The following is a 55,715-nucleotide window of genomic DNA, read 5'->3' as shown; positions in this document are numbered from 1 at the left end:
GGTCGCGGTGGCGAACGCGATGTCCTCGGCGTGGCTCGCCGCCCGCCATCCCGAGTCCGGCGGCGCCTACGTGTACGGGCGCCGACGGCTGGGGGAGACCTGGGGGTTCCTCGCCGGGTGGGCGTTCGTCACCGGCAAGACCGCCTCGTGCGCCGCGATGGCCCTGACGTTGGGCTCCTACGCGTGGCCGGAACACGCCCGCGCGGTCGCGGCGGCGGCCGTCGTCGCGATGGTGGCGGTCAACCTGCGCGGCATCACCCGCACCGCGCTCGTCACCCGGCTGCTGGTCGTGTGCACCGTCGCCGTGCTGGCGGCGGTGGTCGTCGCCGCGTTCTCCCGGCCGGCCGTCGTCTCCCCGTTCGACGGCTGGGCCGGCGCCGGTCCGCTCGCGGTGCTGCAGGCGGCCGGGTTGCTGTTCTTCGCCTTCGCCGGGTACGCCCGCATCGCCACCCTCGGGGAGGAGGTCCGCGACCCCGCCCGCACGATCCCGCGGGCGATCCCGCTCGCGCTCGGTCTCGTGCTGGTGGTCTACGCGGTGGTCGCCGTCGCCGCGCTGCGGTCCGCCGGGCCGGACGCCCTCGCGGCGTCCGCGGCGCCGCTGGCCGCCGCGTCCGGAGACGGGACTGAGCCGGTGGTGCGCCTCGGCGGCGCCCTCGCCTCGGCGGGGGTGTTGCTCGCGCTGGTCGCCGGGGTCGGGCGCACGGTGCTGGCGATGGCCCGCGACCGGGAGCTGCCGGGGGCGCTCGCCGCGGTCCACCCACGGTTCGCGGTGCCGCACCGCGCCGAGCTCGCCGTCGGCGCCGTGGTGCTGCTGCTGGTGCTCACCGCGGCCCCGGTCACGGCGATCGGCCTGTCCGGTTTCGCGGTGCTGCTCTACTACGCCGTCGCCAACGCCGCGGCGCTCACCCTGCACCGCGACCGGCCGTGGCGGCGCGCCCTGTCGGGATTCGGTCTGCTCGGCTGCGTGGTGCTCGCGACGCTGCTGCCGCCGGTGTCGGTGCTGGCCGGGGTGGTGGTCCTGGTGGCCGGGACGGCGGTGCGGGCGCTGGTGCGGGCGGCGCGGGTCCGCCGCGGCCGCACGCCGGCGGGCGACGACCGGACGGATCCCGCCGGTCGCTGATGCGTGGCCGGACCGCCCGGGCCACACCGCCCGCGATCGACCGGGACGGGCCCGGTCCGCCACGCCCCGGGCCGAGCGGCCGAGCTCATCGGGGGCGGTGCTCGTCGGCTCCCTCGCGCAGCACGGCGAGGATCCGGGCCAGCTCGGCGCGGTCGTCCTCGGACAGCCGCGCGAACAGCGCCTCGGCCCCGTCGGCCCGGGCGGCGCGCACGTCGCGCGCGGTCGCCGCGCCCGTCTCGGTGACCCGCAGGAGCACGGCGCGCCGGTCCGCCGGGTCGGTCGCCCGCTCGACCATCCCCAGCCCGGCCAGGGCGTCGACGACCTCGGTCGCCGACCGCGGCGTGATGTGCAGGTGCCCGGCCAGCGCGCCGGGTCGCATCTCGCCGTGACGGACCAGGGTGCCGAGCGCCCGCGCCTGCGACGGGGTCAGGCCCCAGCCCGCCAGCCGCTCGGCCGAGGCGTGGCGCAGCGACCGCGCGACCGACCAGAACGCGTCGACGAGGTCGCTGCGCGAGGGCCTGGTCTGGTCCCGGTCCGGCACGGGAACAGACTAGCAAGTGATGCTGTTGCAGCCTCATAGTGAGGTAACCACAGCATTGTGAGGAGCACTCCGTGGACCCCCGACCCCCGAACCGGCCCGGCCGGCCCGACACCCGCACCTCCTCCCCGGAGGAGGAGGAACAGGCCCGCGCGGTCTCGCTGCGGCGCATCGGCGCCCTGTTCGCCCCGCACCGGGGCCCGCTCTCGGTCGTCGTCGCGACGATCGTCGCCTCGTCGATCGTCGGGATGGCCTCGCCGTTCCTGCTGCGCGAGGTCATCGACGTGGCGCTGCCGCAGCGCGACGTCCCCCTGCTCGCCTGGCTCGCCGGCGGGATGGTCGCGGTCGCCGCGGTCACCGCGGCACTCGGCGTCGCCCAGACCTGGATCTCCACCCGCATCGGCCAGGAGGTCATGCACGGGCTGCGCACCGGCGTCTTCGGCCACCTGCAGCGCCAGAGCCTGGCCTTCTTCACCCGCACCCGCACCGGTGAGGTGCAGTCGCGCATCACCAACGACATCGGCGGCATGCAGTCGGTGGTCACGAACACCGCGACCTCGGTCGCGTCCAACCTGACCACCACCGTCGCGACGCTGGTCGCGATGCTCGTGCTGTCCTGGCAGCTCACCCTGGTCTCGCTCGTCGTGCTGCCCCCGGCGATCCTGCTGACCCGCCGGGTCGCCCGCACCCGCCGCGCGATCACCGCCGCCCAGCAGCGGGAGCTGGCCGACCTCAACGTCACCGTCGAGGAGAGCCTGTCCGTCGACGGCGTCGCCCTGTCCAAGACCCTCGGCAGCGGACCGGAGCTGACCCGGCGGTTCACCGACTCCTCGTCGCGGCTGATCGGGCTGGAGCTGCGCTCCCAGCTCGCCGGACGCTGGACGATGGCCGTCACCCAGGTCGTGTTCGCCGCCGTCCCGGCGGTCATCTACCTCGCCGCCGGCCTGCCCTTCGCGGCCGGGACGATGAGCATCGGCACCCTGGTCGCATTCACCGCGCTGCAGGGCGGCCTGTTCCGGCCGGTCATGGGGCTGCTGAGCGTCGGGGTCCAGATCGTGGCGTCGCTGGCGCTGTTCGCCCGGATCTTCGAGTACCTGGACCTGACCGTCGACGTCGTGGAGCCCGAGCACCCGGTCGCGGTGGACCACGACCGCGTCCGCGGGCACGTGCGCCTCGAGGGCGTCACCTTCGCCTACCCGGGGAGCGACGCCGCCGCCGTCGCCGGGATCGACCTCGACGTCCCGGCCGGGACCACCCTGGCGCTGGTCGGCGAGACCGGCTCCGGCAAGACCACCCTGGCGGGACTGGTCGCGCGGCTGCACGACCCGACCGCGGGCCGGGTCACCATCGACGGCGTGGACCTGCGGGACATGGCCGCCGCCGACCTCACCCGGATCGTCGGCGTCGTCGGGCAGGACACCTACCTGATGCACGCCACGGTGCGGGAGAACCTGCGCCACGCCCGTCCGGACGCCACCGACGCCGAGATCGAGGCCGCCGCGCGCGCCGCGCAGGTCCACGACCTGATCACCGGCCTGCCGGACGGCTACGACACCGTCGTCGGCTCGCGCGGGCACCGCTTCTCCGGCGGGGAGAAGCAGCGCATCGCCATCGCCCGTACGCTGCTGCGCGACCCGAAGGTGCTGGTCCTCGACGAGGCCACCAGCGCGCTGGACACCCGCACCGAGCGGGCCGTGCAGGCCGCGTTCGACGCGCTGGCCCACGGCCGCACGACGATCACCATCGCGCACCGGCTGTCGACCGTGCGCGACGCCGACCGGATCGCCGTCGTCGACCACGGCCGGATCGTCGAGTCCGGCAGCCACGACGAGCTGCTCGCCGACGCGGGCCGCTACGCCGCGCTGGCCACGGTGTGAGCGGCCACGGTGTGAGCGACTACGCCACGCCCGGGGCCGTGACGACCTCGACCAGCCGCGGCCCGTCGGCGGCGAACGCGTCCTTCAGCGCGGCCGCCGTCGACGCGGCGTCGGACACCGACACCGCCGGGACGCCGTAGCCCTCGGAGATCTTCACGAAGTCCAGTCCGGGGACGTCCAGGCCCGGTGTCTCCCCGGTGCCCAGCAGCCCCGCGAAGCCGCGCAGCGCACCGTAGGTACCGTTCTTCAGGATCACGAAGACCACCGGCACCCGGTATTGCGCCGCCGTCCACAGCGCGGTGATGCCGTAGTTGGCCGATCCGTCGCCGACGAGGGCGACCACCCGGCGCGCCTCGCCGTGGGCCAGCTGCGCCCCGACGGCGGCGGGCAGCCCGAACCCCAGGCCGCCGGAGGCGGGGAACAGGTAGCTGCCCGGCTCGGTGAGGTCGGCCTGGGCGACGAAGTCGTCGATGGTCGAGGTGGACTCGCAGACGTGTACGGCCCCGGCCGGGGCCGCGTCGCGGACCAGCGCGAACAGCTGCTGCGGCGGCACGTGGTCCTCGGCGCCCCGCGGTGCGGGCGGCCCGGACCGGGGCGGCAGCGGCTCCCGCCCGGAGGCGGGCACCCGCCCGGCGAGCGCGGCCAGCGCCGGGCCGACCGGGCCGACCCAGGCCTCGCCCATCGGGGCCCGCGCGGCCTCGGCCGGGTCCGCGGTCAGGTGCAGCAGCCGGGTGCCCGCCGGCAGCAGGTCACCGGGGACCCACTGGTGGTAGCGGAACACCGGCGCGCCCGCGACGAGCACGACGTCGTGCCCGGCCAGCCGGTCGGACACGTCGCGCACCGAGGCCGGGAGGATCCCGCGGAACGCCGGGTGCCGGGTCGGGAACGGGCACCGCGACGCCGACGGTGCGATCCAGACCGGGCAGGCGAGCCGCTCGGCGAGGGCGACGGCGTGGTCGTTGGCCCGGTCCGCGTCGACCTGCGGGCCCAGCACCAGCACCGGGTTCGCCGCCCCGGCCAGCGCCCCGGCCAGCTCGGAGAGCGCCGCCTCGCCGAGCTCGGCGGCGGCGGTCGCACGCCGGGACGGCAGGTGCGCGGTGTCCGGGCCCGCCTCGCGGGACCAGTCGTCGTAGGGGACCGAGAGGTAGACCGGCCCCCGCGGGGCCAGCAGTGCGGTGTGCACCGCCTGGGACAGCGCACGCGGCACGTCCTGGGCCGACGCGGGCTCGGCGGCGTACTTGACCAGCGGGCGCGGCAGCGCGGCCGCGTCCACGTTGGTCAGCATGACCTCCTGGCCGACCGTGGACCGCACCTGCTGGCCCGCGGTCAGCACGAGCGGGGAGTGGGAGTAGACGGCGTTGGTGAGCGCGCCCATCGCGTTGCCCGACCCGGACGCCGCGTGCAGGTTGACCAGCGCCGGGCCGCCGGTGGCCAGGGCGTAGCCGTCGGCCATGCCTAGTACGGCACCCTCGTGCAGGCCGAGTATGTAGCGCACCCCGTCGGGCATCGCCGCGAGGAAGGGCAGCTCGTTCGAGCCGGGGTTGCCGAACACGGTGTCGATGCCGTGGGCGGTCAGCACCTGCCAGCCGGCCTCGCCGACGGTCGTCATGGGGCTCCTCGGGGTCGCGGGACCCCACCGTAGGTGCCCTCAGCGGTGCGCGGCGACCCGCTCTGCCCGGGTGCCGCGGCGCACGTGGGCGACGACCAGCGGCCGCACGGCCAGCGCGGCGGCGGCCAGGGCCAGGGTGACGGCGGTGGGTGCCAGCGGCACGGAGACGATCGTGGCGACGGCCAGCAGCACCATGAGCACGCCGGCGAGCACGACCGTGCGCACCTCGGTCGCCCGCGACTGCGGAGCGGCTCGGAACATGGCGTCCACCTCCTGATCGGCGCCCGTGCACCCTGCTCGCACCGTGCGCCCCGAACACCGGAGTTCGGTCCGGCTAACTCTACGCCTCGGCACGCCTGAACGACAGCGTCGGTTCGCCGTGGGATCCGTGATCACTTATCGTGTACGCAGCGTCACACCTGTCGGGGGGCCGTCGGGGACGCCACGACGGGGGGACGTGTGACCGCACCGGTACGGGATCCCCGCCGGCACGTGCTGACCGTGCCGGTCAGCGACGAGCAGCTCGCCGAGGACGTCGCCGCGTTCCTGGCCGAGGGGCTCACGGCGGGGGAGCGGGTCGCCTACTTCGACGACGACACCGCCGGGCTGGTCCTGTCCCGCCTGGCCGACGACGGCGTCGACGTCACCGGGCCGCTGCGGTCCGGGCAGTTCCAGCTCGTCCCGGGGGACTTCACCCGCGCCGCCCTGCACGCCCCGCTCGACGAGCTGACCGGGGTGATGGAGCAGAACATCACCTCCGCCCTCGACGACGGCTGGGCCGGGCTGCGCTTCAGCGGCCAGATGGACCACGGGTTGCGCCGGCCCGGGGGACAGGTACTCGACGAGTACGACCGCAGGCTCGACGACGCCGTCCGCGACCACCCGCTGCGCGCGCTGTGCGTCTACGACCACCTGCGCTACCCCGACGAGCTCATCGCGACGATGCGCAGCCTGCACCCCGCCGAGCTGACCGCCGCCCCGCTCTACGACGACAGCCTGCTGCGCGTCACCGAGATCGGCCCGGCCCGGGTCCGGCTGGCCGGCGAGGTCGACCACGCCAACCGGCCCCAGGTCCGGCGGGTGCTGGCCAGGCTGATCGACCGGGTCGTGCGCGGCGACGTCGGCGAGGGCACGCTGACCGCGGACCTGTCCGCGCTGCGGTTCGTCGACGTCGCCGGTGCGGTCAGCCTCGTGCACGCCGCCGACGAGCTCCCGGTCAGCGTGCGGCTGCGGCTGGTGAACCTGCGCCCCGGTGTGGCCCGGCTGCTCGAACGCTGCGGTGCGGGGTTCGCCTCGCAGCTGGAGATGAGCATCCGCGAGCGGCACGCCCTCTGCCCCGCCGACGCGCTCGGCCTCGCCGCGGGTGCGGCGGAGTGAGCGGGCTGGTGCACGCCCTGTGCCGGCACGGCGGCGACGGTGACCTGACCGACCGGCTCGCCGACACCGTGCTCGACGCGCTCGCCACGGGCGGGTCGGTGGCGACCCTGCTCCGCCCGGTCACCGAGGTCGCGCTGCGCGGCCGGGTCGCCGAGGCCCTCGGCGCGGATGCCGTCGCCGGGCTGCTGCGGCTGCGCCGCGACTGCGGTCCCGACGGTCCGTCGGGCCAGACCGAGGCGGCGCGCCTGGCCCGGGTCCTGCGCGCCCGCCACCGCGGCGTCGCGGGGCCGGTGACCGTCGTCGTCGAGCACTCCGCGGATCTCGACGACCCGCGCGGCGCCTACTGGGGCGAGGTCGAGGCGGCCGCGGCGCTCGCCCTGGCCGACCTGCCGCTGCGGCTGCTCTGCTTCTTCCCGGCCGACCTGCCCGGTCCCGTCGCCGAGGTCGTGCGGCGCGCGCACCCGTTCGTCCTCGACGACGGCAGGCCCGTCCCGACCGGGGTCGACACCGACCCGCGCCGGCTGCTCGACGGCCTCGGCGCCCCGGTGCCCGCCGAGCTCGGCGCACCCGCACGGGAGTTCCGCTTCGACGCCACGCAGCTGCGCGACGTGCGCCGCGCCGTCGACGAGGCACTGCGCGGCCAGGGGTTCACCGACAGCCGCGCGGAGGACGTCACCGTCGCGGTCAACGAGGTCGCCACCAACGCCGTCCACCACGGGACGCACACGGCGCGGCTCATGCTGTGGACGCCCGAGCAGGATGTCGTCTGCGAGGTCCACGACGGCGGCCGGCTCGCCGACCCGCTGCCCGGCCTGGCCCCGCCGGACCCGGGCCACGCGCACGGGCGCGGGATCTGGATCGCCCGCCAGCTCTGCGACCTGCTGCACGTCTGGGGCGACGACGCGGGCACCCACGTCCGCATCCGCGCCGCCGCCTGAGCGCACCCGGGCCCGGGGGCCTCAGCGCGTGTCGAGCGCGTGGAAGGACTCCACCAGCCGACCGGACGGGAACCCGGCCCGCTTCGCCAGCGACCCGGACCACTGCCCGATCATGTCCTCCAGGCCGGTCATGTGCGCGGTCTGGCTCGCGTGCGCGCGCAGCGCCGCGATCTTCACGTCGATCGTGTCGGTGATGTCGACGTGTCGTGCCCCCTCGGGGTCGTCGGCCGGGGCCGGACCCAGGACCCACACCTCGCCGACCGTGTGCGCCTCGTACCCGGCCTCGGCCAGCTCGGGGAAGGCGTAGGGGTTGCGCGCATCGGGGTAGACCGCGCAGAGGGCCGCCTCGCCGGTCGCGGTGTGGTCGGGGTGGCTGCCGTACATGCTGCGCAGATCGCGCACCGGCTGCGGGACGACGACCCGGTCCGGACGGACCTGCCGGATCACCCGGGCCAGGTCCCGGCGCAGCTCCAGGGTGACGGTCAGCCGCCCGTCGGGGTGGCCGAGGAACACCAGGTCGGTGACGCCGGCCTCGGCGGCCGCGGCGGTCTGCTCGGCCCGGCGGATGCCCGCGATGTCGCTGCGCGGCACGGCCGGGTCGAAGCCGCCCGCGTCGCCGTCGGTCACCAGGCAGTAGGTCACCGCGACCCCGGCCGCGGTCCACACCGCGACGGTGCCGCTGCAGGAGAAGTCGATGTCGTCGGGGTGCGCGGCGATCACCAGCACGCGCTCCACCCCGGTGTGCGCGCGGTCGTCGGCCGCCGTGCGCTCGTCCTCGGTCGCAGTCACCCGGCCATCCTGGGTCACGCGCCGGAGGCGGTCACCAGCAGGACCCCCACCACGGACCCGGCCGACCACACGAGCGCACGGACCAGGTTGACCCGCAGCAGCCGACGCAGGTCCCCCGGGTGCGCGGCCGGGTCGAGCCGGCCGTGCAGCGACACCGCGGGCAGGGTCACCGCGACGCCCGCGGCGGCCGCCACCGCGGTCACCCACACCAGCGGCTCGCCGGGCGCGAGGACCAGCAGCGCCGCCGTCGCGAGCCCCTGCGCGAGCCACGGCGGCCCGACGACGAGCGTGACCGCCCGGCTGTGCGCGGCGTGGTAGCGGGCCCAGGACCCGGCCGGGACCAGCGCGAACGCCGGGTAGACCACCACCTGCACGGTCCAGGCGATCCCGGCCAGCAGGATGGTCGCGACGGTCTGGACGACGGCGGCGATCAGCACCGCCCGATTCTCGGGTGAACCGGCGCCGCGCGCGTGCCAGGCTGCCGGGGTGATCACCACCGCGATCGGGCCCGAGCTGCTGCACGGCGTCCTCGACGCCGTCGACGGCGAACGGGGCCTGCTCCCGCAGCGGCTGCCCGCCACCGCCCGGGCCCGCAACACCGACCCGCAGCTGGCCGGCGCGCAGAGCCAGCCGTCCGGGGTACGCGTCGTGTTCCGCACCGCCGCGCGGACCGTCGAGCTGGAGACCCTGCGCACCCGGATCGGTCTCGTCGGTGCCCCGCTGCGGCCCGACGGCGCCTACGACCTGCTCGTCGACGGCCGGCCGGCGGGCAGCGCCACGACCTCCGGCGGGAAGCTCCTGATGACCGATCCGGCGACGGGGGAGGTCACGGTCACCGACGGCCCACCCGGCCCGGTGCGGTTCACCCTGCCCGGCCGCGACGCGCTCGTGGAGATCTGGCTGCCGCACAACGAGATCACCGAGGTCGTCGCGCTGCGCACCGACGCGCCGGTCGCCGTCGTCCCGACCGGTGGGCGCCCGGTGTGGCTGCACCACGGCAGCTCGATCAGCCAGGGCAGCAACGCCGCGGGGCCCAGCACCACCTGGCCCGCGCTCGCCGCCCGCACCGCCGGGGTCGAACTGGTCAACCTGGGGTTCTCCGGCAGCGCGATGCTGGACCCGTTCGTCGCCCGCACGCTGCGCGACACCCCCGCCGCGATGATCAGCGTCAAGATCGGGATCAACGTCGTCAACGCCGACCTGATGCGCCGGCGGGCGTTCGCGCCCGCCGTGCACGGGTTCCTCGACACGATCCGCGACGGGCACCCCGACACCCCGCTGCTGGTGGTGTCCCCGGTGCTGTGCCCGATCCACGAGCACACCCCGGGCCCTGGCGCGCCGGAGGTCGTCGACGGGCGGCTGCGGTTCCGCGCGACCGGCGACCCGGCCGAGGTGGCGGCGGGGAAGCTGACGCTGTCGGTGATCCGCGAGGAGCTGGCCCGGGTCGTGGCCGTGCGCGTCCCGGAGGACCCGGCGCTGTCCCACCTCGACGGCCGGGAGCTCTACGGCGACGACGACGCGGCCGAGCTGCCGCTGCCCGACCGGCTGCACCCGTGTCCCGAGGCGCACCTGCGGATGGGGGAGCGGTTCGCCCGGCTGGTGTTCGGTGCGGGGGGTGCGTTCCACGCGGCGGGCAGCGGACGGTGACGACGGCGGGCGGTCCCGTGTCCTGACCGGACACGGGACCGACGACCGCGGGGAGTAGCGCCTCAGTTGTCCCCGAGGCGGTCGATCTCGCCCTGGAGCCGGTCCTGGAGTTCCTGCTGGCACTGGGCCATGGCCGACTGATCGTTGCCGGCGCGCTGCAGGCACGACGCGAACTGGCCGTCATCGACCTGCTGGAAGACGCTGAACCCGAAGGCGACCAGGGCGATCATGGCGATCGTCCCCAGAACGCCGAGGATCCCGAGCACGAGTCCGGAGATCGACACGCCACGGTTCGTGGCGACGCCCTTCGACACGCGGCTGATGCCGATCGCGCCCAGCACGATGGCGATGAGCCCGAAGAGCCCACCGATGAACAGCCAGAACGTGAGCACGGCCAGGATGCCGAGCACCAGCGCGGCGATCCCGATGCCGTTGCGCGGCGGGGTCGTGGGCGCCCCGCCCTGCGGCCACCCCGGCGGCCCGGCGGGCGGCCGGTCCGGGTAGGCGGCCGGGTCGTGGCCCTGCGCGCCGTACTGTTGCTGTCCGTACTGCTGCTGCCCGTACTGCTGCCCCGGGGGCTGTTCCCCGTACTGCGGCTGCTGTCCGTACGGCTGACCGGGCTGCTCGCCGTACTGCTGCCCGCCGTAGGGCTGGTTCTGCTGCGTCGGCTGGTCCAGGTTGTTCGGGTCCTGTGGGTCCCCGGGGCGACCCGGGTACGGGGGTGGGCTGCTCACGCTCGTCCTCTCCTCACCGACTCACCGGGTGGTCCCCGGTGCCGGCGGTGCCGTCCGGCGGTGCCGTCCGGCGGAGCCGCCGTGACCGGCGTCGCCGTTGTGTCCGGTTCGATGATCCCCAGGTGCCCGGGCTCGGTCCAGGCAAAACACCCATGGGGCGGCGCGGGAGCCCCGGTCGTGATGGGATCGGTGCCCGTGAGCGGTATCGACGAGATCGCGGAGTGGACCCGGGCGCAACGCCGGGTCATCGACCTGGTGCGGGACCTGCCGCCCGAGCGCTCGGAGCTGACGGTCCCGTCCTGCCCGGACTGGACGGTGCGCGACCTGTTCTCGCACATGGTCGGCCTGGGTGCGGACGTGGTGCGCGGCGACGAGCCCGACGACCACAACGAGGAGTGGACGGACCGGCAGGTGCGGGCGCGGCGTGACCACGACGTGGCGGCACTCGTCGCGGAGTGGGAGTCGCTGACCGGCCCGCTGCGCGACTGGATGGCGACCCACAACACCCGCCCGCTCGGCGACGTGATCATCCACGAGCAGGACCTGCGCGGTGCCCTGCGCGAGCCCGGCGGGCAGCACACCCCGGGTCTCTACGCGGTCATGGACACGTTCCTGGGCCGGTTCGCCGGCGCGGTCGCGGACCGGGCGCCGATCGCCCTGGTCGGCGACGGCCGCCGCTGGGTGTCCGCGGGCGACGAGGCGGGGGCCGCGGTCGTCGTGCGGGCCCCGGACTTCGACCTGGCCCGTGCCCTGGTCACCCGCCGGTCGGCGGCGCAGCTGCGCGCCTGGACCGAGCGCGGCGACGTCGAGCCCCACCTGGACGCGTTCGCCCTGCTCGGGCCGCTGCCCGACACCGACCTCACGGAGTCCTGACCACGGTCGTCACCGGATTGTCAGCACCGTAGAGGTGACACGGTCCTGACAGTGGGTCCAGACTGGGCGGGTGAGCGTGCACCCCACCCACCCCGTCCCCGCCCTCGACGACGCGCTGACCGGGCGCGCCGTCGAGCGCGTCCGCCGCTGGACCGAGCGCACCGGTACCGCCCCGTCGTCGGGCTCCGGCCGCGCAGCGGACCCGACGCAGCGGCTGGCCGCCCTGATGCACGATCCCGCCGGGGTCGACTTCACGCTGCGCTTCGTCGACCGCGTCGCCCGCCCCGCCGACGACCGGGTCGCGGCCCGTGAGCTGGCCCGGCTCGCCGGGGCGGGCGCCGCACTGCCCGCGTTCGTCACCGGCACCGACCGGTTGCTCCTGCGGGCCGGCGGCCGGCTGGCGACGGCGCTGCCGCACGTCGTCGTGCCCGCGGCGCGGTCGCGGCTGCGCAGCCTGGTCGGGCACCTGATCGTCGACGCGGGCGGGCGCGGCCTGGACCGCCGCCTCGCCGCGGCCCGCCGCGACGGGCACCGGCTGAACCTGAACCTGCTCGGCGAGGCGGTCCTCGGCCACGACGAGGCGGACCGTCGCCTCGCCCGCACGATCGCGCTGCTGCGCCGGCCGGGCGTCGACCACGTGTCGGTGAAGGCGTCCTCGGTCGTCGCCCAGCTCGTGCCGTGGGACCTCGAGGGCAGCCGGGACCTGCTCGTGGACCGGCTGCTGCCGCTCTACCGGGCCGCCCGCGAGCACGGCGTGTTCGTGAACCTCGACATGGAGGAGTACAAGGACCTCCACCTCACCGTCGCGCTGTTCACCACGCTGCTGGCGCGCCCGGAGTTCCACGACCTGCCCGCCGGGATCGTCCTGCAGGCCTACCTGCCCGACTCCGTCGCCGCGCTCGACGAGCTCGGGGGGTTCGCCGCCCGCCGTGCCGCCGCGGGCGGGGCGCCGATCAAGGTGCGCCTGGTCAAGGGCGCGAACCTGGCGATGGAACGGGTCGACGCCGAGCTGCACGACTGGCCGCAGGCGCCCTACGCCACCAAGGCCGAGGTCGACGCCAACTACGTCCGGCTCCTCGACCGCGGCATCGGCGGCCCGCACGCCGACGGGATGCGCCTGGGCGTCGCGTCGCACCACCTGCACCACGTCGCGCTCGCCCTGGAACTGGCCGACGCCCGCGGTGCCCGGCCCCAGCTGGACCTGGAGATGCTGCAGGGCATGGCCCCCGCGTTCGCCGACGCCGTCGCGGGCGACCTGCCGGAGTCCGGGCCGGGCTCGCAGCTGGTGCTCTACACCCCCGTCGTGCACCGCGGCGACTTCGACACCGCCGTGTCCTACCTGGTCCGGCGGCTGGAGGAGAACGCGTCGCCGGAGGGCTACCTGTACACGCTGTTCGCTCCCGGCTCGGGCGGTCCGGCGACCTACCAGGAGCGGTTCCTCGCCTCGGTGCGCGACCGCGACGCCGTCGCCGACACCCCGCGCCGCACCCAGGACCGCACCGTGTCCGCACCCGTCGGGACCGACGGCCCGCTGCCCGGGGACCCGGTGCCGGCCGGGTTCCGCGCCGAGCCCGACACCGATCCGTCACTGCCCGCGAACCGGGACTGGGCCCGTCGCGCCGCGGCGACCGCCGTCGCGCGGACCGAGGTCCCCGTCGTCACCGACCCGGCCGCGGTCGACGCCGCGGTCGAGCGCGCCCGCGCCTGCGGCTGGCGCGACGTCCCCGCCGCGGAGCGGGCCGCGACGCTGCGCCGCGCCGCCCGCGCGCTGGCCGCCGCCCGCGGGACGCTGCTGTCGGTGATGCTGCACGAGGCGGGCAAGACCGTCGCCGAGGCCGACCCCGAGATCTCCGAGGCCGTCGACTTCGCCGCCTACTACGCCGAGCGCGCCGCCGAGCTCGACGGCGCCCCGTTCACCCCGGACCGGGTCGTGGCCGTGACCCCGCCCTGGAACTTCCCGGTCGCGATCCCGCTCGGCGGCTGCCTCGCCGCGCTCGCCGCGGGCGCACCGGTGCTGCTCAAGCCCGCCCCGCAGGTCCGCGAGTGCGCCGAGGCCGGCGTGGCCGCGCTGCACCGCGGCGGGATCCCACGGGACGCACTGCAGCTGCTGCCCACCGACGAGGGCGACGCCGGACGCCGGCTCGTCACCCACCCCGGGATCGACCGGGTCGTGCTCACCGGCTCGTCGGAGACCGCCGCGCTGTTCCGGTCCTGGCGGCCCGACCTGAACCTCGTCGCCGAGACCAGTGGCAAGAACGCGCTGGTCGTCACCCCCGCCGCCGACCCGGACCTCGCCGTCGCCGACCTCGTGCGCTCGGCGTTCGGGCACGCCGGGCAGAAGTGCTCCGCGGCGTCGCTGGCCATCCTCGTCGGCCCCGCCGCGACCGGCTCGGCCACCGGGAGGCGGCTGCGCCGCCAGCTCGTCGACGCCGTCTCCACCCTGCGCGTCGGTCCCGGCACCGACCTCGCGACGACCATGGGCCCGCTCATCGAGGCGCCCTCGGCGAAGCTGCACCGGGCGCTGACCACGCTGGAGCCGGGGGAGCGGTGGCTGGTGCGCCCGCGCCGCGTCTCGGAGACGGTGTGGACACCGGGCGTGCGGGCCTGGGTGTCGCCGGGCAGCTGGTTCCACCGCACCGAGTGCTTCGGCCCGGTGCTCGGCCTGATGGCCGCCCGCGACCTCGACGAGGCGATCGCCTGGCAGAACGACACCGGCTTCGGCCTCACCGGCGGCATCCACTCCCTCGACCCCGACGAGATCGCGCACTGGCTCGACCGCGTCGAGGTCGGCAACGCCTACGTCAACCGGCACATCACCGGCGCGATCGTGCAGCGCCAGTCCTTCGGCGGCTGGAAGGGCTCGGTGCTCGGCCCGGGCGCCAAGCCCGGCGGACCCAACTACGTCGCCCAGTTCGGTACCTGGCACGACGGCGACCTCCCCGGGCCGGGACCGACGTCCGGCCCGGCCGCGGACCGCGTCCTGGCCGCGGCGGCCGACCTCGACCCGGCCGCCCGCGACCGCCTCGCCCGCGCCGCCGCCTCCGACGCCCGCGCATGGGACACCGAGTTCGGGATCGAACACGACCCGACCGGGCTGGCCGCGGAGTCCAACGTGTTCCGCTACCGGCCCGCCCCGTCGGCGACGCTGTGGTGCGGCACCGGTGCCGCCCGCGCCGACGTCCTGCGGGTGCTGCTCGCCGCGGCCACCGCGGGGGTCCCGGTCCGGCTGCACGGGCCGGGGGTCCCGCCGGGCGGGGTCCCGGGCGGGGTGCACGGCGGCGACGGGCTCGCTCCCGTCGCGGGCGAGCGGATCCGGGCCCTGGGCACCGTGCCCGACGGTCTGCGGGCGGCCGCCGCCCAGGTGGGCGCGTCGGTCGTGGACACCCCGGTGGTGCTGGACGGACGCCGGGAGATGCCGTCCGTGCTGCGCGAGCAGGCGGTCAGCCGCACCCGGCACCGGTTCGGCCACCTCGAACGGTGAGCGATGGCGGGCGCACCGTGGCCGTGGTTACGGTGCGTCCATGGTGGTGCGTGCCCGCGATGTCATGACCGAACGCGTCGTCACGATCTGGGCGGACGCTCCGCTGGCGCGGGCGCAGGAGCGGATGGCCGAGTCGCGGTTCTCCGCCCTGCCCGTGGTCGACCGGCGGTTCTCCCTGGTCGGGGTGATCTCGCTGGTCGACGTGCTGCGCCACCGCGACGACCCGCACGCCGTCGTCGGCGACGCGATGACCGAGCAGGTCGTCTCGGTGCTCCCGACGACGAACATCTCCATCGTCGCGCACCGCATGCGGGTGTACGGCGAGCTGCGGCTGGTGCCGGTCGTCGACAAGGGCATCCTGGTCGGAGTGATCACCCGCAGCGACCTGCTGCGGCACCGGCACTCCGGTGGGCGGTTGCGCCGCACCGCCCGCCGGATCGGCGGCGTCGTGCCGGTGGCGCCGCTGCCGGAGGCGATGGCCCCGCGCGGGGCGGGCCGGATCGGCGGCCGGCCGACGTCGTCGCTGCGGGTCGCGGACGTGATGACCGACGGCGGGCTGGTGGCGATCCCGCCGGAGCTGGCCCTCGACGAGACCGCCGAGGTCCTGTTGTCCTACCGGTTCACCGCGGTCCCGGTCGTCGGCGACCGGGACCACCTGCTGGGCATCGTCTCCGAGGCCGACCTCATGCACGGCTCCCTCGACGGCGGCCGGCGGCTGCGGGCCCGCACCGTCTCGGAGGTGATGACCCGCGACGTCGAGGTCGTGCACCCGGCCGACCCGCTCACCGATGCCGAGGACCTGCTGTCCCGGCGCGGGTTCCGGGTCGTCCCGGTCGTCGACGACGAGGACGTGCTGGTCGGGGTGCTCAGCCGCAGCGACCTGCTGTGACCGCGCTCAGGCCCCCGCAGCGGGTGCGGCGGGTGCACGGACCGCGTCACACTCCTGGGCGGCCTTCGCGACCAGCAGCGAGAACGCCACCGGGTCCTCCAGCGACTGCCCCGGCAGCGCCCCGAAGTCCAGGTACTTCTGCAGACAGGCGAACTGGGCGGCCTGGTCGGCAGGGCTCAGCGGCGGCTCGGCGGGCGGGGCGGGCTGCGCCGACGCCGTCCCGGCGGTGACGGCGGCGAGGGCGAGTGCGACGGCGACGGCGCCTGCCGCGGTGGTGGCGGCACGCAGGGCGGTCCTCACGATGTGCTCGCTTCCTGCGCCGGGAGCCGGCGCGGTCGGGGTCCTACCGCCCTCCGCGTGGCGTCCCGGCCGAGCCCGGCGTCCGCGGTGGCACGATCCTGCGGCTCCGGCGGCGTCCGGCGCGCCCCGGCGGGCCCGGGTCGACCCGGAGGTGTGACCCCCGGTCGGGTCAGCGCACGCGGAACGGAGCGGTCAGGTCCCAGGCCTGTCGACGGCGCGCCGACTGCTCGGCATCGCCGGTGGGCTCGGGTCCCAGTGCCTGCACCGCGTCGTCGATGTCGTAGGCGGCCCGGTACCGCAGGACCGCGACAGCAGCGTCGAACCACGGTGCCGAGTCGGCGGGTGGGCCGAGCCCCAGGACCGTCGCGAACCACACCGGAGGCAGTTCGTGGCGGCCGACCATCTCCGTCAGCCGGGTCCGCAGCCGGATCGACAGGACCCGGCCGGCGTCTGTTCCGGACGCGACCGTCCCGGCGTCGGTGGTGCGCACGGCGTCATCGCGCTCCAGTGCCGCCCGCGCGGTGTCCGCGTGCCGGCGGACGGACCCGGCCTGCTCCGCCAGCCCGTCGAGGGCGGACCGTGCCTCCCGGTACCGCTGCGCGAGGTCCGCACGGTGGGGTCCGTCCGCCCCGTCGCCGGCGATCTCCCGACTCGCGGTGAGCGCGGCGCGGCGTACCTCGTCCCGGCGGCGGACCCAGCCGGCGTGCGCGGCGACGGCCGCGTGGTGTCGACGGCGCGTCGCGTCGGGCAGGTGCGCGGCCCGTCGCTCCCGGGCACGGCGTTCGGCGTGGGCCAGTCCGACGACGTCGGGGTCTGCGGTCAGGTCCGCCGTGGGTACCCCGTCGGCGGCGCGGAGGTGGTGTTCGAGCCAGCGGGTCCGCCGCTGCAGGTCGTCGATCCGCCGGGTGCCGTCGACGGCGGAGTCCTCGACCTCGTCGAGACGCCGGTCCAGGTCCGCGATGTGTGACCGTGCGGTGTGGTCGGCCTCCGCCACGGCGTCGCGCAGCGTCGCGATGTCGCCGTCGAGGGTGTCGAGGCGGTACTCGTGGTCGGAGGTACGGGCCTCGACGCGGTCGAGGTCGGCCTGCGACGGCGCGTCGCCCAGCTCCCGCTCGAGCCGCCCGACCTCGGCGGTCAGCCACTGCTGGTCGTCCCGGCGCGCCATCTCACGCACCTGCCCGGGTGCCCGCTGCCACGAACCCGCCGGCGGCGACCAGCAGCGCGACGACCCCGACCCCGACCGGCAGCAGGCCCCCGGGCACGAGCCCGGCGACGGGCCCGGCGAGACCCGCGGCCAGCACGACCCCGGACCACCCGGCCCGGCCACGATGTCCCCGACCTGCCGACCGGGCATCGAGGACGAGCAGCGCGACTCCGGTCGCGAGCCCCGCGCCTGCCGCGACGAGGAGCGGGACATCCGCTCCGGCGAGGAACGCGACCGGGCACACGAGCGCGCAGGCGACGATCAGCGAGCCCAGCAGCACCCGGATCCGTACCGTGTCCCGCCGGCGTTCCCGGCCCGCCGCCTCCCGCCTGTCGGCGTCGTCCAGCACCTGGTCGGTCAACGACAGGATGCGCTCCACCACGTCGGCCGCGGGGACGGAGCTCTGCGTGGCGTGGCGGGCGTGGAGCTCCCACAGCGTACGTCGGGGATCATGCGTGCCGGGACCGGCCGCCGGCTCACTCGTTCGTGTCACCCGGCCATGGTGAGCGAGACCCCCGACAGTTCCGGCCGCGTCTACCCAGAACTGACGATCAACGAGGGGCGCCCGCGTCGTGGGACCCTCCCGGGGTGAGCCCCCACGACCACACCCCCGCCCGCGAGCTGCTCTGCGCCTGGTCCCGCCGGATGGTCCGCGACGGACTCGTCGTCGGCACCTCGGGGAACCTGTCGCTGCGCACCGGGGACCTGATCGCGGTCACCCCGTCCGGTGTGGACTACGAGACGATGACCGCCGCGGACGTCGTGCTCGTCGACGCGGAGGGCACGGTCGTCGACGGCACCCGGGAGCCGACCAGCGAGCTCGGGCTGCACGTCGCCGCGCAGGCCCGGCCCGGCACCGTCGCGGTGGTCCACACGCACTCCCCGGCGGCGGTCGCGCTGTCGACGCTGTCCGACCACGTCCCGGCCGTGCACTACCAGCTCGCGATGTTCGGCGACGGCGTGCGGGTGTCGGAGTACGCGCCGTTCGGCAGCCGTGAGCTGGTCGTGAACGCGCTCGCGGCGCTGGGGGAGTCCACCGCCGTCGTCCTCGGCCACCACGGCACGCTCGTGCTCGGCGACACCCTCGGCGCCGCCTACGACGGCGCCCGCCAGCTGGAGTGGCTCTGCGACGTCTGGCTGCGCGCCCGCGCCGTCGGCGAGCCGCGGCTGCTGCCCGACGCCGAGATCAGTGCGGTGCGGGGGCGGTTCGCGGCCCAGCGGTCGAAGGTGCGGGCGACGAGCCCGGTCCCCACGCCCGCTCCTCGGTGACGATCGCGGTCACCAGGTCGAACGGCGTCACGTCGAACGCCGGGTTGTAGACCGGGGTACCGGGCAGGGTGAGCAGGGTGCCGCCGTGCTCGCGGACCTCCTCGGCCCCCCGCTGCTCGACGACGATGTCGGCCCCGGTCGGGGTGTGCGGGTCGATCGTCTCCTCCGGCGCGACCACCACGAACGGGATCCCGGACCGGGCCGCGGCGCAGGCCAGCATGTAGGTCCCGATCTTGTTCGCGACGTCGCCGTTGGCCGCGATCCGGTCGGCACCGACGAACACCGCGTCGACCAGCCCGGCCGCGATCGCCGCGGGTCCGGCCGAGTCGACGCACAGCCGGTGCGGCGCCCCGGCCGCGGCGAGCTCCCAGACGGTCAGCCGCGCGCCCTGCAGCAGCGGGCGCGTCTCGCACGCCAGCACCTCGGCCAGCGCGCCGCGCTCGTGCAGCCGCAGGACCGCCCCCAGCGCGGTGCCGCCGTCGCCGGTGGCCAGCGGGCCGGTGTTGCACACCGTCAGCGCCCGCAGCGGACGGTCCGCACACAGCTCCTGCGCCAGGTCCGCGGCCCGGCCGGTCGCCGCGGCGTTGACCCGGGCGGCCTCCGCGGCGACGGCGCGGGCCTGCGCGAGCACCGCGGCCGGGCCGTCGTCGAGCGCCGCCAGGGCCCGGGCCACCCCCAGCCCCAGCGGGACGGCGGTGGGCCGGGCGACGGCGATCCGCCCGGCCGCGGACCGCACCGCGGCGACGGCGACCGGCGTCGCCGTGCCGTGCAGGGACGCGGCCAGCGCGACCCCGAAGGCGCCGGTGATGCCCAGGCTCGGGGCACCGCGCACGGCCAGCGACCGGATCGCCTCGATCAGCTCGTCGACGGTGCGCAGGTACAGGTGCTCGGTCGCGCCGGGCAGCGCGCGCTGGTCGAGCAGGACCACCGCCGGGCCGCCCTCGTCGTCGCCGGCCCAGTCCACGATCCGCATCGGCCCGTACCCTCCCCGGTCGTCCGCCCTCGGGCGACCGGGGTGAACCTACCCCGGCGCCGCGGGCGGCCGGGCCGACTGCGGCCCCGGTCACGGGCGGGTGCTCACCGGCCGGGTGGCGCCACCCGGTAGACGGCACCGGCGTCGTCGTCGGTCACGTAGACCGCGCCGTCCGGCCCGGCGACGGCCGCGACCGGCCTGCCCCAACGCGCTCCGGACGGGTCCTGGAACCCGCCGACCAGCGTCTGCTGCGCGCCGAGGCGCCCGTCCCGCCAGGGGAAGAACGACACCTCGGGGGCCCTCGGCGGGTCGGCGTTCCAGGAGCCGTGCACCCCGGCCAGGGCCCCGGCCGCGTACGGCGCGGGCAGCACCCCGTCGGTGAACGACAGCCCCAGCGGTGCCGAGTGCGCCGGGAAGGACTGCTCCACGGGGGCCAGCGCCGCACAGTCCATCGCGCGCCCGCCGGGGTTCAGCTCGGCGTCGGCGACCAGACCGACGTCGGTGAAGTCCTGCGCGGAGCCGGCGACGCCCGGGTCGGTGTCCGGGTCCGGGTTGCAGAACGGCCAGCCCAGCTCGCGGCCCGGGGTGAGCCGGGCCAGCGGCTCGGCCGGGTGGTCGGTGACGTAGGCGTCGACGACCTTCCCGAACGACGAGGCGCCGGCGTCGCCGTAGGGCCGGTCGTAGGGGTAGGGCACGTTGTCGCGGCCGTTGACCGCGGTCCAGACCGAGCCGTCGGGCGCGGTGGCCAGCCCGGTGCCGTTGCGGACCCCGGTCGCGAACGGCGCGGCGGGCCCGCCGGTGGGCGGCATCCGCAGGATCGACGCGCGCGGGGGAGTGGCGTCCCGGTCGGCGACCGAGATGTTGCCGGTCGACCCGACCGAGACGTAGACCGCGCCGTCCGGGCCGACGGTGACCGACTTCAGCTCGTGGCCGTAGGCGCCGCGCAGGTCGGGGGAGTTGGCGTCGGGCAGGCCGGGGACGACGACCCGCCGCCCGGTCGCCGCGCCGCGGGCCCAGGCGTACGCCGACACCTGGTTCGACTCGGCGACGTAGAGGGTGCCGCCGTCCGGGGAGAACGCGAGCCCGTGCGGCTGGGTGAGCCCGTCGAGCAACGGCCGCTGCTCACCGGTGCGCGACAGCGCCAGCACCCGGCCGTCGTCGGGCACCGAGACGAGCAGCTCGCCGTCCGGGGCCCAGACGGCCAGCCGGGCGTTCGGGACGCGGGCGAGGACCGACACCGTCCACCCGGCCGGGACGAGCGCCTCGCGGGGCTCGTCGAACGGGGCGGTCGCGGCCCCGGGCGGCACCGACACCGTGACCGGCACCAGGTCCGCGCCCGCCGCGGCGACCGGGGCCTCGGCGCCGGACAGCGCGTTGGTCACCGGGTTGGGGCCGGTACCGCAGGCGGCGAGCAGGGGGAGCGTGACCAGGGCGGCCAGCCACGGGGCGATCCGCATGAACCCGACGCTACGGCCGCAACCGGCCCGTCGCGCGGCGGGGGCGCGCAGCCGCCAGGATCGTCGTCGATGCGCCTGACACTGCACGCCCGCGGCCCGCAGCCCGCCGACGAGGTCTGGGAGCGCTACGCCGTGCCCGCCCGCTGGCCGGAGTGGGCGCCCTACATCCTCGGTGTCGACACCGCGGCGGACCGGATACGCCCCGGCGTGACCGGGCAGGTCCGCGGCCCGCTCGGCGTCACGGTGTCCTTCGCGGTCACCGAGGTCGACGAGCGGGCCCGCAGCTGGGCCTGGGACGTCGCCCTCGGCGCCGGCGCCTCCCCGCTGAACCGGGTGCGGCTGAGCCTGGACCACGGCGTGCGGCCGTCCGGGGCCGGTACCCGGACCTGGCTGACCGTGCACGGCCCGCCCGCCGTGGTCCTGCCCTACCTGGTGCCGGCGCGGCTGTCGCTGGAGATGCTGGTCCGCCGCCCCGCCCGGGCGAGGTGATCGCACGCCAGCGTCGCGAACGCCCCGGGCACCTCGATCTGGGGCATGTGTCCCACCCGGCCGAACACGTGCGTCGTGACCTGCGGGAGCCGGCCCGCCGCGCGCAGCTGGGCCGCGGGCAGGATCAGGTCCCGTTCACCCCACACGACCAGGGTCGGCTTCGGGGCGCGGGCGAACGCGTCGAGCAGCGCGCGCCGCCAGCCCGGCCGGACCCCGCGGACGGTGCCCAGCTCGGCCGCGACCTCGGCGAAGGTCCGGGCGAACTCCGGCCGCCGCGCGATCTCCACGGCGCGGGCGACCCGCTCGTCGGTGACCAGGGAGCCGTCGACGAACAGGGACCGCTCCGAGCGTCGCGCCGCCGTGGCGTCCAGGTGGCCCAGCAGGAACCGGCCCAGCAGCGGCACCCCGATGACCCGCAGCGCGGGGGTCACCTCGGCGCCGAACCCGGCGGGGTCGGCCAGCACCAGTGAGACGACCCGCTCGGGGTGCCGGGTGGAGATCAGCAGCGCGACGGCGCCGCCGAGCGAGTTGCCCATGACGTGCGCCGGCCGGGTCTCGCCGAGCGCGTCGAGGGTGGCGAGCGCGGTGTCGGCGAGCTTCTCCAGCGTCGCCGGGCCGGGCACCCGGTCGGAGTGGCCGAACCCGGCCAGGTCGAGCGCGACCACCCGGTACCGGGACAGGAACTCGTGCTGCGGGTCCCAGTCCTCCAGACTGCGGCCGATCCCGTGCAGCAGCAGGACCGGCTCACCGGCGGGGTCGCCGCTCTCGCGGACCCGGATCCGGGTGCCGCCGACGTCGACGAAGCGGGTCTGCGGGAGGGTCATCGCGTGCGCGCCGCCTTCGCGTTCCCCGAGGCGCCCACCAGCTTCGCGAAGATCCGGATGCTGTTCGCCGGGGCGAGCCGGGCCAGCAGGTCCGGGACCTTCGCGCTGATCCCGATGAGCAGCCGCGGCCGGCGCTTCGCGATCGCGTCGACGATCAGCTCGGCGGCCTTCTCCGCGGGGAAGGTCAGCAGCTTCTCGAAGTCCTTCTTGCCGCGCTCGGCCTCCTCGGCCGGGATGTTGACCCCGACCCGGGCGCCCGCGGCGATCCCGGTCCTGATGCCGCCCGGGTGCACCGTGGTGACGGTGGCGCCGACCTGGGCGAGCTCGGCGCGCAGCGCCTCGGAGAAGCCGCGGATCGCGAACTTCGACGACGAGTACGCCGACTGCCCGGGCGGGGCGATCAGCCCGAACAGGCTGGACACGTTGACCACGTGCGCGCCGGGCCGTGCGGTCAGCGCGGGCAGCAGGGCGTGGGTCAGCCGCACCGGGGCGCGGAAGTTGACGTCCATGACCCAGTCGAACTCGTCGAGGGTCAGCCGGGCGAAGTCCCCGCCGAGCGCGACGCCGGCGTTGTTGACCAGCAGCCTGATCTCCGGGTGGCCGGCGAGGATCCGGGCCGACAGCGCGTCGACGGCGTCGCGGTCGGCCAGGTCGACGGTCTCGGTGGTCACCGACAGGCCGGGGCGCTTCGCGCGGATCGCCGACGCGACGGTGTCGAGCCGGTCGCCGTCGCGGTCGACGAGCACGAGGTCGCTGCCGCGCTCGGCGAGCAGGCGGGCGACGTGCTCGCCCATGCCACCGGCGGCACCGGTGACGACGGCGGTGCCCTCGGCGAAGCGGAACGGTGAGCGGGCCATCAGGAGGCCACCTCCTGCTGTGCGGCCGCCGGGCCGGCGACGGTGTCCGCGGCGATGCCCGACGCGGTCGGGGTGGGGACGCGGGCGTCGCGGGCACCGAGCGCCGAGGCGGGGGTGAGGATCATGTCCCGCTTGAGGTCGGCGCGGCCGAGCCCGACGGCGTCGAGGAAGAAGTTCTGGTGCAGCCGCCACGGGTCCTTGCGGCCCTGGCGCGGGAACAGGTGCTCCGAGCGCTTCACGTAGTTCGACTCGATGTCGAGCAGTGGCCGGTCCGGGGACACGGTCGGCGCCGGCGTGGCGACGGCGATCCGCTCGCGGTCCATCAGCGCGAGCAGCTTGGGCACGTAGCGGGCGACGAGGTCGGCGCGCAGCGTCCAGGACGCGTTGATGTAGCCGATGCAGAACGCCAGGTTCGGCAGGCCCGACAGCATCAGGCCGCGGTAGGTGACGGTCTTGCCGATGTCGACCTGCTCGCCGTCGACGTGGATCGTGATGCCGCCCAGCGGGCTCAGCGACAGGCCGGTCGCCGAGACGATCACGTCGGCCTCCAGCTCCTCGCCCGACCGCAGCCGGATGCCCTTCTCGGTGATCCGCTCGATGTGGTCGGTGACGACCGAGGCGTCACCCCGGTTGATCGACTTGTAGAAGTCGCCCTCCGGGATGACGCACAGGCGCTGGTCCCACGGGTCGTAGCTCGGGGTGAAGTGCTTGTCCACGTAGGATTCGTCCTTGAGGAACTTCAGCGCGAGGCCGCGCAGCACCTTCTTCACACGCTCCGGGCGGCGCCGGGCGAGCTGGTAGAACGCCTGGGTCAGCGTCACGTACTGCAGCCGCAGGATGGCGTGCGCGACCTTCGCGGGCAGGAAGCGGCGCAGCTGGTCGGCGACCGGGTCCTTGCTGGGCAGCACCGTGAGGTACGACGGCGAGCGCTGCAGCATCGTGACGTGCCCGGCCTTCGCGGCCAGCGAGGGGATCAGCGTGACGGCGGTGGCGCCGGACCCGATGACGACGACCTTCTTGCCGGTGTAGTCGAGGTCCTCCGGCCAGAACTGCGGGTGCACCCAGGTGCCGGCGAAGTCCTCCCGGCCCGGGAACTCCGGCTGGAAGCCCTTGTCGTAGTCGTAGTAGCCCGAGCACATGAACAGGAACGAGCAGGTGTAGCGCTTCGGGCCCTGCGCGGTGGTGGTGTCCACCGTCCAGCGCGCGGTGGCCGAGTCCCACGAGGCGCCGACGACCTTCGTGCCGAAGCGGATCCGCTCGGTCACGCCGTACTCGCGGGCGGTCTCGGTGATGTAGCGGCGGATGTCGGCGCCGTCGGCGATCGACTTCGGCTCGCGCCACGGCCGGAACGGGTAGGCCAGGGTGAACATGTCCGAGTCCGAGCGGATGCCCGGGTAGCGGAACAGGTCCCAGGTGCCGCCGATGTTCTCGCGGCCCTCGAGGATCGCGTAGTCCTTGCCGGGCAGCTCCTGGTGCAGCCGGGCCGCGGCGCCGATGCCGGAGAGCCCGGCCCCGACGATGATCACGTCGCGGTGCTCGACGGCGGTGCTGTCCGGAGCGGGCGTCGTGCCGGCCTGCGTCATGTGGTCCTCCTCATCGGGCGCGTCCGCGCTGACTACCTCTGTCGACCGAGATCCAGTCTGCCCCAAACCTACCCGGAGTAACTTGACCTGGCGCGACAACAACTTACCCTCGTACGACATGGGCACCGGATCACTCACCCGGGCGAGGGCGTTGCGGGGGCTCGTCGCGCTGGTCGGCGAGCTGGGCGGCGACGGAGCGGCGCTGTTCGCACGGTTCCGCATCCCGATCGACGCCGTCGAGGGGACCGACCCGGACGCGCTGGTCCCGACCCGGTCGGTGGCCCGGGTGCTGGAGACCGCGGCCGCCGAGCTCGGGTGCGGCGACCTGGGCCTGCGCCTCGCGCAGCGGCAGGGCCCGGAGATCCTCGGGCCGCTCGCCGTCGCCGTCCAGAACTCGGCGACCCTCGGCGACGCGCTCGACTGCGCCTCGCGCTACCTCTACGTGCACAGCCCGGCGCTGACGATCGGCGCCGTCGCCGACCCGGAGGGCGTCGCCGGGGTGACCGGGCTGGAGTACGGCAGCACCGACCCGCTCCCGCCGCAGGTCGCCGACCTGGGCGTGGGGGTGCTGCACCGGATCGTCGGGCTGCTGTCGGGCGGGCTCTACGGGCTGCGGTCGGTGCACCTGCCGCACACCGCTCCCGCCGACGCCGACCGCTTCCGGGGGTTCTTCGGCGCCGAGGTCCGCTTCGACCGGCCCGCCGCCGTGCTGCGGGTGCCCGCCGACCTCGTGCGACGCCCGCTGGCCGGCGGCGACGAGACCGTGCGCGCCATCGCCATCGAGTACCTGGAGACCCACTTCGACCGGCCCGGGCGCACCGTCACCGACCGGGTACGGGCGGCCGTCGACCGGTCGCTGGCGTCGGGGCCGGTGCGGATCGGCTCCGTCGCCCGGCTGCTGCGGGTGCACCCCCGCACCCTGCAGCGTCACCTCGCGGTGGAGGGGACGACGTTCGAGCAGGTCGTCGACGACGCCCGCCGGGACACCGCCGAGCGCCTGATCCTGCGGACCGACCTGCCGTTCACCCAGGTCGCGGCGATGATCGGGCTGGCGGAGCAGTCGGCGCTGTCCCGTGCGTCGAGGCGCTGGTTCGGGACGCCTCCGCGGGAGCTGCGCAAGGCCGGACCGGCCGGGCTGCCGGTGGCCTGACGACTCCGCCGGCCCCGCGTCCGCGACCGGCTGCGCGTTGCGTGGACGCTCCAGGGTGGGCGGGACCCATGATCGTCGTCCGGGAAGGGATCGGTGCCGTACGTGGCACCGATCCCTTCCGAGAAACTGATCATGAACGTCCAGCCCCGTCTCCGGTGGCCCCGATCCACCGCGCCGGCCCTGCTCCACCCGCCACGATGCCCCGGACGGCGGGTGCGTTCTGAGCGCCGCCGTGACCGACACCGTGAGCACTGGTGGCCGTGCGCGACGAGCTGCACGCCGCCGGGAGGTCGATCGCCTACAACGTCGGCGTCCTGCTGTTCGGCGGCACCGCACCGCTTGTGTTCACGACCCTGCTCGAGACGACGGGGTCGCCGGTCTCACCGGCGTACTTGATGGTGTCGGTGGCGGTCGTCTCGGTGCCGGCCGGCACCGTGGCCCGGCGCCGCTTCGCCCAGCGCCGACGGTCCTACCGGGCGCGCAGCGCGTAGCGGCGCTCGGCGTAGTCGAGGTCGTCGCGCCACAGCCGGGTGGCGGCCGCGGCCATCGCCGGGCGGATCGCCGGGGCGAGCTTCGAGGCCACGGAGAACCCGGGCCGGTCCGACCCGGCGACGACGGCCTCGATCACCGCGGTCCGGGGCCGCCCGTCGCGGTCGGTGCCGCGCGGGGTCGCGTGGGTCTCGACGACCGAGCCGACGCCCTCGCCGGAGACGATGCGCATCACCACCGTCCGCGGCTCCGGGCACACGAACTCCGCCCGCACCGGGACGCCGAGCCCCGGACCGACCTTGAAGGTGACGGTGACCAGGAAGCGGTCGTCGGACTCGTCGACGTCGGTGACGGCGGGCGCGGAGTCCACCGTCAGCTTCTGGAACGAGTACGGGTGGAACCAGGCGCCGTGCCACGGGTCGAGCCGGTTGGCGACGATGTCCTCGGGCTCGCACACCCCGACCAGGGTGGTCACGGCGTCGAGGACCGCGCCGGCCGGGCGGGCCGGGACGACCGGGGCGTCGGTCGGCTCCTCACCGCCGACGTCGTCGAGCCGCGCCCAGACGAGCACCCCGTCGTCGTGGACGGGGTGCACCGCCCAGCCGGGGCCGGACCGGGCGCCCAGGCGCAGCCCGTGCCAGCGGCACACCAGCTCGCCGCAGTCGACTGCCGCCAGAGCCATCGGCGCACCGAGGTGCGGGCAGGCGCCGGGACCCACGCGCACCGTCCCGTCCTCCTCCCGCCACGCGACGAGCTCGACCCCGCCGATGCGCACGCCGAGCGGCCGGTCGCCGCGGATCTCCCGGCTCGCGGCGACCACGAACCAGTTCCCCGACGGGCGCGCCTGCGCCCGCTCCAGCGCGGCCGAGATCAGCTTCGGGTCCGCGCCGGCGTAGGTCGGCTTCTGCGCCGCCCACTTCTGGGACGGCAGCGGTTGCAGCGGCCAGTGGGACGGCCAGTTCGCGGTGAGACGGGAGAGCAGGGTCATGACGTGGTGTCCTTCGACGGGTGTCAGGTGCGCATCGCGTACTCGGCGGCGCGCCGCAGCGGACCGAGGCGGCCGCTGGTGGGGACGGTCTCGAGCGGGTGGCCGGCCAGGCCCCAGCCGGCAAGCAGCCGGTTCGCCGCCTGCCAGCCGGTGCTCGCGGCGCGCTCCATGAGCGCGACCGGCAGGTCGATCCGGATGCCGTCGCCGGCCAGCACCAGGCCGTCGACGGGGGTGGCGACGGTGGGCCGCCGCGCGAAGTCGCCGACGCCGAACATCGGGCAGTCCTCGCGCCACTGGACGAGCTCGCCGACCGCGCGGGCCCGCGCGGTCTCCGGGTAGAGCTCGTGCAGTCGCGCGACGCAGCGCTCGCGCAGCCCGGCGGTCCAGGCGTCGTCGTCGACGCCGGGCGGCGGGGCCGCCGAGTAGGCGTGCAGCTCCACCACCGAACCGCCGTGGCGGGCGGCCCAGCCGGCCGCGTCGTGCTCGTAGCGGTCGAGCACGGAGATGTTGTCGAGCGGGTCGAGCCCGCCGGTGCCCAGGAACGGCGGCCGGGACGCGTCGACCGGGGTGTCGAGCCACAGCCGCTGCACCAGGAACGGTGGCGCGCTGCCGAGCGCGGCGACGTCGGCGCGCCAGCGGTCCAGCGCGCCGGGCCCGTCGACGGTGGAGACCTGCTCGCCGAGGTCGGAGGACGCGGCGACGACCGAGCGCAGCCCGCGCACGTCGGTCGCGAGGACCACGGCGTCGGCTGCGGTACCGCCGGCGGAATGATTCACGTGGAACCGTCCACCGTCGACGGACCCCCCTCGCTCCAGTGAGGACACCGTGACCCCGGTCCGGAACGTGACACCGCGGGTGGTCAGGTAGTGACGCAGCGGCTCCCACAGCGCGGTGTCGAAGCCCGCGTCGGGCACGTCGAACATCAGGCCCTCGGAGGAGCCGAGGAAATAGATGTGGAACATCGTCGCGAGCTCGGCGGCCGACATCGTCGAGGGCGGCGCGAAGAAGCTGCGGGAGAACACCTCGAAGGCCAGGTGCCGGGCCGCGGGCGGGAAGTTGATCGACTCGACGAAGCTCTGCGCGTCGACGTGGTCGATCGCCTCGTAGATGCCGGGCACGCTGACCGCGGCCAGCGGCGCGGCGGCGCGGGCGTCGAGCCGCAACAGGTCCGACGGGCGGAACGTGGGGCTGCGCAGCGCGAACAGCACGGCGTTCCACGGGGGTGTGCGCGGCAACCCGCGGAAGGTGTCCCGGCGGCCCTGGGCGTCGACGAGCGGGTAGTCCTCCAGCGGCACCAGCCGCTCCAGCCCGGGGTCGCCGCGGCGCAACAGCGCGCGCAGGTTGTAGTACTGCCGGAAGAACGCGTGGAAGCCGCGGCTCATCGACACCGGCGTGCCGTCGGGCAGCGTCTCCGACCAGCCACCGACCCGGCCGCCCAGGTAGGGCTCGCGCTCCAGCACCTCGACGGCGACGCCGCGCTCGGCCAGCCCGGTCGCCGCGGCCAACCCGGCGATCCCGCCCCCGACGACGACCGCCCGCGGCCGCCGCCCCAGCTGCCCGGCGTCGCCGAGGCCACCGGCGGGCTCGTGGCGGACGCGGCGCGCGTCGGTCGGGCGGGCGGTCACGACCGCGTCCCGAGCACGGTGTGCACGACGCCGTTCTGCCAGCCGGTCATGGTCTCGGAGTGCACGGCGTCGAACCCGGCGGCGCGCACCCGGTCGCGCAGGCGGCCGATGCCGTCGAAGGTGTTCACGCTGCGCCACAGGTGCCGGTACAGCGCGGTCTCGCCGGTCGTCATCCGGCCGAGCGGCACGATGATCCCCCAGCAGACCGCGTGCCAGGACAGCCGGGCGCGGGGGGAGTCGGCGACCGAGTACTCGTGCAGTGCGAGCACCCCGCCCGGGCGCAGCAGGTCGTGGAAGCGGCGCAGCTGGGCGTCCGGGTCGTCGAGGTTTCGCAGCAGGTAGGCGGCGAGGATCCCGTCGAACGGTCCCTCGACCCCGTTCTCGGCGAGGGTCTCGGCCGTGGAGTGCACGAACCGCACCGACGCCGGCCACGGCTTGGTGCGGGCGCGCTCGAGCATCCCGGCCGAGGCGTCGACGGCGACGATCTCGGCGCGCGGGGCGACCCCGAGCAGCGCCGCGGTGGAGGCCCCGGTGCCGCAGCCCGCGTCGAGCAGGCGCAGCCCGGCGCCGTCACGGGGGAGCCGCATCCGGGCCGCGGACGCGCGCAGGTGGTCGTGGTAGCCGGGGTTCATCCCGACCAGGCGGTCGTAGTCGGCCGCGCCGTCGTCGAAGTGCGACGGGACCTGCTCGCGGGGCAGGCCCGCACGGCCGACGGTTCCGGGGCGGGTGGGACGGGACGGGGAACGGTCGACCATGTCCGCGAGCCTAGGACCGCCGGCGTCGCACGGCGCGTCGGGTCGTATCCTGTTGCACCGCAGTCACTCGCGGGGGCTTCCCCGGTCAGGAGACCCGGTCGGCGCAGCGCACGGCCATCGCGCGCAGCACCGCGGCGACGTCGTCGCCGAGCACCCCGTCGGCGACCGCGCCGTCGACCAGCCGCAGCGCACCCTGCACCCGGGTGGCGATGAGCTCCTCGATGCGGCGGCGGGCCCCGGTCGACTCGATCGCCACCCGCGCCGCGGCGACGTCGACCGGGCCGTCGGCCTCGTCGGAGCCGTGCAGCAGCGCGTCGAGGGCGCCCCGGGTGGCCGGTCCGGCGACCTCGCGGGCCAGCACGACCAGGCTGGTGGCCTTGCGCTCGGCCAGGTCGTCGCCCGCGGACTTGCCGGTGGCGTCGCTACCGAACACGCCCAGCACGTCGTCGCGCATCTGGAAGGCCTCGCCGACCATCGTCCCGTAGTCGCCGAGTGCCGCGAGCAGCTCCGGTGCGGCCCCGGCCATCGCGGCGCCGAGCTCCAGCGGGCGCCGGACGGTGTAGTTGCCGGACTTGCGGCGCAGCACGTCCATCACCTCGTCGAGGGTGGGGACGCGGCGGGCCTCGTTGAGCAGGTCGGCGAACTGCCCGACGGCCAGCTCCGAGCGCATCTCGTCGTAGCGCGGCCAGCCGCGGTCGAGCACCGCACGCGGCAGCCCGCTCTCCCGCATCGCCTGCTCGGCCCACACCAGGCACAGGTCGCCCAGCAGCACCGCGCCGGACTCGCCGAACCGGTCCGGGCAGCCGGACATGCCCTGGCCGCGGTGCCAGGAGGCGAGCTGGACGTGCACCGTCGGCCGGCCGCGGCGCAACTGCGAACGGTCCATGACGTCGTCCTGGAGCAGGGCGAAGGCGTGCAGCAGCTCCAGCCCGGACACGGCCGCCAGCGCGGCGGGGGAGTCCGGGGCCGCGGCCCGCCAGCCCAGGTAGCCGAACATCGACCGCAGGTACTTGCCTCGGCCGACGAAGTCGCTCAGGACCCCGGCGACGAAGTCCGCACCGCGCATCGAGTGCACGTGCTCGGCGCACCGGAGCCGCACGGTCTCGTCGACGTGGGCCCGGACCCGGCCGCGGATCTCCGCGACCCAGTCCGGGTGGGTGGGGACGTGCTCGAGCCGCCGGTCCTGCCCGGTCTCCACGAACATCGCGCGGCCTCCCGTCGGGTCGCCTGGGGTGGTGAGCGGCCGGACGTCGGCGTCCGGACCCGGTCGGGGGCCGAGGGCACGACCGGGCCGGGTCTGTCGAGGGTATGGGGGGCGTCGTGATCGCGCGCGCCGAATCGGACAGACCACCCCGGTCGGGTTCGGACGGAGCGGCCACGTGGTTCGGGTGACCCACGTCACCGGCCGTCCGGGCCGGTCAGCCGGCCCGGAGGAACGACCAGGCGACCAGCCACACCGACCCGGCGACGAGTGCCATCGCCCCGGGCACGTGCACGATCAGCCCCGCGATGTCGCCGAACCACGCCTGGACGAAGGTGAACGCGAAGACAGCCGCGGCGAGGACCGACGGCCACCACGCTCCGGCGGTGACGACACAGAGCCACACCGCGGCCGCCGCGGCGAGCCCGGTGACGACGTGCAGCACGATCGCGCCGGCGCCGTGCGGGCCGACGTCGCCGCCGGTGAACAGGCCGGCGGCGGTCACGAACTGCCAGGCCAGGACGACGACCGACGCGGTCGCGAGCACCCGCAGGGCCAGGACGGGGGTGGAGCGGGTGACGTCGGGGGCGGCGTGGCGGTGTGGGGCGGACATCCTCGCAGTCTGCCGACAACCGGCCGCAGGTGCACGAACCGGGCGTTCAGGCCATCGCGGGCGCGAACTCCCGCGCGACGACGACGGCGGCCCAGGCCGGGAGGAAGTGCCGCACCGAATCGAGCGCGGGGGAGCCGGTGACCGGGGTGAAGTGGTGGTCCACGAACGCGCGCAGCGCCGCGGAGTGGCCGAGCCGGTCCGGGACGAACGCCACGTCGTCGCGCCAGCCGCACTCGCAGGCCGCGCGGTAGGCGACGGCCGGGACGCGGCGTGCGTCGCTCCAGATCCCCGTCGCGCGGCCGTCGGCGGTGTCCGCGCTGACGAACCCCTCGTGGTCGTCCGACCCGGGGATCTCCATCGGTCCGATGTAGAGCACGCGCTGATCATCCCCGGGGGCCGGCGGTGCGCAACCCGCGGCGGGACGGGTGGGCTCTCCGGTTCGTCCGGCGGTCGTCCGACGGCCGCGCGTGGCAGGCTGGCCCGGTGGCGGACGACGAGCGGGGCGAGGCGGTGCTGGCCGCCGCGACCGACGCGGCCCGCCGCGAGTTCGGTGACGACCTGGTGGCGGCCTACACGCTCGGCAGCCTCGCGCACGGCGGGTTCGCCCCCGCCGTCAGCGACGTCGACCTGGCCCTGGTGCTGCGGGAGACCGGCGGCGGCACGGCCTCGCGGGTGCACGACGTCGTCGCCGCGGCCCGGGACGCGGCCGCGGGCACCGACGGGCTCGCCGAGCGGCTCTCGGTGTTCTGGGCCGACCCGGACACCGTGCGCCACGGCACCGGGCGCCGACCGGCCCGCCTGCCCGCCGTCGACCGGCTCGACCTGCTCGACTCCGGCGTGCTGCGCCACGGCACCGACGTCCGCGACGGTGCCGTCCCGCCCGGCCACGACGAGCTGGTCCGCGGCTCGGCCGGGTTCCTCGTCGAGCGGGTCGACGACGCCTGGCTCGCCGGGGTCGCCGACCCGGCCGCACTGCTGGCCCGCGGGCCGCGCACGGTCACCAAGACGGTGCTGTTCCCGGTCCGGTTCCTGCACACCCTCACGACCGGGGAGATCGGCCGCAACGACGCCGCCGTCGCCTCCTACGACGGCGCCCACCGCGACCTGGCCCGGGCCGCCCTGCGGTGGCGCGACGGGGCGCTCGGCGAGCGGGTCGCGGCGTGGACGCTGCTGACCGACCACCTGGCGGGCCTGTACCGGGAGTGCGTCGACGCCCATCTCGCGGCGCTGCCCGGTGACGACCCCGCCGTCACCGGGCTGCGGGCGCTGCGCGACGCCCTGGCGGTGCTCAGTGCTTCGCGGGCCGCCGTCCCACGAACGCCCCGATCCCGGTGACCGCGCGCCCCACGACCAGGGTGTTGATCTCCTTGGTGCCCTCGTAGGAGTAGAGGGCCTCGGCGTCGTTGAAGAACCGGCCGACCTTGTTCTCCAGCAGGATCCCGTTGCCGCCGAACACCTCCCGGGCCCGGGCGACCGCGTCACGCAGCATCAGGGTGGCCTGGCGCTTGGCCAGGGCCGCCTGCTCGTCGCGGAAGGTGCCGTCGTCCTGCATCTGGGCGACCCTGACCGCCATCCCCAGCGAGGCGACGACGGCGCCCAGGATCGACACGAGGTGGTCCTGGACCAGCTGGAACGACGCGATCGGCTGCCCGAACTGGACGCGCTCGACCGCGTAGTCGCGGGCCAGCTCGAACACGCCCGCCATCGCGCCGACCGCGTTCCAGGCGACGCCGCCACGGGTCACCCGCAGTACCCGGTTCGTGTCGGCGAAGGTCTGTGCGCCGGGCAGCCGGTTCGCCTCCGGGACGCGCACGCCGTCGAAGGTGAGGTCGGCGTTCTGCACGGTGCGCAGCGCGAGCTTGCCCTCCATCTTGGTGGCGGTGAACCCGGGCATGTCCTTCTCGACGACGAAGCCCTTGACCGAGTCGTCCGCCACGTCGCGGGCCCACACGATCACCAGGTCGGCGAAGGTGCCGTTGCCGATCCAGCGCTTGGCGCCGTCCAGCACCCACTCGTCGCCCTCGCGGCGGGCGGTGGTCTCCAGCCCGCCCGCGACGTCGGACCCGCCGTGCGGCTCGGACAGCGCGAACGCGCCGATCCTCTCCATCCGGCGCATGGCCGGGAGCCAGCGGTCCTTCTGCTCCGGCGACCCGCACAGGTCGATCGAGGTCAGCGCGAGCCCGGCGTGCACGCCGAAGAACGTGGCCATCGACGGGTCGACGCGGGACAGCTCCATCGACACGAACGAGGTGAGCAGCCGCGAGTAGGCGGGCCGGTCCGGCCACTCCCGTGCCAGCCCGACGACGTCGAGCTCGGCGAACCCCGGGATCAGCTCGTGCGGGAACTCCGCGCGGTCCCAGTACGCGTCGGCGATCGGGGCGATCTGCTCCTCGGCGAAGGACCGGACCCGGGAGAGGATCTGCTGTTCCTCGGGGGGGAGCAGGTCGACGTAGCCGAAGAGGTCGGCGGGAAGCGGTGCGGTCATGACTCCTCCATCTGCGACCGGGCGGCGAGTACGGAGGTCTCGGCGCGGTCGCGTGCGCTGGTGAGGGCCTCGCGGCTGGGGCCGTAGGCGTCCTCGGTGGCGGTGCTGATCGCCTCGACGGTGTCCGGGTCGAGGGTGGGGTCCCCCAGGTCGGCCCATCGGCGCGCCATCCCCGGGCCGAGGTGCTCGAGCAGGTGTCGCAGGCCGCCGTCGCCGCCGCCGAGGTGGAAGCTCAGGAACGGTCCGCCGGTCGCCCAGCGCGGACCGAGCGCGCCGGTGACCACACGGTCGAGCTCGGCGGGGGAGACCACACCGTCACGGACGAGGGAGACGGCCTCGCGGAACAGCGCCGACTGCAGCCGGTTGCCGACGAAGCCGTACACCTCCTTGTGGATCTCGACCGGGTCCTTGCCGACCGAGCGCAGGAACTCCGCGGCCCGCGTGACGTTGTCGCGCGTGGTGCGCTCCCCGGCGACGAGCTCCACCAGCGGCAGGACGTGCGGCGGGTTGAACGGGTGCGCGACGAGCAACCGGGCGGCGGCGTCGTCGTCGAGCCGGGCGGCGACGTCGGTGGGCAGGATCCCCGAGGTGGAGCTGAGCAGCAGCGCGCCGGCCGGGGCGTGCGCGGCCGCGGTCGCCCAGATGTCCTGCTTCACCTCCAGGCGCTCGGGTCCCTGCTCCTGGACGACGTCGGCACCGGCCACGGCGCGGGCGAGGTCCGGTTCGCAGGCGACCCGCTCCAGCAGGTCCGCCGACCCGAACCGGCGCACACCGGCGTCGACGACCTCGGCCAGGTCCGGCCGCGGGTCGGTGACGACGACGTCGTGTCCGGCCGCGGCCAGCAGCACGGTCCAGGAGACGCCGATGGTGCCGGCACCGATCTCGGTGATCCTCACGATTCCTCCAGGTAGTCGTGCACGGTGGTGATCGGCGCGAGCGTGAGGTCGGTCAGCACGTGCGAGGCGGAGACGATCTCGCGCACCGGCAGGTCCGCCAGCGGTGCGAGGACGTGGTCGAACAGCTGCAGCCGGGCCGGTCCGGTGAACGCCCGCTTCACGGTCAGGTCGGTGATCCGGGTGCGGACCAGCCGGGCGTCGACCGGTCCCGATCGGCCCGGCACGAGCTTGACCATGAAGGTCGGCACACCGACCTGCGCGGCGGCCTCCGCCGGATCGAGCTCGGTGTGCTGGTAGGCCATGGTCGCGACGGCCACCGGCAGCGAGCCCTTGTGCAGGGTGCCGACGAGCGCACCGTCCTCGACGCCCAGTCGTGGTGTGCCGAACGCCTTCGGGTAGGCGCTCTGCTCGCGCCCGGCGAAGGTCGCCGGTGCGTTGTCCAGCCACATGCCGTGCAGGTACTCACCCTCCTCGCCGTCGAAGGAGCACGCCAGCGCCTGCCCGGACTCGGTGTAGGGGCCGAAGCCGTCGACGTCGCCCATGTGCATGACCTCGAACCGGACCAGCGGCTCCCCGGCCACCAACGGCTCGGGCAGCGCGCGACGGAACGCGTCGGGGTCGGTGCGGTAGACGACGTTCAGGTACTCGCGGTCGGTGAACCGGTGCGATCCCGGCGTGAACGCGGGCGCGGTCAGCGGGGTGGTTCCGGCGGCGAGGACGTCGGCGGCCCTCATCGGGCGAGCACCCCGTCGGCGACCAGCGCGGCGATCTCGTCGTCGGTGCGGCCCAGCTCGCGCAGCACGTCGGCGCCGTCGGCGCCCAGCGCGGGGGCCGGGGTGCGCATCCCGCCCGGGGTGGCGGTGAACCGGACCGGGAAGCCGATGGACCGGTAGCGGCCCTCGGTGGGGTGCTCGGCCTCGGTGAGCAGGCCGCCGTCGGTGACGTAGGGATCGGTCTCGGCGTCGTCGACGGCGAGGACGGGCGCGAACGGGACCGAGTACTGCGCGCACAGCTGCGCCCACTCGTCGGTCGTGCGCCAGGGGGCCAGCTCGCCGATCAGCGCGTACAGCTCGGGCTGGTGCGCGGCCATCGCGGCGGAGGTGGCGAACCGCTCGTCGGCGGCGAGGTCGTCGCGGCCGGCCGCGGTGAAGAAGTCGGCGATGTTGCGCGGGGTGTAGGGCAGGATGCAGGCCCAGCCGTCCTTCGTCGCGACGGCCTCGTGCCCGGCGGCCATCGACCGGTTGAACCCGGTCGGGCCCTCCGCGGGCACGAAGGTGTGCCCGGACAGGTGCTCCACCAGGTTGAACGCGAGCAGTGTGTCGGTCATCGGGACCTCGACCAGCTGCCCCTCGCCGGTGGCCCGCTGGTGGATCACCGCGGCCAGCGTGGAGTAGGCGATCGTCAGCGCGCAGACCTTGTCGGCCAGGATCGTCGGCGCGTAGGAGGGGGTGCCGGTCGCCCGGCGCATCAGGTCCACCATCCCCGACGACGCCTGCACGATCTCGTCGTAGGCGGCGCGGTCGGCGAGCTCGGAGTCGCTGCGGAAGCCCTGCGCGCGGACCTGGACCAGGCGCGGGAAGCGCTCGGCGACCCGCCCGGGGTCGAGCCCGAGCCGGTCCAGCGCGCCGGGGCGCATGTTCGTCACGAGGACGTCGGCGGTGTCGAGCAGGTCGTCGAGCACCGCGCGGCCGGCGTCGGTCTTGAGATCGAGCGCCACCGAGCGCTTGTTGCGGTTCACGTTCAGCGCGAGCGCGCCCATCCCGGGGTTGCGCTGCGGCAGCGTGCGGCGGGTCATGTCCCCGGCCGGCGGCTCGATCTTGATCACCTCGGCGCCCAGGTCGCCCAGGATCTGGCAGGCGTACGGGCCCATGACCACCGACGCCAGGTCGATCACCCGCAGCCCGTCCAGTGCGCCACCCATGTCGTGCTCCCCTCGGTCGGTCCCCATCACGTTCTCCATGAGCATGGCTAACTTCTCTCGCTCCTGCGGGCTAGCCTTACCCATATGCGTAACCACCACCGGACCGTGGACCGGGTGGCCGGTCTGCTGGAGGCTGCCGCCCGCCGGCCCGACGGCAGCTCCCTGTCGGCGCTGGCCCGCCGCGTCGGCGCCCCGGTGTCCTCGGTGCAGAAACTCGTCGACGGCCTGGTCGCCACCGGCTACCTCGACGAGCGCGACCGTCGGTACACCCTGGGCCCCGCGCCGTGGATGCTCGCGGCGAGAGCGGGGGAACCACCCGTCCCGGCGATCCCGCACGAGGCGCTCGACCAGCTCGCCCGGCACACCGGGCTGCCGGTGCTGCTCGCCGCCCGGATCGGCGACGACGCCGTCTACCTCGACTGGGCGGGCGCCGACGAGGGTTTCGACGTGGCGCTGTCGGCGCGGGTCCGCGCGCCGCTGCCCGACACCGCGGCCGGCCGGGTCCTGCTCGCCCACCTCGGCCCGGCCGAACGCAAACGGGTCGCGCTCGCCGCGCACGAGGGTGATCCCGGCGCCGCCGCCGCGCTCCTCGACACCTGCGCCCGGATCCGCGCCGACGGGTTCGAACGCGGCGCGAGCGGCGCCCTGCTGCCCGGCGCGACGGCGGTCGCGGTCGCACTGCGCCACGACGGCCGGGTGACCGGGGCGCTCTCGGCCGCCGCCCGGGGTGCCGGGCCGCTGCCGGGTGAGGTCGTCGACGCCCTCGCCGACGCCGCGGGAGCCTGGTCCACCTGAGCCGCCGCGCCAGGTTTGCCGCCGTGTGTGCCGGGAAGGTGCGGGGGGATGCGTACCGACTGGATCCGAACCCTGAACGACAGCGACGGTCCCTTCGCGACCGTCGTGCTCGATGCCACGCACGACACCGCCGACGCCACCGAGCAGTACCGCCTGCGCTGGCGCGAGCTGCGGGAGCGCCTGGCCGACGACGGTGCCGACGAGTCGGCGCTCGCCGTGCTCGACGAGGCCGTGACCGCCGCCGACGCCCCCGACGGCACGGCCGGGCGGGTCCTCGTCGCCGACGCCGCGCGGGTCCTGCTCGACCGGCACACCGAGTTCCCGCCCGAGCGCGGGACCGCGGCCTGGGGTGCGGTCCCGGACCTGCTGGGCGTGCTCGGCGCCGTGGGGGAGGACGTGGCGACCGTCGTCGTCGCGGTCGACCGGACCGGTGGCCGGGTCCGCGGTGTGGACGGCACGGTCTCCGAGGTGTCGACCGACTCGGGCGGCCCGGTCCACAAGGCGAGCACCGCGGGCCCCGGAGAGGGCACCGCGGACGCCCGGGTCGAGGAGACCTGGAAGCGCAACGCCCAGGCCGTCGCCGAGCAGGTGGAGAAGTCCGTCCGGGCCGGCAACGCGGGCCTGCTCGTCGTCGCCGGGGACGCGGAGTCCCGGGCCCGCCTGCGCGACGAGCTGCCCCCGGCCTCGGCCGGGATCATGGCCGAGATCGAGAACACCGGCGGCACGGTCCCCGATCAGGTCGACGACACCGTGCGCGCCGCCGCCGACGAGATCCGCGAGACCCGCCGCGGCGACGCCGTCGCGAGCTTCGCGACCGCGTCGGGGCGCGGCGACGGGCTCGCCGTCACCGGGCTCGGCGACGTCGCCGGCGCCACCCGCGCGCACGCCGTCGAGACGCTGCTGGTCGACCCGGCCGCGGTGCCCGGCACCGAGCTGGTCGCCGGCTCCGACCCGGCCGCGGTGGGGGAGAAGGCCGACGAGCTCGTCGGCGACACCCCGGTGCTGTCCGGTCCGGCCGCGAACGTCCTGGTCCGCGCCGCCGCCGCGACCGGCGCCGCCGTCGTGCTGGTCCACCCCGACGACGACGTCACGCTCACCGACGGCGTCGGCGCCGTCCTGCGCTTCCCGGTCGGCCCCGCCTCCTGATCGCGCCACCGTCGTGCCCCGTCCCCGGGCCGGACCGGCCGGGACGGGGCATGATCGGGTCCATGAGCGACCAGCGGATCGAGACCTCGCGCATCGTCGACGCGAGCCCGTCCGAGATCTTCGCCGTGCTCCGCGACCCGCGCGGGCACGTGGCCGTCGACAGCTCCGGGATGCTGATGTCGGCCGAGGGCGGGCCGGTCTCGGCGGCCGGGGACACCTTCGTCGTGCACATGGACCGCGACTCGCTCGGCGACCGCCCGATGGGCCGCTACGACGTCACCGTGCACATCGCGAGCTACGTGCCCGACCGCGAGATCTCCTGGACCATCGTGGGCGTCATGCGCCCGCCGGTCGGTCACGTCTACGGCTACCGGCTGGAGCCGGTCGCCGAGGCCGACGGCGGCGGGACCCGGGTCGTCTCGTGGTGCGACTGGTCCGACATCCACCCGCAGTACCGCGACTCCGACCTGTTCCCGGTGATCTCCGCGGCGTCGCTCAAGGCGACCCTGGGCATCCTCGCCCGGACCGTGCAGAAGTCCTAGGCGATGCGGCGGCGGCCCCGCCGCAGCAGGGCACCGGAGCCGCACGCCCACAGGGCCCACACCACCAGCAGCGGCTGGAACAGCAACCGGGTCGCGCGGGCGCCGTCGCTGTCGAGGCCGAACGCGTCGGTGCCGGTGAGGTACTGCGCCACGTTGCCGGGGAACACCAGCACGAACAGCGCCGCCGCGACCAGCCCGGCGTGCGGGCGCAGCCGGGCCGGTGCGAGGAGCACCCCGACCCCGACCGCGATCTCGACGAGCCCGGACACGAGCACCACCGCGCCGGGCGCGGGCAGGAACGGTGGCACCTGGGCCAGGAACTCGGCCGGGACGAGCAGGTGGGCGTCGCCCGCGGCGACGAGGAAGGCGCCCAGCAGCAGCCGGGCGGTGGTGCGGATCGCGTGCACGGCGCCTCCGGACGTCAGCGATTCCGGGTGTCCGCGGCCCCGGCCGGACCGGGGACCGGACGGGTGCGGACACCCCGGGGTCACCCTCCCACGGAGGCCCTGACATGACCGCTCCCGAGCCCGTCCCGCCACCCGGCCGCCGACGCTGACGGGCGGTCGCGGTACCGCCGTCGTACCGACCCGCCGTCACCCCGTTGCCGCAGCGGGATACCGGCGACCGGGTCACGGTGCGCGCCGACACTGGGAGCTGCGGGTGAACCGGAGCTGTTTGCGATTGAGGCGCGCAGAGTCGGGGAATCCGGGGTGCACAACAGAACGACACGAACTTCTGCACGGACCGGGCGCTGGGGAGCCCTCCGGTCCGTCGGCCCCGGGTCCGGGGCGCGACCGCTTCGGGGGTGGTCGCGCCCCGGACCCGTTCCTCGTCGTGCCCGGTCCGCGGGAGCCCGGTGCCGAGCCGATCCTGCGGGCTCGGATGAACTCCCGACATCGAGCGCTTACCCTGTGGGAATGACCGAGCCCGGAACCGTTGCGCCGCTGGCGCTCGACGAGCAGCTCTGTTTCGCGCTCCACTCGGCGTCGCGTGCGATGACCGGGTGCTACCGCCCGATCCTCGACTCCATCGGCCTGACCTACAGCCAGTACGCGGTTCTGCTCGTGCTGTGGGCCGAGGAGACGGTGCCCCAGCGGGAACTCGGCGAGCGGATGTTCCTCGACAGCGGCACGTTGTCGCCGATGCTGACCCGGCTGGAGGGGCACGGGCTGGTCACCCGCGCCCGTCGCCCGGACGACGAGCGCACCGTGCAGGTGTCGCTGACCGAGAAGGGCAAGGCGCTGCGCGAGCACGCCGCCGCCGCGCAGGACCAGGTCATCGAGGCCACCGGCATGTCGATGGACGAGCTGTTCCGCCTCCGCGACGACCTGCAGCGGCTGGCGTCCCGGCTCCGGTCCGCCGAGTCCGAGGTCGCTCCCGCCTGACCGGGGCGCCGCCCCGTCCGCGCGCGGCGCGGATCGTTGCACAGGTATATGCTTACCGACAGGCAAACATATGGAGTGTGCATGAGCGGCCTCGACCCCGACGAGCTGGCGCGGCTGCGCACGGACCTGGCCCGGATCGCCCGGGGCCTGGACCGGGCCACCCGCGGCTCCGACCTCACCCGCAGCGCTGTGTCGGTACTCGGCACCGTCGCCGTCCGCGGCCCGATCGGGATGGGGGAGCTCGCCACCGTCGAGGGCGTCAACCCCACCATGCTGTCGCGCCTGGCGGGCAAGCTGGAGGTCGCCGGGCTGCTCGTCCGCGACACCGACCCCGACGACGGTCGCGCCGTGCGCGTCGCGGTCACCGAGGCCGGTGCCGCCGAGTACCGCCGACGCCGCGAGGAACGCACCCGGCTGCTCGCCGCACACGTCGACGCCCTGACCCCCGACCACGCCGCACGGCTGCGGGCCGCGCTGCCCGCGCTCGACGCGCTCGCCGGGGCCCTGCGGGACGCCCGGTGAGCGCCGGTCCGGACCAGGCGTCCCGCCGGGCGCTCGCCCGCACCTTCGCCGCGCTGTCCGGCCACAACTACCGGCTCTGGATCGGCGGCCAGTCGATCTCCCTGGTCGGTACCTGGATGCAGTCGGTCGCCCAGTCCTGGCTGGTGTACGAGCTGACCGGGTCCGCGGCGGTGCTCGGCACCGTCGTCGCCGTCCAGACCGTGCCCACCCTGCTCCTCGGCCCCTACGCCGGGGTGTGGGTGGACCGCCTCGACCGGCGACGGCTGATGGTCGGCCTGCAGACGATGATGGGCCTGCAGGCCGCCGCACTCGCCGTGCTCACCCTCACCGGTACCGTCGCGCTCTGGCACGTCTACGTGCTGGCCGCGGTGCTCGGGCTGAACAAGGCCGTCGAGAACCCGGCCCGGCAGACCTTCGTGCACGAGCTGGTCGGGCCCGAGGACCTGCGCAACGCCGTCACCCTCAACTCGGTCCTGGTCAACGCCGCGCGCGCCGTCGGACCGGCCGTGGCCGGGCTGGTCATCGTCGCGGGCGGGACCGGTATCTGCTTCGCGGTGAACGCGGTCAGCTTCGTCGCCGTCGTGACCTCGCTGCTGCGCCTGGACACCTCCGCGCTCATGCCCACCGCTCCGGCGCCCCGGGCGCCCGGGCAGCTGCGCGAGGGGCTCGCCCACGTGCGCGACAACCCCGAGCTGCGGGTGCCCCTGGTGATGATGGCGCTGATCGGCTGCCTGGCCTACGAGTTCCCGGTGGTGCTGCCGGTCGTGGCCTCGCAGACCTTCGGCGGCGACGCGGCCACCTACGGCTGGCTCACCGGCGCGATGGGCGTCGGCGCGGTCGTCGGGGGGCTCGTCGTCGCCGGGCACGGGCGTACCGGGGTGCCGATGCTGGTGCGGACCGCGTTGCTGTTCGGCCTGGTCCTGGGCCTGGCCGCGGTCGCGCCGTCGCTGTGGGTCGCGCTGGCCGCGATGGGGCTGGTCGGGATGGCCAGCGTCGCATTCATGGCCGGCGGCAATTCGACCCTGCAGCTGGCCTCGGCCCCGCACATGCGGGGCCGGGTGATGGCGCTGTGGTCGGTGGCCCTCCTCGGGTCCACCCCGATCGGCGGCCCGATCGCCGGCTGGGTCAGCGAGCAGTGGGGCGGTCGCGGCGGACTCGCCCTGGGTGCGGTGGCCTGCCTGATCGCGGCCGCGATCGGCCTGCCCACGGCGCGGCGCGTCGCCCGGGCGGAGGCGGCCGCGTGAGCGCGCCCGGCCGGCCGGCGGTGCCGGCGGCGGTGGCCGCCGGCGGGGTGGTGGGCGCCGAGGCGCGCTGGCTGCTCGGGCTCGTCGGCCCGCCCGCCCCGTGGACGACGCTGCTCATCAACATCACCGGCTGCCTGCTGATGGGGGTGCTGATGGTGCTGGTCACCGAGAGGTTCCGGGCCCACCCGCTCGTCCGCCCGGCCCTGGGCGTCGGGGTGCTCGGCGGGTACACGACGTTCTCCACCTACGCCGTCGACGTCGCCGCGCCGGCGTTCGGCTCGCCGGGGTCGCTGGCGCTGATGGTCGGCACCCCGGTGCTCGCCGTCGCCGCGACGGCGCTCGGCGCGACCCTGACCCGCGCGCTCGCCGGGGGAGGAGCCCGGTGACGGCGCTGCTCGTCGCGCTCGGTGCGGCCGTCGGAGCGCCGCTGCGCTACCTCGTCGACGCGGCGATCAAGGCGCGGACGCCCTCGGCGTTCCCGTGGGGCACCTGGGTGGTCAACCTGGCCGGGTCGTTCGTGCTCGGCGGTGTGGTGGCGCTGACCCCGGTGTCCGGGCCGGGGTTCGCCGCGCTGCTCGGCACCGGGTTCTGCGGGGCGTTCACCACCTACAGCACGTTCGGTTGGGAGACGCTGTCGCTGCTCGAACGCGGCCGCGCCGCGCTCGCCGTGGGCTACGCGGCGGCGAGCGCGCTCGTCGGCGTCGCGGCCGCACTGGCCGGGCACGCGCTGCTCACCGCCGCCGCCGGCTGAGCCGGGTCGGGTCCGGCCGGGTCAGCGGATCCGGCCGCCGGTGGCGATCCGCAGCAGGTCACGGGCGGTGCCGCGGGGCGAGGTGCCCTCCCGCCAGACGGCGCGGAACTCCCGGGTCAGGTCGAGACCGTGGACGTCGACGACGACCAGCGACCCGGCCGCGACGTCGGCGCCGACGACCGCCCGCCCCAGCACCGCGGGGCCCTCACCGGCGCGGACCGCCGCACGCAGGGCGGCGTCCGCGGCGTACTCACGCCGCGGCGGCACGGGCTCCCCGGCACCGGCGGCGTCGAGCACGGCCTCCAGCGCGGGCCGGGCCCCGGCACCGGGCGGACGGGTGAGCAGCGGGGTACCGGCCAGCTGTGCGGCGTCGACGCCGTCGCCCCCGGCCCACGGGTGCCCGGGGGCGACGACGAGCACCAGCGGGTCCGATCCCACCGTCGCCGCGTGCAGGTCCTCCAGCGGGCCGGGCGCGGACACCACACCGACCGCCGCGTCACCGGACCGGACCGCCGCCGCCGGATCCGGGCTGTCGCGCAGCACGACCCGCCCGCCCGGACCGTCGCGCAGCTCGACCAGCCAGGCCTGCAGCAGACACTCCGCGACCACCGGGTTCGCGGCCAGGACGACGGTGTCCTCCCCGGCCGGCTCGTCGCGCAGTGCCGCGACCGCGACGTCCAGATCGGACGCGGCTGCCAGCAGCGGGCCCGCCCACTCCACGAGCAGGACCCCGCGGGTGGTGAGCCTGCTGGACCGCCGCCCCCGGCGTGCACGTTCGAGCACCGGGCCCCCGACCTGCTGCTCGGCGGCCCGGATCCGCGCGGACGCGGCCTGCACCGTCAGCCCGAGCCCCTCGGCCGCGGCGGAGATGCTCCCGGTGCAGGCGATGTCACGGAGCAGGGCGAGAGCGGTCAGGTCGGGGACGCGTGCGGGTGCGGTGGCCATCGGGACCAGCCTAGGCGGCGGGCGGGGTCACACCCCGAGCAGCCCGCGGAGGTAGGCCGCCTGACCGGCGTGCTGGAGGTCGTCGCCGACCACGCTGACCAGGCGTTCGCCGAGGGTCACGTTCTCCCCCCAGGTGGGCGGCAGGACGCGGGACAGGTCGTCGTCCGCGAGGCCCGCGAGGTGCCCGACGGTGCGCTCGTGCACCGCCGCGCCGTAGCCGGACAGCAGGTCCGCGGTCGTGCGCACGGCGTCGACCTGCGACGACGTGTGCCCGAACCCGGTGTCGGCGACGTCGAGGTCCAGGCCGAAGCGCTGCGCCCAGCCCTCGCCGGTCCAGACCTGGTCGGACCCGAACGCCTCGGCGACATGGTCGTCCTGCACCCGCAGCAGGTGCCACACCAGCCAGCCGATCGGGTTGCCGGGCCCGTCCGCACCCTCCGGGCGGCGGGCGAGGTCGGCCTCGGACAGGCCGTCCACCACCTCGCGCACGAGCTCGTCGATCCGGCCGACGTGGTCGGTCAGCAGTTCAGCGGTCGTCGTCATGGGACGGGCTTTCCCGTATGCGGGCCCCCGCATGCGGGTTACGGTGGTCGGTGGTGACCGAGAACGTGAGGACCCACAGCGCGCACTGGGGCGTGTTCCACGCCCGGTGGGACGGCAGCAGGCTGCGGGTCCGCCCGCACCCGGGCGACCCGGACCCGTCCCCGGTGCTGGACAACATCCCCGCGGCCGTCGGGCACGCCGCCCGGGTCGCCGCGCCCGCGGTGCGCCGCGGCTGGTGGGACCGCGGCCCGGGCCGTGACCCCGGTCGTGGGCGCGACGGCTACCGCACCGTGTCCTGGGACGCCGTGCTCGACCGGCTCGCCGAGGAGACCCACCGGGTCCGCTCCACCCACGGCGACGAGGCCGTCTACGGCGGCTCCTACGGCTGGGCGTCGGCCGGGCGCTTCCACCACGCCCAGGGCCAGCTGCACCGGTTCCTCGCGCTGACCGGGGGCTACACCCGCTCGGTCAACACCTACTCCGGCGGCGCCGCCGAGGTGGTGCTGCCGCACGTGCTGGGCACCTTCGACGCGGTGACCCGCTACGCGGTGACCTGGGACCAGGTCGCGGCGCACACCGACACCGTCGTCGCGTTCGGCGGGATGGCGCTGAAGAACTCCGCGATCGCCGCGGGCGGGGTCAGCCGGCACGTCGAGCGCGGGGCCATGCGCGCCGCCCGCGACCGGGGCGCGGTGTTCGTGCTGGTCAGCCCGCTGCGTCCGGACCTGCCGGAGGAGGTGGACGCCACCTGGCTGCCGATCCGGCCCGGCACCGACGTCGCGCTGATGCTGGCGCTCATGCACACCGTCGTGGAGGCGGGGCGGGCCGACACCGACTTCCTCGCCTCGCACTGCGACGGCTGGGACCGGCTGCGCGAGTACCTGTTCGCCGCCCCGGCGAAGGACGCCTCGTGGGCCGAGGGCGTCACCGGCATCCCGGCGGCGACGATCCGCGAGCTGGCCTGGCGGATCGCACACGGCCGCACCCTGGTGACCGTCGCGCAGTCGCTGCAGCGCGCCGAGCACGGCGAGCAGCCGGTCTGGGGCGGGACGGCGCTCGCTGCGGTGCTCGGTCAGATCGGGCTCCCCGGCGGCGGCTTCAACTACGGCCTCGGGTCGCTCGGGCACTACGGGCGCCCGCGCAACGCGGTGCCGGTACCCACGTTCTCCCGGGCGCCGAACCCGGTGACCTCGTTCATCCCGGTCGCGCGGGTCGCGGACATGCTGCTGCACCCGGGGGAGACCTACTCCTACCAGGGCGCCGGGCACACCTACCCGCACGTGCGGATGGCGTGGTGGGCCGGCGGCAACCCGTTCCACCACCACCAGGACCTGCGCCGGATGCGGCGCGCGGTCGCCGAGCTGGACACGTTCGTCGTCCACGACCCGATGTGGACGGCCACCGCGCGGCACGCCGACGTCGTGCTGCCGTCCACGACGACCCTCGAACGCGACGACATCGGCGCCACCAGCTCCGACCCGCTCGTCGTCGCGATGAAGCAGCTGGTGCCCCGGCACGGCGAGGCCCGCGACGACTACGACGTGCTCGCCGACCTGGCCGTGCGGCTCGGGCACGGCGAGGCCTTCACCGAGGGCCGGACGTCGCACGAGTGGCTGGTCCACATGTACGACCGCACCCGCAAGGGCCTGGCCGACCGCGGGCTCGACGCGCCGTCGTTCGAGGAGTTCTGGGAGCGCGGCGAGCTGGAGCTGCCCCAGCGCCCCGACGACGGCGGGGTGCTGGCCCGTTTCCGCGCCGACCCCGTCGCGCACCCGCTGCCGACGGCGTCCGGCCGCGTCCAGGTCGGGTCCGGCCCGATCGCCGCGCTCGGGCTGCCCGACCACCCCGGTCACCCGGCGTGGATCGAGCCGACCGAGGTCCCCGACGACCGGCACCCGTTCTGGCTGGTCTCCAACCAGCCGGCGACCCGGCTGCACTCCCAGCTCGACTTCGGCGCCCACTCGGCCGGGTCGAAACGCTCCGGGCGCGAGGTCGTGCGCATCCACCCCGACGACGCCGCCCGGCTCGGCATCGGCGACGGCGACGTCGTCCGCCTCCACAACGACCGGGGTGCCTGCCTGGCCGCGGCGCGGGTCACCGACGACATCCGGCCCGGCGTGCTCCAGCTGCCGACCGGGGCGTGGTGGGACCCGCGTCCCGACCCGGACCGTCCCGAACTCGGCGACGACGGCCTCTGCGTGCACGGCAACCCGAACGCCGTGACCCGCGACCGGGGTACGTCGGGCTTCGCGCAGGGGTGCAGCGGTCAGCTGTGCGCGGTCGCGGTGGAGCCGTACCGCCACGAGGCCCCGGAGGTCACCGCGCACACCCCGCCGGTCACGCCGGCTTCGCCGTGACCGGCTGGGCCAGGTCCCGCTCGATCTCCTCCAGGCTGCGGCCCTTCGTCTCGGGCAGCAGCCGGGTCGCGTAGATGTAGGCGGCCGCCGTCGTCACCGCGAAGAACAGGAAGTTCCAGCCCGCGCCGAACGCCTCGAGCAGCGACGGGAACAGCAGCGCGACGGTCATGTTGAACAGCCAGTTGAACGTCACACAGAACGCGACCGCGCCGGCGCGGACCCGCAGCGGGAACAGCTCCGGCAGCAGCACCCACTGCACCGGGCCCCAGGAGATCGAGAACGAGGCGATGTAGACGACGATCCCGGCCAGCGTCAGCCCGAGCAGCAGCGGTCCCTGCTCCAACCCGACCAGGTTGGTGACAGCCAGAACGATCATCGCCACGCACATGCCGACCGCGCCCCAGCGCAGCAGCGGGCGTCGCCCGGCGCGGTCGATCAGCCACATCCCGGGCAGCGTCATCAGCATGTTCACCGCGCCGATGCCCACGTTGGCGCCGATCGCGCCGGTCGCCCCGAAGCCGACGTCGGTGAGCAGGGTCGGCGCGTAGTAGATGATCGTGTTGATGCCGACGAAGTTCTGGAAGAACACCAGCAGCATCCCGATGAGGGTCAGCCGCCGCAGCCGCGGGGAGAACAGCGTCCCGATCGCGACCTTCTCGGTGTTCTCCCGCTCGACCCGCACGCTCTCTCGGATCTCCGACAGCTCGGCCTCGGCCGCCTCCGGGGTGCCGCGCAGCCGCTCCAGTACGACCCGCGCGTCCTCCTCGCCGCCGTCGGGCTTCTGCGCGACCAGCCAGCGGGGGCTCTCCGGCTGGGTGTAGATGCCGATGGCGAGGACGACCGCGGGGATCACGCCGAGACCGATCATCCAGCGCCAGTCCCGGGACTCGGCGAAGGCGAAGTCGGTGACGTAGGCCAGGAAGATCCCGACGGTCACCAGCAGCTGCATCAGCGACGTCAGCCGTCCGCGGATGCGGGCCGGGGCCAGCTCGGACAGGTACATCGGCACGACCACCGACACGATGCCGACGCCGACGCCCATCACGAACCGGAACCCGACGAGCATCGCGACGTTCACCCCGAGGGCGGCGCCGAGCGTGCCGATGACGAACACGATCCCGCCGAGCAGGATCAGCAGCCGCCGGCCGAGGGTGTCGGCGAGCTTGCCGGAGACGCCCGCCCCGAGCATCGCGCCGACCAGCAGGCCGGACACCACGGTGCCCTGTTCCAGCGACGACAGCGGGATGTCGTCGGGGATGAACAGGATCGCCCCGGAGATGACGCCCGTGTCGTACCCCCACAGGATCCCGCCGAGTGCCCCGAAGAACCAGATCGCCCACTGCGACGGCCGCTTCGCCGTCTGCGCCCCCGAACTCATCGGCCGATCCTCCGGTGGCCCGTTACGGCCCGCAACACGAGACGTCAGGCGGCGTGTCGTGAGGCGTCGAGCCGGCGGCGGCCGCCGTCGGTGGCGGCGTCGATCTCGCGCACGCCCAGTGCCTTCGCCAGCCCCGACGGCGGCATGTCGCCGTAGATCGTCTCGAATTCCCCGGCCACGAAGGTCTCGTGCCAGATCCCGACGGCGCCGGGGTAGCGGCGGGCGCGGCGGTTGAACGCGGCCCAGGCCGGCCGGTGCGTCGCCGCGGTGTCGCTCGCGTAGGCGTAGAGGGACTCGCGATCGCGCCAGTACTGCACGAGGAACGGGCCGCCGGGGCCGATCCCCGGGCGGGTCCCGAGCAGCCCGTGGGCGGGGTCGCGCTCCAGCTCACGCAGCATCCCGGACATCGCGCTCACCACCGGCAGCCAGGCCCGGACCTTCCAGGGCCGGTTGAAGCGCATGCCGATGAGCAACACGACGACCGGCCCGTCGGTCGGCTCGTTGGTCGTGCGGGTGTACGGCGCCATCGGTCCACTCCCTCGTCACGGTGCTGCGTGGATACCGAGACTATCCGATGGCGGCGAGTGGCGCTATCCGTTCTGGTCGAGCCAGGCCCGGACCTCGGCGGAGTCGGCACCCAGCGGCGGGGGAGAGCGGCGGTAGGACGGTGGGGTCACCGACCAGGTGACCGGGTTGCGGACGGTCGGGACGGCGGCGGCGTCGTCGGCCCGGACGACCGGGTCGAGGCCGAGCTCCTCGGCGAGGGCGACACCGCCGTCGACGGTGTTGATCGGGCCGCAGGGCACGCCGGCGGCGGTGATCGCGTCGTACCACTCCTGGGCGGTGCGGGTGGCGAGGCGGGCGCGCAGCCGCTGCTCGATCTCCTCCCGGTGGCCGATCCGGTCGGACATGGTCGCGAAGCGCGGGTCCTCGGCCATGGCCGGGTCGCCGAGGACGGTCGCGAGCTTGCGGAACTGGCCGTCGTTGCCGGCGATGACGATGAGGTCGCCGTCCGCGGTGGGCATCGGCTGGTACGGGAAGACGCTGGGATGGGCGTTGCCCATCCGGCGGCCGACCGCGCCGGCGGCGACGTAGGCCTCGGTCTGGTTGACCAGGGTGGACATCGCGACCGACAGCAGGTTCGTCTCCAGCAGCTGGCCCTGCCCGGTCCGCTCGCGGTGCCGCAGCGCCGCGCCGACCGCGAGTGCGGCGTGGAGGCCGGTGAGGACGTCGAACACCGCGACCCCCGCGCGGAACGGCGGCCCGTCGACGTCGCCGGTCAGGCTCATCAGCCCGGACACCGCCTGGACGAGCAGGTCGTAGCCGGCCAGGTGGGCGCCGCCGCGGGCGCCGAACCCGGTGATCGAGCAGTACACGACCCCGGGGTTGCCGGCCGAGACGCTGTCGTGGTCCAGCCCGAATCGCGCCGCGCCGCCCGGCCGGAAGTTCTCGACGACGACGTCGGCCCGCCGCGCCAGCTCGCGTGCCGCCGCGAGGTCGCCCGGGTCGGTCAGGTCGAGCACCACGGACCGCTTGTTCCGGTTGATCGACAGGTAGTAGGTGGAGATGTCGCCCTGCTCGGGGTCGCTGACCACCGGCGGCTTCCAGGTGCGGGTGTCGTCGCCGCCGGGACCCTCGACCTTGATCACCGTCGCGCCGAGGTCGGCCAGCATCATCGTGGCGTAGGGCCCGGCGAGGACGCGGGAGAAGTCGGCGACCAGCACGCCGTCCAGCGGTCCGCCGGTGGGGTCGTCGCCGAGCGGGGAATGATCCACGTCCCGGCACGCTAGCCGCGTCGCCGCACCGGCGACAGTCGCGACGCGGCTCACGGTGGGTCGGGTGCGAGGTAGGTGTGTCCGGTGGGGGTGGTGGTCGTGACCCCGGCGGGTCCACGGGCGACGTGCCAGCCGGGTTGTTCGCGGACGTGGTTGTGGAACTCACACACCCCCCGTCCGTTGTCCAGCTCGGTGCGGCCACCGTCGGCGGTGCGGTGGATGTGGTCGAGGTGGCGGATCGGTGCGTCGTAGTAGGGCTCGGTGCACCGGTTCTGCGCCCGGGCCCTCACCAGGGTGGCGAGCAGGCCGGTGGAGGTGCGTCGGCGGGAGTCGCCGCCGATGACCAGACCGTGGTCGGTGAGCAGCCGGCGCAGCGCCTTCGTCCCGTCGGAGGTGGCGAGCAGATCGGCCGGGACGGGCCCGAGGCCGGGGATCTCCGCGGGGAGCGGGGAGGTGGGGTCGAGCAGGGCCTGGACCGGGACGGTGACCTGGACCTCGAGGTTCACCGCGGTGGCGGTGGTCTGTCCGGTGACGCGTTCGACGAGGGTGTCGGCGAGGACCTGTCCGCGGGTGCGGGTCAGCGGCGCGGGGTCGACCTGGACCTCGACGAAGGCTTTCTGGAGGGCGGCGAGGCAGGCGGCGCCCTGTTCGGCCGGCACGTAGGCGGTCAGGTAGCTCATCGCGTCCGGCGCCGGCCGCAGCGTGACCCGGCGTTCGGCTCGGGCGGTGTGGACGCGGGCGCGGAACAGGTCGGGGGCGATCTCGGCGACCAGCCGGCGGGTCATCGCGCGGAGCCGTCCGATGCCCAGGCGGGGCAGGTCGTGCAGGGCGAGACGGGCGTCGACCTGTCTGCGGCGACGGGTGTCGAGATCACGGCACTCGACGGCGATCGCGGAGACCTTCGCGGCGCTGAGCTGCCCGGCTATGTGCAGGTCCCGGACACGCCCGAACCCGGCGTACAGGTCCCGGGCGTTCGCCACCCGGGTGCGGGCCTCGGCCGTGGAGACGCGGCAGGCGAGCTGGACCTGGGCGACCACACTGCGATGGAGCCCGTCGGCGTCGGCGCGTTCGTCGGTGAGCCTGTTCTCGACGTGTGCCTGGGCGAACGCCCGGATGCGCGTCGCCTGGAGCGCGGCGAGGGACGACTGCAGGGACTCGATCTGCCGGATTTGGTCGATCAGGTCGGCCTCGGAGAGCACGGAGACGTCGTCGTCGACGACCTGGTCGATTAGGAGCCGCAGCAGCGCGAGCTCACCGGACGCGAACCCGCGCCCGTCCACGCCGGGGGCGTGGACGGGAGGCTCGTGGGTCACAGCCACGCCACCGAGTATAATCGAACACATGTTCGATACAAGTTCGGTCGCCGCAGGTGGAGGGCCGTTCGCCGTCCCCGGTATCCCGGACCTCAGCTCCGGGCGGCGTCGCGGGCCACCGCGTCGGCCAGCCGCGCTGCCACGGCGGAGGCACCGATCGGCTCGGCCTGGGCGTTCACGACCGTCACGTCATCGCGCCCCGAGGTGTAGTGGCGCCCCGTCCAGCGCACCCCACGCGGTGTCCGCAGCTCCCGGACGTTGCCGGTGCCGTACGTGTCGACGAGGCGCTTCAATCCCATCGCGTCGGCCGTTCCGGGCATCTCGACCGCGGCGACGGCCACCACCACCCGCGCGCCACCCTCCCGCACCTCGAACGACGCCCGGCCGACCCCGACACACGGGGTCCCGACGAAGAAGTCGCGCACGCGACCGTAGGACACGGACCCGCAGTCGGTCCGGACGTCGCCGTCGAGGCGATGCACCTCCCGCCCCGCGCGGGACAGCCGTCGTGCCGTCCCGTCCTGGCTGCGGTTCTTCGCCCGGACGCTCCGCGAGGCCGATGCGCCGGACCCCGAGGAGCCTGCCGCGGCCGACGAACCCGACCCGGCGACCCCGCCGGCGGCGCCGCCGCCCAGGCCGCCGCCGGACACGGCGAGCCATAGGGCCAGCAGCAACGCGCCGACGCCCGTGCTCGCCTTCACGAACCGCCCGTCCGGGCCGCGCTCCTTGTGCCGTGCCAACCGTCCCCCACCCGTGAGTCCACGCGGAGTCGTCGCCGGGGGACGGGGTGTTACCTACTCCACGTCCCCGTCGACGTAGAACCACCGACCGTCCTCCCGGACGAACCGGCTGCGCTCGGCCAGCACCCCGTCCGTCCGATGGGCCCGGAACTCGACGGTCCCGTCGGTGGAGAACATCGTCCCGCCCGAGCGCGCCACGATCTCCAGCCCCGTCCACACCGACCCCGGCTCCAGCCGCAGCCGTCGCGGCCGCGTCGACGGGTGCCACGACGCCAGCAGGTACGCACGGTCGCCCCGCACGAAGGCGGTGTAGCGGCTGCGCATCAGCGCCTCCGCCGTGGCGGCGGGGCGCCCGGCGAGCACGGGGGCGCAGCAGGTGTCCTCGGGGCGGCCGGTACCGCAGGGGCAGAGCACGGTCGTCGAGCATGCCCCATCCGGCATGTGAGGTGCCCGACCGACCCGAAGGGACAGTTGACCACCTCTACGGACGTGTGGTCGTCTCATCCGTCGCCGAGCCGTGTACCGCAGGAGGAATGCCGACGTGACGGACTTCTACGACGTCCTGCACTCCCGCCGCGACGTCCGCACCGGCTTCCGGCCCGACCCGGTCGACGACGAGGTCCTCACCCGCGTCCTGCAGGCCGCGCACGCCGCCCCGAGCGTCGGGTTCTCCCAGCCCTGGGACTTCGTCCTGGTCCGCGACGCGGGCGTCCGCGAGCGCGTGCACGCCCTCGTCTCCGCCCAGCGCGACCGCTACGCCGCGTCGCTGCCCGCCGCCCGCGCCGAGGCGCTGCGCGCGATCCGGGTGGAGGCGATCCGCGAGACCCCGCTGAACGTCGTCGTGACCGCCGACGCCACCCGCGGCGGCCGGCACACCCTCGGCCGCCACGAACGCCCCGAGATGGGTCCGTACTCCGCCGCCCTCGCGGTGCAGAACCTGTGGCTGGCCGGCCGCGCCGAGGGCCTCGGGGTCGGCTGGGTGTCGTTCTTCGGCGACGACGGCCTCACCGAGCTCGGCGCGCTGCTCGGGCTGCCCGCGCACGTCGAGGTCGTCGCCTACCTGTGCGTCGGCCATGTCGACGCCTTCCCCGACCGGCCCGAGCTGGAACAGCACGGCTGGGCCCGGCGGCGCCCGCTGGACTGGGCGGTGCACCAGGACACCTGGGGCGCCCGCGGGCTGCCCGGCGCCGCGCCCACCGCCCTGCTGGAGTCCACCGTGGACGCCGTCGCGCCGGTCGACGGGGTCGCCCTGGCCGCGGCCCGCGACCGGCTCGACCGGATGACCAAGCCGCGTGGCGCGCTCGGCCGGGTGGAGGACGTGGCCGTCGCGCTCGCCGGGATCGCCGGGGCCGAAGTGCCGCCGGTGCCGTCCCCGGCCGCGGTCGCGATCTTCGCCGGCGACCACGGCGTGCACGCCCAGGGCGTCACCCCGTGGCCGCAGGAGGTCACCGCACAGATGGTCGCGAACTTCACCGCGGGCGGTGCGGTGGTGAACGCGTTCGCCCGCCAGCTCGGGGCGGAGGTCCTCGTCGTCGACGTCGGGGTGGCCGCCGGGCTCGATCCGGTGCCCGGCCTGCTGCCCCGCAAGGTCGCCCGCGGCACCGCCGACATGACCACCGGCCCGGCCATGACCCGCGAGCAGGCCCGCGCCGCGCTCGAGCACGGCATCGAGGTCGCCCGCGACCTGGTCGCCGCCGGGAACCGCTGCCTGCTCACCGGGGACATGGGCATCGCCAACACCACCGCCGCGGCCGCGCTGGTGTGCGCGTTCACCGGCGCCGACCCGGCCGTCGCGACCGGGCGCGGCACCGGCGTCGACGACGAGACCCTGGCCCGCAAGGCCGACGTCGTGCGCCGCGCCCTGGAGCTGCACCGGCCCGACCCGGCCGACCCGCTCGGGGTGCTCACCGCCGTCGGCGGGCTGGAGCACGCGGGGCTGGCCGGGTTCGTCCTGGGCGCCGCCGCGCTGCGCGTCCCGGTGGTGCTCGACGGCGTCATCGCCGGCTCCGCCGCCCTGGTCGCCGCCGCGTTCGCGCCGGACGTCGTCGGCTACTGCCTGGGCGGGCACCGCTCCGCCGAGCCGGGCGGCGCGCTCGCTCTGGACCACCTCGGCCTCGCGCCGCTGCTGGAGCTCGACATGCGCCTCGGCGAGGGCACCGGCGCGCTGCTCGCGCTGCCGGTGCTGCAGGGCGCGGCGCGGGCGATGGCCGACGTCGCCACCTTCGACGCCGCCGGGGTCACGGACAAGACCGGTGGGTGACCCGCTCACCGTCGTCGGGATCGGCGCCGACGGCTGGGCCGGGCTGCCGGAGACCCACCGCGACGCGCTGCGCGACGCCGAGGTGCTGCTCGGCGGGTCCCGCCAGCTCGACCTGCTGCCCGCCGACGTGGCGGGGGAGCGGTGGGCGTGGCCGTCGCCGCTGGTCCCGGCGTTGCCGGGGATCCTCGACTCCCTCGCCGACCGGCGCGTCGCGGTGCTCGCCTCCGGCGACCCGATGTTCTTCGGGATCGGCGCCACGCTCGCCCGCGTCGCCGGGCCGGACCGGCTGCGGGTGCTGACCCACCCGTCCTCGGTGGCGCTGGCCTGCGCCCGGCTGGGCTGGGGTTCGGAGCACGTGGCGGTGCTGAGCGTCGTCGGCCGCCCGCTCGACGCGCTGCGCCGGGCGCTGGCCCCGGGCGCCCGGCTGGTCGTGCTCTCGGCCGGAGCCGGGTCACCCGCCGAGATCGCCGGGCTGCTCGCCGGCGCCGGATGGGGCGACTCGCGGATGACGGTGCTGGAGCGGCTCGGCGCGCCCGACGAGCGCCGGGTGTCCGCCACCGCCGCGGCCTGGCGGGGCGAGGCGGACGCGCTGAACGTCGTCGCGCTCGAGTGCGTCCCCGACACCGGGCTCGTCCCGCCGGGGGAGACGCCCGGCCTGCCCGACGACACCTACGACCACGACGGTCAGCTCACCAAGCGCGAGGTCCGCGCCGTCACCCTCGCCCACCTCGCGCCCCGCGCGGGGGAGCTGCTGTGGGACATCGGCGCCGGGTCCGGGTCGATCGGCATCGAGTGGATGCGGGCGCACCCGCGGTGCCGCGCGATCGCCGTCGAGACCCGCCCCGAGCGCGCCGACCGGGTCGCCGCCAACGCCGCGGCGCTCGGTGTCCCCGGCCTGCGGGTGGTGACCGGTCCCGCGCCGGACGTACTGGCCGGGCTGGAACGGCCCGACGTCGTGTTCGTCGGCGGCGGGCTGACCCGCGAGGGCGTCCTCGACGCCTGCCTGGCCGCGCTGGGCCCGGGCGGTCGCCTGGTCGCCAACGCGGTCACCGTCCAGACCGAGGCGGC

General features: G+C 75.5%; 57 protein-coding genes (2 of these 57 running past the window's edge). 24 read left to right on the top strand and 33 right to left on the bottom strand.

The window, feature by feature from the left end:
- Nucleotides 1-1,120, top strand: partial view of an APC family permease gene (locus tag ATL51_RS05435; protein ID WP_301548903.1) — the 3' portion only. The gene continues 152 nt to the left of window position 1, outside the view; 1,120 of the gene's 1,272 nt are visible here — the last part of the coding sequence; its start codon lies off the left edge, out of view; it ends in the stop codon at nucleotides 1,118-1,120.
- A gap of 85 nt (nucleotides 1,121-1,205) precedes the next feature.
- On the opposite strand, the gene ATL51_RS05430 is transcribed toward ATL51_RS05435, so the two are convergent.
- Nucleotides 1,206-1,661, bottom strand: coding sequence for a MarR family winged helix-turn-helix transcriptional regulator (locus ATL51_RS05430; protein WP_073575015.1), 456 nt, complete (start codon nucleotides 1,659-1,661; stop codon nucleotides 1,206-1,208).
- Nucleotides 1,662-1,732: 71 nt separating this feature from the next.
- Between ATL51_RS05430 and ATL51_RS05425 the strand changes: the two genes are divergently transcribed.
- Entirely contained in the window at nucleotides 1,733-3,535 is a 1,803-nt protein-coding gene (locus ATL51_RS05425; RefSeq protein ID WP_100877871.1) for an ABC transporter ATP-binding protein, read from the top strand.
- 19 nt (nucleotides 3,536-3,554) lie between these two features.
- On the opposite strand, the gene mdlC is transcribed toward ATL51_RS05425, so the two are convergent.
- Together mdlC and ATL51_RS05415 are read right to left on the bottom strand one after the other, a co-directional pair.
- Nucleotides 3,555-5,144 (bottom strand): benzoylformate decarboxylase, encoded by a 1,590-nt coding sequence (gene mdlC / locus ATL51_RS05420; RefSeq protein ID WP_100877870.1) that lies wholly within the window; start codon nucleotides 5,142-5,144, stop codon nucleotides 3,555-3,557.
- Between the two features lie 39 nt (nucleotides 5,145-5,183).
- Nucleotides 5,184-5,405 (bottom strand): hypothetical protein, encoded by a 222-nt coding sequence (locus ATL51_RS05415; protein WP_139282752.1) that lies wholly within the window; start codon nucleotides 5,403-5,405, stop codon nucleotides 5,184-5,186.
- Between the two features lie 198 nt (nucleotides 5,406-5,603).
- Between ATL51_RS05415 and ATL51_RS05410 the strand changes: the two genes are divergently transcribed.
- Entirely contained in the window at nucleotides 5,604-6,521 is a 918-nt protein-coding gene (locus ATL51_RS05410; protein ID WP_100877869.1) for an MEDS domain-containing protein, read from the top strand.
- Nucleotides 6,518-7,459 carry an ATP-binding protein gene (locus ATL51_RS05405; protein WP_157818229.1) on the top strand — a complete coding sequence of 314 codons (942 nt, stop codon included), beginning with the start codon at nucleotides 6,518-6,520 and terminating at the stop codon, nucleotides 7,457-7,459. Before ATL51_RS05410 ends, ATL51_RS05405 begins: the two co-directional genes overlap by 4 nt.
- Nucleotides 7,460-7,480: 21 nt before the next feature.
- Here the strand turns inward: ATL51_RS05405 and ATL51_RS05400 are convergent, their stop codons facing one another.
- A complete protein-coding gene (locus ATL51_RS05400) occupies nucleotides 7,481-8,248 on the bottom strand; it encodes a PIG-L deacetylase family protein (protein ID WP_253069497.1) in 768 nt (255 codons plus the stop codon).
- Between the two features lie 14 nt (nucleotides 8,249-8,262).
- Nucleotides 8,263-8,685: a DUF1772 domain-containing protein gene (locus ATL51_RS05395; protein WP_100877868.1), complete on the bottom strand. Its 423-nt coding sequence runs from the start codon at nucleotides 8,683-8,685 to the stop codon at nucleotides 8,263-8,265.
- 49 nt (nucleotides 8,686-8,734) lie between these two features.
- On the opposite strand from ATL51_RS05395, the gene ATL51_RS05390 reads away from it, so the two are divergent.
- Nucleotides 8,735-9,895 (top strand): SGNH/GDSL hydrolase family protein, encoded by a 1,161-nt coding sequence (locus tag ATL51_RS05390; protein WP_301548902.1) that lies wholly within the window; start codon nucleotides 8,735-8,737, stop codon nucleotides 9,893-9,895.
- A gap of 62 nt (nucleotides 9,896-9,957) precedes the next feature.
- Here the strand turns inward: ATL51_RS05390 and ATL51_RS05385 are convergent, their stop codons facing one another.
- Nucleotides 9,958-10,629 carry a DUF4190 domain-containing protein gene (locus tag ATL51_RS05385; protein ID WP_100877866.1) on the bottom strand — a complete coding sequence of 224 codons (672 nt, stop codon included), beginning with the start codon at nucleotides 10,627-10,629 and terminating at the stop codon, nucleotides 9,958-9,960.
- Between the two features lie 195 nt (nucleotides 10,630-10,824).
- Between ATL51_RS05385 and ATL51_RS05380 the strand changes: the two genes are divergently transcribed.
- From ATL51_RS05380 to ATL51_RS05370, 3 genes are all read left to right on the top strand, one after another.
- Nucleotides 10,825-11,502: a maleylpyruvate isomerase family mycothiol-dependent enzyme gene (locus tag ATL51_RS05380; RefSeq protein ID WP_301548901.1), complete on the top strand. Its 678-nt coding sequence runs from the start codon at nucleotides 10,825-10,827 to the stop codon at nucleotides 11,500-11,502.
- Between the two features lie 70 nt (nucleotides 11,503-11,572).
- Nucleotides 11,573-14,983 (top strand): proline dehydrogenase family protein, encoded by a 3,411-nt coding sequence (locus tag ATL51_RS05375; RefSeq protein ID WP_100877865.1) that lies wholly within the window; start codon nucleotides 11,573-11,575, stop codon nucleotides 14,981-14,983.
- A 40-nt stretch (nucleotides 14,984-15,023) separates the two neighbouring features.
- A complete protein-coding gene (locus tag ATL51_RS05370) occupies nucleotides 15,024-15,872 on the top strand; it encodes a CBS domain-containing protein (protein ID WP_100877864.1) in 849 nt (282 codons plus the stop codon).
- Between the two features lie 6 nt (nucleotides 15,873-15,878).
- On the opposite strand, the gene ATL51_RS05365 is transcribed toward ATL51_RS05370, so the two are convergent.
- The 3 genes from ATL51_RS05365 to ATL51_RS05355 form a co-directional block, all read right to left on the bottom strand.
- Nucleotides 15,879-16,172, bottom strand: coding sequence for a hypothetical protein (locus ATL51_RS05365; RefSeq protein ID WP_100877863.1), 294 nt, complete (start codon nucleotides 16,170-16,172; stop codon nucleotides 15,879-15,881).
- Nucleotides 16,173-16,341: 169 nt separating this feature from the next.
- Nucleotides 16,342-17,337 (bottom strand): hypothetical protein, encoded by a 996-nt coding sequence (locus tag ATL51_RS05360; protein WP_100877862.1) that lies wholly within the window; start codon nucleotides 17,335-17,337, stop codon nucleotides 16,342-16,344.
- 1 nt (nucleotide 17,338) lies between these two features.
- Nucleotides 17,339-17,869: a hypothetical protein gene (locus ATL51_RS05355; protein WP_139282749.1), complete on the bottom strand. Its 531-nt coding sequence runs from the start codon at nucleotides 17,867-17,869 to the stop codon at nucleotides 17,339-17,341.
- Between the two features lie 95 nt (nucleotides 17,870-17,964).
- Between ATL51_RS05355 and ATL51_RS05350 the strand changes: the two genes are divergently transcribed.
- Complete coding sequence (locus ATL51_RS05350) at nucleotides 17,965-18,645, top strand: class II aldolase/adducin family protein (protein WP_301548900.1); 681 nt, start codon at nucleotides 17,965-17,967, stop codon at nucleotides 18,643-18,645.
- Here the strand turns inward: ATL51_RS05350 and mtnA are convergent.
- Nucleotides 18,563-19,618: an S-methyl-5-thioribose-1-phosphate isomerase gene (gene mtnA / locus ATL51_RS05345; protein WP_100877861.1), complete on the bottom strand. Its 1,056-nt coding sequence runs from the start codon at nucleotides 19,616-19,618 to the stop codon at nucleotides 18,563-18,565. The two genes, ATL51_RS05350 and mtnA, sit on opposite strands and share 83 nt — an antisense overlap.
- A 104-nt stretch (nucleotides 19,619-19,722) precedes the next feature.
- A complete protein-coding gene (locus ATL51_RS05340) occupies nucleotides 19,723-21,075 on the bottom strand; it encodes a PQQ-dependent sugar dehydrogenase (protein ID WP_100877860.1) in 1,353 nt (450 codons plus the stop codon).
- 69 nt (nucleotides 21,076-21,144) lie between these two features.
- Here ATL51_RS05340 and ATL51_RS05335 point away from each other — a divergent pair, with 69 nt between their 5' ends.
- Nucleotides 21,145-21,564, top strand: a complete 420-nt coding sequence (locus tag ATL51_RS05335) for an SRPBCC family protein (RefSeq protein WP_100877859.1) — start codon at nucleotides 21,145-21,147, stop codon at nucleotides 21,562-21,564.
- On the opposite strand, the gene ATL51_RS05330 is transcribed toward ATL51_RS05335, so the two are convergent.
- The 3 genes from ATL51_RS05330 to ATL51_RS05320 are packed head-to-tail and all read right to left on the bottom strand — an operon-like array spanning nucleotide 21,501 to nucleotide 24,828.
- Nucleotides 21,501-22,388, bottom strand: a complete 888-nt coding sequence (locus tag ATL51_RS05330) for an alpha/beta fold hydrolase (protein ID WP_100877858.1) — start codon at nucleotides 22,386-22,388, stop codon at nucleotides 21,501-21,503. The genes ATL51_RS05335 and ATL51_RS05330 overlap by 64 nt on opposite strands.
- The gene (locus tag ATL51_RS05325) at nucleotides 22,385-23,245 is read right to left on the bottom strand and encodes an SDR family NAD(P)-dependent oxidoreductase (protein WP_100877857.1); all 861 of its coding nucleotides are present in this window, start codon (nucleotides 23,243-23,245) and stop codon (nucleotides 22,385-22,387) included. Before ATL51_RS05325 ends, ATL51_RS05330 begins: the two co-directional genes overlap by 4 nt.
- A complete protein-coding gene (locus ATL51_RS05320) occupies nucleotides 23,245-24,828 on the bottom strand; it encodes a flavin-containing monooxygenase (protein WP_100877856.1) in 1,584 nt (527 codons plus the stop codon). Before ATL51_RS05320 ends, ATL51_RS05325 begins: the two co-directional genes overlap by 1 nt.
- Nucleotides 24,829-24,946: 118 nt before the next feature.
- On the opposite strand from ATL51_RS05320, the gene ATL51_RS05315 reads away from it, so the two are divergent.
- Together ATL51_RS05315 and ATL51_RS05310 are read left to right on the top strand one after the other, a co-directional pair.
- Entirely contained in the window at nucleotides 24,947-25,978 is a 1,032-nt protein-coding gene (locus ATL51_RS05315; protein WP_100877855.1) for an AraC family transcriptional regulator ligand-binding domain-containing protein, read from the top strand.
- A gap of 254 nt (nucleotides 25,979-26,232) precedes the next feature.
- The gene (locus ATL51_RS05310; protein ID WP_100877854.1) at nucleotides 26,233-26,469 is read left to right on the top strand and encodes a hypothetical protein; all 237 of its coding nucleotides are present in this window, start codon (nucleotides 26,233-26,235) and stop codon (nucleotides 26,467-26,469) included.
- On the opposite strand, the gene ATL51_RS05305 is transcribed toward ATL51_RS05310, so the two are convergent.
- The 6 genes from ATL51_RS05305 to ATL51_RS05280 all read right to left on the bottom strand — a co-directional run bounded on the left by ATL51_RS05305 (nucleotide 26,448) and on the right by ATL51_RS05280 (nucleotide 32,025).
- The gene (locus tag ATL51_RS05305; RefSeq protein WP_073574995.1) at nucleotides 26,448-27,455 is read right to left on the bottom strand and encodes a DUF5914 domain-containing protein; all 1,008 of its coding nucleotides are present in this window, start codon (nucleotides 27,453-27,455) and stop codon (nucleotides 26,448-26,450) included. The genes ATL51_RS05310 and ATL51_RS05305 overlap by 22 nt on opposite strands.
- Nucleotides 27,456-27,478: 23 nt before the next feature.
- Nucleotides 27,479-29,080: an FAD-dependent oxidoreductase gene (locus ATL51_RS05300; RefSeq protein WP_100877853.1), complete on the bottom strand. Its 1,602-nt coding sequence runs from the start codon at nucleotides 29,078-29,080 to the stop codon at nucleotides 27,479-27,481.
- The gene (locus ATL51_RS05295; protein ID WP_100877852.1) at nucleotides 29,077-29,835 is read right to left on the bottom strand and encodes a class I SAM-dependent methyltransferase; all 759 of its coding nucleotides are present in this window, start codon (nucleotides 29,833-29,835) and stop codon (nucleotides 29,077-29,079) included. Before ATL51_RS05295 ends, ATL51_RS05300 begins: the two co-directional genes overlap by 4 nt.
- A gap of 85 nt (nucleotides 29,836-29,920) precedes the next feature.
- Entirely contained in the window at nucleotides 29,921-31,039 is a 1,119-nt protein-coding gene (locus ATL51_RS05290) for a polyprenyl synthetase family protein (RefSeq protein ID WP_100877851.1), read from the bottom strand.
- Nucleotides 31,040-31,253: 214 nt separating this feature from the next.
- The gene (locus ATL51_RS05285; RefSeq protein WP_100877850.1) at nucleotides 31,254-31,649 is read right to left on the bottom strand and encodes a hypothetical protein; all 396 of its coding nucleotides are present in this window, start codon (nucleotides 31,647-31,649) and stop codon (nucleotides 31,254-31,256) included.
- A 46-nt stretch (nucleotides 31,650-31,695) separates the two neighbouring features.
- Nucleotides 31,696-32,025 carry a hypothetical protein gene (locus ATL51_RS05280; protein ID WP_100877849.1) on the bottom strand — a complete coding sequence of 110 codons (330 nt, stop codon included), beginning with the start codon at nucleotides 32,023-32,025 and terminating at the stop codon, nucleotides 31,696-31,698.
- 107 nt (nucleotides 32,026-32,132) lie between these two features.
- Here ATL51_RS05280 and ATL51_RS05275 point away from each other — a divergent pair, with 107 nt between their 5' ends.
- A complete protein-coding gene (locus ATL51_RS05275) occupies nucleotides 32,133-32,984 on the top strand; it encodes a hypothetical protein (RefSeq protein ID WP_157818228.1) in 852 nt (283 codons plus the stop codon).
- Here ATL51_RS05275 and ATL51_RS05270 read toward each other — a convergent pair.
- The 4 genes from ATL51_RS05270 to ATL51_RS05255 are packed head-to-tail and all read right to left on the bottom strand — an operon-like array spanning nucleotide 32,938 to nucleotide 36,978.
- A complete protein-coding gene (locus ATL51_RS05270; protein WP_100877847.1) occupies nucleotides 32,938-34,134 on the bottom strand; it encodes an acyl-CoA dehydrogenase family protein in 1,197 nt (398 codons plus the stop codon). The two genes, ATL51_RS05275 and ATL51_RS05270, sit on opposite strands and share 47 nt — an antisense overlap.
- Entirely contained in the window at nucleotides 34,131-35,030 is a 900-nt protein-coding gene (locus ATL51_RS05265) for a 3-hydroxyacyl-CoA dehydrogenase NAD-binding domain-containing protein (RefSeq protein ID WP_100877846.1), read from the bottom strand. Before ATL51_RS05265 ends, ATL51_RS05270 begins: the two co-directional genes overlap by 4 nt.
- Entirely contained in the window at nucleotides 35,027-35,764 is a 738-nt protein-coding gene (locus tag ATL51_RS05260) for an acetoacetate decarboxylase (protein WP_100877845.1), read from the bottom strand. Before ATL51_RS05260 ends, ATL51_RS05265 begins: the two co-directional genes overlap by 4 nt.
- A complete protein-coding gene (locus ATL51_RS05255; RefSeq protein ID WP_301548899.1) occupies nucleotides 35,761-36,978 on the bottom strand; it encodes a CaiB/BaiF CoA transferase family protein in 1,218 nt (405 codons plus the stop codon). Before ATL51_RS05255 ends, ATL51_RS05260 begins: the two co-directional genes overlap by 4 nt.
- A 57-nt stretch (nucleotides 36,979-37,035) precedes the next feature.
- Between ATL51_RS05255 and ATL51_RS05250 the strand changes: the two genes are divergently transcribed.
- From ATL51_RS05250 to ATL51_RS05240, 3 genes are all read left to right on the top strand, one after another.
- Nucleotides 37,036-37,746, top strand: coding sequence for an IclR family transcriptional regulator (locus ATL51_RS05250; RefSeq protein WP_083658319.1), 711 nt, complete (start codon nucleotides 37,036-37,038; stop codon nucleotides 37,744-37,746).
- Between the two features lie 48 nt (nucleotides 37,747-37,794).
- On the top strand, nucleotides 37,795-38,892 hold the full coding sequence (locus ATL51_RS05245) for a baeRF2 domain-containing protein (protein WP_100877844.1): 1,098 nt from the start codon (nucleotides 37,795-37,797) through the stop codon (nucleotides 38,890-38,892).
- Between the two features lie 62 nt (nucleotides 38,893-38,954).
- The gene (locus ATL51_RS05240; RefSeq protein WP_208622923.1) at nucleotides 38,955-39,434 is read left to right on the top strand and encodes an SRPBCC family protein; all 480 of its coding nucleotides are present in this window, start codon (nucleotides 38,955-38,957) and stop codon (nucleotides 39,432-39,434) included.
- Here ATL51_RS05240 and ATL51_RS05235 read toward each other — a convergent pair.
- Nucleotides 39,431-39,841: a DoxX family protein gene (locus ATL51_RS05235; RefSeq protein ID WP_100877843.1), complete on the bottom strand. Its 411-nt coding sequence runs from the start codon at nucleotides 39,839-39,841 to the stop codon at nucleotides 39,431-39,433. The two genes, ATL51_RS05240 and ATL51_RS05235, sit on opposite strands and share 4 nt — an antisense overlap.
- A 510-nt stretch (nucleotides 39,842-40,351) precedes the next feature.
- On the opposite strand from ATL51_RS05235, the gene ATL51_RS05230 reads away from it, so the two are divergent.
- From ATL51_RS05230 to crcB, 5 genes are all read left to right on the top strand, one after another.
- Complete coding sequence (locus ATL51_RS05230; RefSeq protein ID WP_073574984.1) at nucleotides 40,352-40,819, top strand: MarR family winged helix-turn-helix transcriptional regulator; 468 nt, start codon at nucleotides 40,352-40,354, stop codon at nucleotides 40,817-40,819.
- 81 nt (nucleotides 40,820-40,900) lie between these two features.
- Nucleotides 40,901-41,341 (top strand): MarR family winged helix-turn-helix transcriptional regulator, encoded by a 441-nt coding sequence (locus ATL51_RS05225; protein WP_100877842.1) that lies wholly within the window; start codon nucleotides 40,901-40,903, stop codon nucleotides 41,339-41,341.
- Nucleotides 41,338-42,585, top strand: coding sequence for an MFS transporter (locus ATL51_RS05220; protein WP_100877841.1), 1,248 nt, complete (start codon nucleotides 41,338-41,340; stop codon nucleotides 42,583-42,585). The genes ATL51_RS05225 and ATL51_RS05220 overlap by 4 nt, the downstream gene beginning before the upstream one ends.
- Nucleotides 42,582-42,971, top strand: coding sequence for a fluoride efflux transporter FluC (locus ATL51_RS05215; protein WP_301548898.1), 390 nt, complete (start codon nucleotides 42,582-42,584; stop codon nucleotides 42,969-42,971). Before ATL51_RS05220 ends, ATL51_RS05215 begins: the two co-directional genes overlap by 4 nt.
- On the top strand, nucleotides 42,968-43,336 hold the full coding sequence (crcB, locus tag ATL51_RS05210) for a fluoride efflux transporter CrcB (RefSeq protein ID WP_100877840.1): 369 nt from the start codon (nucleotides 42,968-42,970) through the stop codon (nucleotides 43,334-43,336). The genes ATL51_RS05215 and crcB overlap by 4 nt, the downstream gene beginning before the upstream one ends.
- A gap of 21 nt (nucleotides 43,337-43,357) precedes the next feature.
- Here crcB and ATL51_RS05205 read toward each other — a convergent pair whose 3' ends face one another.
- Together ATL51_RS05205 and ATL51_RS05200 are read right to left on the bottom strand one after the other, a co-directional pair.
- On the bottom strand, nucleotides 43,358-44,281 hold the full coding sequence (locus tag ATL51_RS05205; RefSeq protein ID WP_100877839.1) for a LysR family transcriptional regulator: 924 nt from the start codon (nucleotides 44,279-44,281) through the stop codon (nucleotides 43,358-43,360).
- Nucleotides 44,282-44,308: 27 nt separating this feature from the next.
- Nucleotides 44,309-44,824, bottom strand: coding sequence for a mycothiol transferase (locus tag ATL51_RS05200; protein WP_073574978.1), 516 nt, complete (start codon nucleotides 44,822-44,824; stop codon nucleotides 44,309-44,311).
- Nucleotides 44,825-44,877: 53 nt separating this feature from the next.
- Between ATL51_RS05200 and ATL51_RS05195 the strand changes: the two genes are divergently transcribed.
- Nucleotides 44,878-47,181 (top strand): molybdopterin-dependent oxidoreductase, encoded by a 2,304-nt coding sequence (locus ATL51_RS05195; RefSeq protein WP_301548897.1) that lies wholly within the window; start codon nucleotides 44,878-44,880, stop codon nucleotides 47,179-47,181.
- Here ATL51_RS05195 and ATL51_RS05190 read toward each other — a convergent pair.
- The 6 genes from ATL51_RS05190 to ATL51_RS05165 form a co-directional block, all read right to left on the bottom strand.
- Nucleotides 47,162-48,559 (bottom strand): sugar porter family MFS transporter, encoded by a 1,398-nt coding sequence (locus ATL51_RS05190; RefSeq protein WP_100877837.1) that lies wholly within the window; start codon nucleotides 48,557-48,559, stop codon nucleotides 47,162-47,164. The genes ATL51_RS05195 and ATL51_RS05190 overlap by 20 nt on opposite strands.
- Before the next feature lie 44 nt (nucleotides 48,560-48,603).
- Nucleotides 48,604-49,086, bottom strand: coding sequence for a DUF4188 domain-containing protein (locus ATL51_RS05185; RefSeq protein WP_100877836.1), 483 nt, complete (start codon nucleotides 49,084-49,086; stop codon nucleotides 48,604-48,606).
- Between the two features lie 63 nt (nucleotides 49,087-49,149).
- Nucleotides 49,150-50,334, bottom strand: coding sequence for a CaiB/BaiF CoA transferase family protein (locus ATL51_RS05180; protein WP_073574974.1), 1,185 nt, complete (start codon nucleotides 50,332-50,334; stop codon nucleotides 49,150-49,152).
- 50 nt (nucleotides 50,335-50,384) lie between these two features.
- Nucleotides 50,385-51,653, bottom strand: coding sequence for an HNH endonuclease (locus tag ATL51_RS05175; protein ID WP_301548896.1), 1,269 nt, complete (start codon nucleotides 51,651-51,653; stop codon nucleotides 50,385-50,387).
- An 86-nt stretch (nucleotides 51,654-51,739) separates the two neighbouring features.
- A complete protein-coding gene (locus tag ATL51_RS05170; RefSeq protein ID WP_100877834.1) occupies nucleotides 51,740-52,387 on the bottom strand; it encodes a hypothetical protein in 648 nt (215 codons plus the stop codon).
- 54 nt (nucleotides 52,388-52,441) lie between these two features.
- On the bottom strand, nucleotides 52,442-52,828 hold the full coding sequence (locus ATL51_RS05165; RefSeq protein ID WP_073574971.1) for a YchJ family protein: 387 nt from the start codon (nucleotides 52,826-52,828) through the stop codon (nucleotides 52,442-52,444).
- Nucleotides 52,829-52,928: 100 nt separating this feature from the next.
- Here ATL51_RS05165 and cobT point away from each other — a divergent pair, with 100 nt between their 5' ends.
- Nucleotides 52,929-54,647, top strand: coding sequence for a nicotinate-nucleotide--dimethylbenzimidazole phosphoribosyltransferase (cobT, locus tag ATL51_RS29665; protein WP_208622922.1), 1,719 nt, complete (start codon nucleotides 52,929-52,931; stop codon nucleotides 54,645-54,647).
- Nucleotides 54,640-55,715, top strand: partial view of a precorrin-6y C5,15-methyltransferase (decarboxylating) subunit CbiE gene (gene cbiE, locus ATL51_RS05155; RefSeq protein WP_100877832.1) — the 5' portion only. The gene runs 136 nt beyond the window's last position; the window shows 1,076 of its 1,212 coding nt (coding positions 1-1,076); its start codon is at nucleotides 54,640-54,642; its stop codon lies beyond the right edge, outside the window. Before cobT ends, cbiE begins: the two co-directional genes overlap by 8 nt.

The sequence above is a fragment of the Pseudonocardia alni genome (genome assembly GCF_002813375.1).
Lineage (GTDB): Bacteria > Actinomycetota > Actinomycetes > Mycobacteriales > Pseudonocardiaceae > Pseudonocardia > Pseudonocardia alni.
The sequence above is the reverse complement of the archived record's forward strand: the minus strand, read 5'-3'. Positions and strand labels throughout refer to the sequence as shown.

Coding starts and splice junctions, on each gene's coding strand:
- mdlC (WP_100877870.1), bottom strand. CDS start 5,144: ATGACGACCGTCGGCGAGGCCGGCTGGCAGGTGCTGACCGCCCACGGC.
- ATL51_RS05415 (WP_139282752.1), bottom strand. CDS start 5,405: ATGTTCCGAGCCGCTCCGCAGTCGCGGGCGACCGAGGTGCGCACGGTC.
- ATL51_RS05370 (WP_100877864.1), top strand. CDS start 15,024: ATGGTGGTGCGTGCCCGCGATGTCATGACCGAACGCGTCGTCACGATC.
- ATL51_RS05360 (WP_100877862.1), bottom strand. CDS start 17,337: ATGGCGCGCCGGGACGACCAGCAGTGGCTGACCGCCGAGGTCGGGCGG.
- mtnA (WP_100877861.1), bottom strand. CDS start 19,618: ATGCGGATCGTGGACTGGGCCGGCGACGACGAGGGCGGCCCGGCGGTG.
- ATL51_RS05340 (WP_100877860.1), bottom strand. CDS start 21,075: ATGCGGATCGCCCCGTGGCTGGCCGCCCTGGTCACGCTCCCCCTGCTC.
- ATL51_RS05335 (WP_100877859.1), top strand. CDS start 21,145: ATGCGCCTGACACTGCACGCCCGCGGCCCGCAGCCCGCCGACGAGGTC.
- ATL51_RS05330 (WP_100877858.1), bottom strand. CDS start 22,388: ATGACCCTCCCGCAGACCCGCTTCGTCGACGTCGGCGGCACCCGGATC.
- ATL51_RS05325 (WP_100877857.1), bottom strand. CDS start 23,245: ATGGCCCGCTCACCGTTCCGCTTCGCCGAGGGCACCGCCGTCGTCACC.
- ATL51_RS05320 (WP_100877856.1), bottom strand. CDS start 24,828: ATGACGCAGGCCGGCACGACGCCCGCTCCGGACAGCACCGCCGTCGAG.
- ATL51_RS05315 (WP_100877855.1), top strand. CDS start 24,947: ATGGGCACCGGATCACTCACCCGGGCGAGGGCGTTGCGGGGGCTCGTC.
- ATL51_RS05305 (WP_073574995.1), bottom strand. CDS start 27,455: ATGACCCTGCTCTCCCGTCTCACCGCGAACTGGCCGTCCCACTGGCCG.
- ATL51_RS05295 (WP_100877852.1), bottom strand. CDS start 29,835: ATGGTCGACCGTTCCCCGTCCCGTCCCACCCGCCCCGGAACCGTCGGC.
- ATL51_RS05290 (WP_100877851.1), bottom strand. CDS start 31,039: ATGTTCGTGGAGACCGGGCAGGACCGGCGGCTCGAGCACGTCCCCACC.
- ATL51_RS05285 (WP_100877850.1), bottom strand. CDS start 31,649: ATGTCCGCCCCACACCGCCACGCCGCCCCCGACGTCACCCGCTCCACC.
- ATL51_RS05270 (WP_100877847.1), bottom strand. CDS start 34,134: ATGACCGCACCGCTTCCCGCCGACCTCTTCGGCTACGTCGACCTGCTC.
- ATL51_RS05260 (WP_100877845.1), bottom strand. CDS start 35,764: ATGAGGGCCGCCGACGTCCTCGCCGCCGGAACCACCCCGCTGACCGCG.
- ATL51_RS05255 (WP_301548899.1), bottom strand. CDS start 36,978: ATGGGGACCGACCGAGGGGAGCACGACATGGGTGGCGCACTGGACGGG.
- ATL51_RS05250 (WP_083658319.1), top strand. CDS start 37,036: ATGCGTAACCACCACCGGACCGTGGACCGGGTGGCCGGTCTGCTGGAG.
- ATL51_RS05245 (WP_100877844.1), top strand. CDS start 37,795: ATGCGTACCGACTGGATCCGAACCCTGAACGACAGCGACGGTCCCTTC.
- ATL51_RS05240 (WP_208622923.1), top strand. CDS start 38,955: ATGAGCGACCAGCGGATCGAGACCTCGCGCATCGTCGACGCGAGCCCG.
- ATL51_RS05230 (WP_073574984.1), top strand. CDS start 40,352: ATGACCGAGCCCGGAACCGTTGCGCCGCTGGCGCTCGACGAGCAGCTC.
- ATL51_RS05225 (WP_100877842.1), top strand. CDS start 40,901: ATGAGCGGCCTCGACCCCGACGAGCTGGCGCGGCTGCGCACGGACCTG.
- ATL51_RS05205 (WP_100877839.1), bottom strand. CDS start 44,281: ATGGCCACCGCACCCGCACGCGTCCCCGACCTGACCGCTCTCGCCCTG.
- ATL51_RS05200 (WP_073574978.1), bottom strand. CDS start 44,824: ATGACGACGACCGCTGAACTGCTGACCGACCACGTCGGCCGGATCGAC.
- ATL51_RS05190 (WP_100877837.1), bottom strand. CDS start 48,559: ATGAGTTCGGGGGCGCAGACGGCGAAGCGGCCGTCGCAGTGGGCGATC.
- ATL51_RS05185 (WP_100877836.1), bottom strand. CDS start 49,086: ATGGCGCCGTACACCCGCACGACCAACGAGCCGACCGACGGGCCGGTC.
- ATL51_RS05165 (WP_073574971.1), bottom strand. CDS start 52,828: ATGCCGGATGGGGCATGCTCGACGACCGTGCTCTGCCCCTGCGGTACC.